This is a genomic window from Pseudomonas sp. JDS08PS003, from assembly GCF_045013505.1.
Classification (GTDB): Bacteria; Pseudomonadota; Gammaproteobacteria; order Pseudomonadales; family Pseudomonadaceae; genus Aquipseudomonas; species Aquipseudomonas protegens_B.
The window spans coordinates 6061292-6116933 of record NZ_CP120724.1; the positions used below are offsets into that span (position 1 = coordinate 6061292).

The 55642-nt window shown below is 61.2% G+C and carries 56 protein-coding genes, 2 tRNA genes and 2 pseudogenes (1 of these 60 only partly in view); 41 read left to right on the forward strand and 19 right to left on the reverse strand.

What is annotated here, in order from left to right; genetic code table 11:
- The 7 genes from lolB to ychF form a co-directional block, all read left to right on the forward strand.
- Window positions 1-333 carry the 3' portion of a lipoprotein insertase outer membrane protein LolB gene (gene lolB / locus P7C00_RS26975; protein WP_404937644.1) on the forward strand. It extends 285 nt beyond the left edge of the window, so only the last 333 of its 618 coding nucleotides appear in the window; its start codon lies beyond the left edge, outside the window; it ends in the stop codon at window positions 331-333.
- A gap of 1 nt (window position 334) precedes the next feature.
- The gene (gene ispE, locus P7C00_RS26980; RefSeq protein WP_404937645.1) at window positions 335-1186 is read left to right on the forward strand and encodes a 4-(cytidine 5'-diphospho)-2-C-methyl-D-erythritol kinase; all 852 of its coding nucleotides are present in this window, start codon (window positions 335-337) and stop codon (window positions 1184-1186) included.
- A 36-nt stretch (window positions 1187-1222) separates the two neighbouring features.
- Window positions 1223-1297, forward strand: a tRNA-Gln gene (locus tag P7C00_RS26985).
- A 48-nt stretch (window positions 1298-1345) separates the two neighbouring features.
- Window positions 1346-2287, forward strand: coding sequence for a ribose-phosphate pyrophosphokinase (locus P7C00_RS26990; RefSeq protein ID WP_003171603.1), 942 nt, complete (start codon window positions 1346-1348; stop codon window positions 2285-2287).
- A 139-nt stretch (window positions 2288-2426) separates the two neighbouring features.
- The gene (locus tag P7C00_RS26995; RefSeq protein ID WP_346633808.1) at window positions 2427-3026 is read left to right on the forward strand and encodes a 50S ribosomal protein L25/general stress protein Ctc; all 600 of its coding nucleotides are present in this window, start codon (window positions 2427-2429) and stop codon (window positions 3024-3026) included.
- 168 nt (window positions 3027-3194) lie between these two features.
- Entirely contained in the window at window positions 3195-3779 is a 585-nt protein-coding gene (gene pth, locus P7C00_RS27000; protein WP_060841030.1) for an aminoacyl-tRNA hydrolase, read from the forward strand.
- Between the two features lie 23 nt (window positions 3780-3802).
- On the forward strand, window positions 3803-4903 hold the full coding sequence (gene ychF / locus P7C00_RS27005) for a redox-regulated ATPase YchF (RefSeq protein WP_152686428.1): 1101 nt from the start codon (window positions 3803-3805) through the stop codon (window positions 4901-4903).
- A 58-nt stretch (window positions 4904-4961) separates the two neighbouring features.
- On the opposite strand, the gene P7C00_RS27010 is transcribed toward ychF, so the two are convergent.
- Window positions 4962-7016 (reverse strand): TonB-dependent receptor domain-containing protein, encoded by a 2055-nt coding sequence (locus P7C00_RS27010; protein WP_404937646.1) that lies wholly within the window; start codon window positions 7014-7016, stop codon window positions 4962-4964.
- 188 nt (window positions 7017-7204) lie between these two features.
- On the reverse strand, window positions 7205-8392 hold the full coding sequence (pobA, locus tag P7C00_RS27015) for a 4-hydroxybenzoate 3-monooxygenase (RefSeq protein WP_404937647.1): 1188 nt from the start codon (window positions 8390-8392) through the stop codon (window positions 7205-7207).
- Window positions 8393-8583: 191 nt separating this feature from the next.
- On the opposite strand from pobA, the gene P7C00_RS27020 reads away from it, so the two are divergent.
- The gene (locus P7C00_RS27020; protein WP_404937648.1) at window positions 8584-9468 is read left to right on the forward strand and encodes a helix-turn-helix domain-containing protein; all 885 of its coding nucleotides are present in this window, start codon (window positions 8584-8586) and stop codon (window positions 9466-9468) included.
- 74 nt (window positions 9469-9542) lie between these two features.
- Here the strand turns inward: P7C00_RS27020 and P7C00_RS27025 are convergent, their stop codons facing one another.
- Together P7C00_RS27025 and P7C00_RS27030 are read right to left on the reverse strand one after the other, a co-directional pair.
- Complete coding sequence (locus P7C00_RS27025; RefSeq protein ID WP_346633804.1) at window positions 9543-10760, reverse strand: MFS transporter; 1218 nt, start codon at window positions 10758-10760, stop codon at window positions 9543-9545.
- A gap of 87 nt (window positions 10761-10847) precedes the next feature.
- Window positions 10848-11756, reverse strand: coding sequence for a LysR substrate-binding domain-containing protein (locus tag P7C00_RS27030; RefSeq protein ID WP_404937649.1), 909 nt, complete (start codon window positions 11754-11756; stop codon window positions 10848-10850).
- Between the two features lie 227 nt (window positions 11757-11983).
- On the opposite strand from P7C00_RS27030, the gene P7C00_RS27035 reads away from it, so the two are divergent.
- The 7 genes from P7C00_RS27035 (at window position 11984) to P7C00_RS27065 (ending at window position 18617) form a co-directional block, all read left to right on the forward strand.
- The gene (locus tag P7C00_RS27035; protein ID WP_346633802.1) at window positions 11984-13102 is read left to right on the forward strand and encodes an ABC transporter ATP-binding protein; all 1119 of its coding nucleotides are present in this window, start codon (window positions 11984-11986) and stop codon (window positions 13100-13102) included.
- Between the two features lie 15 nt (window positions 13103-13117).
- Entirely contained in the window at window positions 13118-14038 is a 921-nt protein-coding gene (locus P7C00_RS27040) for an ABC transporter permease (RefSeq protein WP_404937650.1), read from the forward strand.
- The gene (locus P7C00_RS27045; RefSeq protein WP_025131815.1) at window positions 14038-14844 is read left to right on the forward strand and encodes an ABC transporter permease subunit; all 807 of its coding nucleotides are present in this window, start codon (window positions 14038-14040) and stop codon (window positions 14842-14844) included. The genes P7C00_RS27040 and P7C00_RS27045 overlap by 1 nt, the downstream gene beginning before the upstream one ends.
- 27 nt (window positions 14845-14871) lie before the next feature.
- Window positions 14872-15906, forward strand: a complete 1035-nt coding sequence (locus tag P7C00_RS27050) for an extracellular solute-binding protein (protein ID WP_346633800.1) — start codon at window positions 14872-14874, stop codon at window positions 15904-15906.
- Between the two features lie 72 nt (window positions 15907-15978).
- Entirely contained in the window at window positions 15979-17451 is a 1473-nt protein-coding gene (locus P7C00_RS27055) for an amidase (RefSeq protein WP_404937651.1), read from the forward strand.
- A 69-nt stretch (window positions 17452-17520) separates the two neighbouring features.
- Window positions 17521-17597, forward strand: a tRNA-Met gene (locus P7C00_RS27060).
- 180 nt (window positions 17598-17777) lie between these two features.
- Window positions 17778-18617, forward strand: a complete 840-nt coding sequence (locus P7C00_RS27065) for a 5'-nucleotidase, lipoprotein e(P4) family (RefSeq protein WP_404937652.1) — start codon at window positions 17778-17780, stop codon at window positions 18615-18617.
- Window positions 18618-18904: 287 nt separating this feature from the next.
- On the opposite strand, the gene P7C00_RS27070 is transcribed toward P7C00_RS27065, so the two are convergent.
- Window positions 18905-19897 carry a cytochrome-c peroxidase gene (locus P7C00_RS27070; RefSeq protein ID WP_346633795.1) on the reverse strand — a complete coding sequence of 331 codons (993 nt, stop codon included), beginning with the start codon at window positions 19895-19897 and terminating at the stop codon, window positions 18905-18907.
- Window positions 19898-20154: 257 nt separating this feature from the next.
- Here P7C00_RS27070 and ggt point away from each other — a divergent pair, with 257 nt between their 5' ends.
- The 15 genes from ggt to P7C00_RS27145 all read left to right on the forward strand — a co-directional run bounded on the left by ggt (window position 20155) and on the right by P7C00_RS27145 (window position 33884).
- Window positions 20155-21990: a gamma-glutamyltransferase gene (ggt, locus tag P7C00_RS27075; protein WP_404937653.1), complete on the forward strand. Its 1836-nt coding sequence runs from the start codon at window positions 20155-20157 to the stop codon at window positions 21988-21990.
- 154 nt (window positions 21991-22144) lie between these two features.
- Window positions 22145-22639: a GNAT family N-acetyltransferase gene (locus P7C00_RS27080; RefSeq protein WP_404937654.1), complete on the forward strand. Its 495-nt coding sequence runs from the start codon at window positions 22145-22147 to the stop codon at window positions 22637-22639.
- Between the two features lie 306 nt (window positions 22640-22945).
- The gene (locus tag P7C00_RS27085) at window positions 22946-23188 is read left to right on the forward strand and encodes a hypothetical protein (RefSeq protein WP_346633792.1); all 243 of its coding nucleotides are present in this window, start codon (window positions 22946-22948) and stop codon (window positions 23186-23188) included.
- Window positions 23175-23492 carry a DNA-binding transcriptional regulator gene (locus P7C00_RS27090; protein ID WP_077934764.1) on the forward strand — a complete coding sequence of 106 codons (318 nt, stop codon included), beginning with the start codon at window positions 23175-23177 and terminating at the stop codon, window positions 23490-23492. The genes P7C00_RS27085 and P7C00_RS27090 overlap by 14 nt, the downstream gene beginning before the upstream one ends.
- 455 nt (window positions 23493-23947) lie before the next feature.
- Entirely contained in the window at window positions 23948-24214 is a 267-nt protein-coding gene (locus P7C00_RS27095; protein WP_041119867.1) for a DUF3077 domain-containing protein, read from the forward strand.
- A gap of 115 nt (window positions 24215-24329) precedes the next feature.
- Window positions 24330-24632: a type II toxin-antitoxin system HigB family toxin gene (locus tag P7C00_RS27100; RefSeq protein ID WP_041119868.1), complete on the forward strand. Its 303-nt coding sequence runs from the start codon at window positions 24330-24332 to the stop codon at window positions 24630-24632.
- 5 nt (window positions 24633-24637) lie between these two features.
- The gene (locus tag P7C00_RS27105; RefSeq protein WP_325985220.1) at window positions 24638-25009 is read left to right on the forward strand and encodes a helix-turn-helix domain-containing protein; all 372 of its coding nucleotides are present in this window, start codon (window positions 24638-24640) and stop codon (window positions 25007-25009) included.
- 373 nt (window positions 25010-25382) lie between these two features.
- On the forward strand, window positions 25383-27479 hold the full coding sequence (locus P7C00_RS27110) for a type VI secretion system tip protein VgrG (RefSeq protein WP_404937655.1): 2097 nt from the start codon (window positions 25383-25385) through the stop codon (window positions 27477-27479).
- 22 nt (window positions 27480-27501) lie between these two features.
- A complete protein-coding gene (locus P7C00_RS27115) occupies window positions 27502-30120 on the forward strand; it encodes a pesticin C-terminus-like muramidase (RefSeq protein ID WP_404937656.1) in 2619 nt (872 codons plus the stop codon).
- Entirely contained in the window at window positions 30117-30536 is a 420-nt protein-coding gene (locus P7C00_RS27120) for a lysozyme inhibitor LprI family protein (protein ID WP_404937657.1), read from the forward strand. The genes P7C00_RS27115 and P7C00_RS27120 overlap by 4 nt, the downstream gene beginning before the upstream one ends.
- A gap of 31 nt (window positions 30537-30567) precedes the next feature.
- Complete coding sequence (locus P7C00_RS27125; protein WP_404937658.1) at window positions 30568-30825, forward strand: PAAR domain-containing protein; 258 nt, start codon at window positions 30568-30570, stop codon at window positions 30823-30825.
- Between the two features lie 270 nt (window positions 30826-31095).
- Window positions 31096-31908: an effector binding domain-containing protein gene (locus P7C00_RS27130; protein WP_404937659.1), complete on the forward strand. Its 813-nt coding sequence runs from the start codon at window positions 31096-31098 to the stop codon at window positions 31906-31908.
- A 133-nt stretch (window positions 31909-32041) separates the two neighbouring features.
- Complete coding sequence (locus tag P7C00_RS27135; protein WP_404937660.1) at window positions 32042-32758, forward strand: polyphenol oxidase family protein; 717 nt, start codon at window positions 32042-32044, stop codon at window positions 32756-32758.
- Entirely contained in the window at window positions 32755-33210 is a 456-nt protein-coding gene (locus P7C00_RS27140) for a GNAT family N-acetyltransferase (protein WP_346633789.1), read from the forward strand. The genes P7C00_RS27135 and P7C00_RS27140 overlap by 4 nt, the downstream gene beginning before the upstream one ends.
- A 92-nt stretch (window positions 33211-33302) precedes the next feature.
- Window positions 33303-33884, forward strand: a complete 582-nt coding sequence (locus P7C00_RS27145; protein WP_346633788.1) for a DUF4234 domain-containing protein — start codon at window positions 33303-33305, stop codon at window positions 33882-33884.
- 8 nt (window positions 33885-33892) lie between these two features.
- Here P7C00_RS27145 and P7C00_RS27150 read toward each other — a convergent pair whose 3' ends face one another.
- From P7C00_RS27150 to P7C00_RS27165, 4 genes are all read right to left on the reverse strand, one after another.
- Complete coding sequence (locus P7C00_RS27150; protein WP_337153805.1) at window positions 33893-34246, reverse strand: gamma-glutamylcyclotransferase family protein; 354 nt, start codon at window positions 34244-34246, stop codon at window positions 33893-33895.
- 31 nt (window positions 34247-34277) lie between these two features.
- On the reverse strand, window positions 34278-35372 hold the full coding sequence (gene ddlA / locus P7C00_RS27155) for a D-alanine--D-alanine ligase (protein WP_346633787.1): 1095 nt from the start codon (window positions 35370-35372) through the stop codon (window positions 34278-34280).
- Between the two features lie 43 nt (window positions 35373-35415).
- Entirely contained in the window at window positions 35416-35895 is a 480-nt protein-coding gene (locus P7C00_RS27160) for a GNAT family N-acetyltransferase (RefSeq protein WP_346633786.1), read from the reverse strand.
- Window positions 35896-35969: 74 nt separating this feature from the next.
- Window positions 35970-36611 carry a LysE family transporter gene (locus P7C00_RS27165; protein WP_346633785.1) on the reverse strand — a complete coding sequence of 214 codons (642 nt, stop codon included), beginning with the start codon at window positions 36609-36611 and terminating at the stop codon, window positions 35970-35972.
- 237 nt (window positions 36612-36848) lie between these two features.
- Between P7C00_RS27165 and P7C00_RS27170 the strand changes: the two genes are divergently transcribed.
- The 4 genes from P7C00_RS27170 to P7C00_RS27185 all read left to right on the forward strand — a co-directional run bounded on the left by P7C00_RS27170 (window position 36849) and on the right by P7C00_RS27185 (window position 41235).
- Window positions 36849-37658, forward strand: a complete 810-nt coding sequence (locus P7C00_RS27170; RefSeq protein ID WP_346633784.1) for an AraC family transcriptional regulator — start codon at window positions 36849-36851, stop codon at window positions 37656-37658.
- Window positions 37659-37738: 80 nt separating this feature from the next.
- Window positions 37739-38125, forward strand: a complete 387-nt coding sequence (locus P7C00_RS27175; protein WP_346633783.1) for a cupin domain-containing protein — start codon at window positions 37739-37741, stop codon at window positions 38123-38125.
- A gap of 258 nt (window positions 38126-38383) precedes the next feature.
- Window positions 38384-38998 (forward strand): biliverdin-producing heme oxygenase, encoded by a 615-nt coding sequence (locus tag P7C00_RS27180; RefSeq protein ID WP_346633782.1) that lies wholly within the window; start codon window positions 38384-38386, stop codon window positions 38996-38998.
- The gene (locus P7C00_RS27185) at window positions 38995-41235 is read left to right on the forward strand and encodes an ATP-binding protein (RefSeq protein WP_404937661.1); all 2241 of its coding nucleotides are present in this window, start codon (window positions 38995-38997) and stop codon (window positions 41233-41235) included. Before P7C00_RS27180 ends, P7C00_RS27185 begins: the two co-directional genes overlap by 4 nt.
- Window positions 41236-41271: 36 nt before the next feature.
- Here the strand turns inward: P7C00_RS27185 and P7C00_RS27190 are convergent, their stop codons facing one another.
- Window positions 41272-42171, reverse strand: a complete 900-nt coding sequence (locus tag P7C00_RS27190) for a LysR substrate-binding domain-containing protein (protein WP_053160043.1) — start codon at window positions 42169-42171, stop codon at window positions 41272-41274.
- 102 nt (window positions 42172-42273) lie between these two features.
- Here P7C00_RS27190 and P7C00_RS27195 point away from each other — a divergent pair, with 102 nt between their 5' ends.
- Window positions 42274-43203 (forward strand): DMT family transporter, encoded by a 930-nt coding sequence (locus P7C00_RS27195; protein ID WP_346633780.1) that lies wholly within the window; start codon window positions 42274-42276, stop codon window positions 43201-43203.
- Window positions 43204-43210: 7 nt separating this feature from the next.
- Here P7C00_RS27195 and P7C00_RS27200 read toward each other — a convergent pair whose 3' ends face one another.
- Window positions 43211-44617, reverse strand: a complete 1407-nt coding sequence (locus tag P7C00_RS27200) for an MFS transporter (RefSeq protein WP_346633779.1) — start codon at window positions 44615-44617, stop codon at window positions 43211-43213.
- 97 nt (window positions 44618-44714) lie between these two features.
- Here P7C00_RS27200 and P7C00_RS27205 point away from each other — a divergent pair, with 97 nt between their 5' ends.
- Window positions 44715-45599 (forward strand): LysR family transcriptional regulator, encoded by an 885-nt coding sequence (locus P7C00_RS27205; protein WP_346633778.1) that lies wholly within the window; start codon window positions 44715-44717, stop codon window positions 45597-45599.
- Between the two features lie 7 nt (window positions 45600-45606).
- On the opposite strand, the gene P7C00_RS27210 is transcribed toward P7C00_RS27205, so the two are convergent.
- Window positions 45607-46113, reverse strand: coding sequence for a YbaK/prolyl-tRNA synthetase associated domain-containing protein (locus tag P7C00_RS27210; RefSeq protein WP_346633777.1), 507 nt, complete (start codon window positions 46111-46113; stop codon window positions 45607-45609).
- A gap of 69 nt (window positions 46114-46182) precedes the next feature.
- Window positions 46183-47085, reverse strand: coding sequence for a LysR family transcriptional regulator (locus tag P7C00_RS27215; RefSeq protein ID WP_346633776.1), 903 nt, complete (start codon window positions 47083-47085; stop codon window positions 46183-46185).
- A gap of 95 nt (window positions 47086-47180) precedes the next feature.
- On the opposite strand from P7C00_RS27215, the gene P7C00_RS27220 reads away from it, so the two are divergent.
- Window positions 47181-48263, forward strand: a complete 1083-nt coding sequence (locus tag P7C00_RS27220) for an SDR family oxidoreductase (protein ID WP_346633775.1) — start codon at window positions 47181-47183, stop codon at window positions 48261-48263.
- 1 nt (window position 48264) lies between these two features.
- Here the strand turns inward: P7C00_RS27220 and P7C00_RS27225 are convergent, their stop codons facing one another.
- Complete coding sequence (locus tag P7C00_RS27225) at window positions 48265-48870, reverse strand: flavin reductase family protein (RefSeq protein ID WP_404937662.1); 606 nt, start codon at window positions 48868-48870, stop codon at window positions 48265-48267.
- A gap of 162 nt (window positions 48871-49032) precedes the next feature.
- Here P7C00_RS27225 and P7C00_RS27230 point away from each other — a divergent pair, with 162 nt between their 5' ends.
- From P7C00_RS27230 to P7C00_RS27240, 3 genes are all read left to right on the forward strand, one after another.
- Window positions 49033-49806, forward strand: a complete 774-nt coding sequence (locus P7C00_RS27230) for an SDR family oxidoreductase (RefSeq protein WP_346633773.1) — start codon at window positions 49033-49035, stop codon at window positions 49804-49806.
- A 109-nt stretch (window positions 49807-49915) separates the two neighbouring features.
- Window positions 49916-50821 carry a LysR family transcriptional regulator gene (locus tag P7C00_RS27235; RefSeq protein WP_346633772.1) on the forward strand — a complete coding sequence of 302 codons (906 nt, stop codon included), beginning with the start codon at window positions 49916-49918 and terminating at the stop codon, window positions 50819-50821.
- A gap of 57 nt (window positions 50822-50878) precedes the next feature.
- A complete protein-coding gene (locus P7C00_RS27240) occupies window positions 50879-51406 on the forward strand; it encodes a GNAT family N-acetyltransferase (protein ID WP_346633771.1) in 528 nt (175 codons plus the stop codon).
- 57 nt (window positions 51407-51463) lie between these two features.
- On the opposite strand, the gene P7C00_RS27245 is transcribed toward P7C00_RS27240, so the two are convergent.
- The 4 genes and pseudogenes from P7C00_RS27245 to P7C00_RS27260 all read right to left on the reverse strand — a co-directional run.
- Window positions 51464-52072, reverse strand: coding sequence for a methyl-accepting chemotaxis protein (locus P7C00_RS27245; RefSeq protein WP_404940102.1), 609 nt, complete (start codon window positions 52070-52072; stop codon window positions 51464-51466).
- Window positions 52055-52780, reverse strand: a pseudogene (locus tag P7C00_RS27250) (PAS domain-containing protein); the annotation flags it as partial. The gene P7C00_RS27245 and the pseudogene P7C00_RS27250, both read right to left, overlap by 18 nt.
- Window positions 52781-52970: 190 nt before the next feature.
- Window positions 52971-53402, reverse strand: a complete 432-nt coding sequence (locus P7C00_RS27255; protein ID WP_404940104.1) for a methyl-accepting chemotaxis protein — start codon at window positions 53400-53402, stop codon at window positions 52971-52973.
- A gap of 162 nt (window positions 53403-53564) precedes the next feature.
- Window positions 53565-54341, reverse strand: a pseudogene (locus P7C00_RS27260) (PAS domain-containing protein); the annotation flags it as partial.
- A 166-nt stretch (window positions 54342-54507) separates the two neighbouring features.
- Here P7C00_RS27260 and P7C00_RS27265 point away from each other — a divergent pair.
- Window positions 54508-55002, forward strand: coding sequence for a RidA family protein (locus P7C00_RS27265; RefSeq protein ID WP_404937663.1), 495 nt, complete (start codon window positions 54508-54510; stop codon window positions 55000-55002).
- Window positions 55003-55026: 24 nt separating this feature from the next.
- On the opposite strand, the gene P7C00_RS27270 is transcribed toward P7C00_RS27265, so the two are convergent.
- A complete protein-coding gene (locus P7C00_RS27270; protein ID WP_404937664.1) occupies window positions 55027-55359 on the reverse strand; it encodes a DUF2790 domain-containing protein in 333 nt (110 codons plus the stop codon).
- Window positions 55360-55642 lie beyond the last annotated feature (283 nt).

Consider the following 55642-nt stretch of genomic DNA (forward strand, 5'->3'; position numbering starts at 1 on the left):
CCCGGCCAGGTCAGCCTGGAAGTGGCCAATCAGGGTCGTTACGAAGCGGCCAGTCCGGAAACCCTGCTTGAAGAACAAATGGGCTGGAAACTACCCGTCTCCCACCTCGCCTGGTGGGTTCGCGGCCTGCCCGCCCCCGACAGCAAAAGCCGCCTGACCCTGGATGGCGACAGCCACCTGGCGAGCCTGGAGCAGGATGGCTGGCAAGTGCAATACAGCAGTTACTCCGAGCAGAACGGCTACTGGCTGCCCGAGCGGATCAAACTGCATGGCAGCGACCTTGACGTCACCCTGGTGATCAAGGAATGGCTGCCTCGCAAGCTGGGGCAATGACATGTCCGTGGAAAAACTGACACTGCCCTCCCCGGCCAAGCTCAATCTGATGCTGCACATTCTGGGTCGCCGTGAAGACGGTTATCACGAGCTGCAGACCCTGTTCCAGTTTCTCGACTACGGCGATGAAATCACTTTCGCCCTGCGCGATGACGGCGTGATTCGCCTGCACACCGCGTTCGAGGGCGTGCCCCACGACAGCAATCTGATCGTCAAGGCCGCGAAAAAACTCCAGGAACAGTCCGGCTGCACCCAGGGCATCGACATCTGGATCGACAAAATCCTGCCTATGGGCGGCGGCATCGGCGGCGGCAGTTCCAATGCCGCTACTACACTGCTGGGCCTCAACCATCTGTGGCAACTGGGCTGGGACGAAGACCGCTTGGCAGCACTCGGACTGACCCTGGGCGCTGATGTCCCGGTTTTCGTGCGTGGGCATGCAGCCTTTGCCGAAGGAGTCGGGGAAAAACTCACCCCTGAATACCCCGAAGAGCCCTGGTATCTGGTACTGGTCCCGCAAGTGTCTGTTAGTACAGCAGAAATTTTTTCCGATCCGCTGTTGACACGTGACACTCCGCCCATTAAAGTGCGCCCCGTTCCCAAGGGAAACAGCAGAAATGACTGCCTTCCGGTAGTCGCAAGGCGTTATCCAGAAGTTCATAACGCATTGAATTTGCTAGGTAAATTTACCGAAGCAAAACTGACTGGAACTGGAAGTTGTGTGTTTGGGGGCTTCCCAAGCAAAGCTGAAGCTGATAAAGTCTCGGCCCTTCTTACAGAGACCCTTACAGGGTTTGTAGCGAAAGGAAGCAACGTTTCGATGTTGCATCGCAAGCTACAGAGTCTGCTCTAAAGGAACCGAGTGCCAGGCACTCGAAGCAACAGATACAGGGGCGTCGCCAAGCGGTAAGGCAGCAGGTTTTGATCCTGCCATGCGTTGGTTCGAATCCAGCCGCCCCTGCCATTTTCCTTATACTCATCCAGGTATACCCTCAGCCTTCAGGTACTGCGCGTGTCCAAGATGATGGTCTTTACGGGGAACGCTAACCCCGATCTGGCTCGGCGTGTCGTACGTCAGCTGCATATCCCTCTCGGTGACATCTCTGTTGGAAAATTTTCCGACGGCGAAATTACTGCCGAGATCAATGAAAATGTCCGCGGTAAAGACGTCTTCATTATTCAGCCGACTTGCGCTCCGACCAACGATAACCTGATGGAACTCGTGGTGATGGCCGACGCCTTCCGCCGTTCCTCAGCAACTCGTATCACTGCTGTTATTCCTTATTTTGGTTATGCCCGTCAGGATCGCCGTCCGCGTTCCGCACGTGTGGCTATCAGCGCGAAAGTCGTGGCTGACATGCTCACCGTAGTCGGCATCGACCGTGTCCTCACGGTTGATCTGCATGCTGACCAGATTCAGGGTTTCTTCGATATTCCGGTAGATAACATCTACGGCTCCCCCGTTCTGGTGGATGACATCGAAGACCAGCGTTTCGAAAACCTGATGATCGTGTCCCCGGACATTGGCGGCGTCGTGCGTGCACGTGCCGTGGCCAAGTCCCTGGGCGTAGATCTCGGGATCATCGACAAGCGTCGTGAGAAAGCCAATCACTCCGAAGTGATGCATATCATCGGCGACGTCGAAGGACGCACCTGCATTCTGGTCGATGACATGGTCGATACCGCCGGCACCCTGTGCCACGCGGCCAAGGCCCTGAAAGAGCATGGCGCAGCCAAGGTCTTTGCCTACTGCACACACCCTGTGCTGTCGGGTCGGGCCATCGAGAACATTGAAAATTCCGTGCTGGACGAGCTGGTGGTGACCAACACCATCCCGCTGTCCGCTGCAGCACAAGCCTGTGCGCGTATCCGCCAACTGGATATCGCACCGGTAGTTGCCGAGGCGGTCCGCCGCATCAGCAATGAAGAATCGATCAGCGCGATGTTCCGCTAAGGGCTAGTCCCTGGCAAAACATCCCGATGACGAAAAGCGCCCCGTCCCAACCTGTGTTGGGACGGGGCTTTTTTGCCCATATCGCCTTTAGCGCTGGTCGCAAACGCTGGGGCGAGTGTGGTTATTTTGGAGATACAACATGAACGATTTTACTCTGAATGCTGAAGTGCGTTCCGACCTGGGGAAAGGTGCGAGCCGCCGCCTGCGTCGTCTCGCAAGCCTGGTTCCAGCTGTAGTTTACGGTGGCGACAAAGCCCCTGAATCCATCAGCATGCTGGCCAAAGAAGTGGCCAAGCTGCTGGAAAACGAAGCTGCCTACAGCCACATCATCGAACTGAACGTTGGTGGCACCAAGCAGAACGTCGTGATCAAGGCCCTGCAACGTCACCCGGCCAAAGGCCACGTGATGCACGCTGACTTCGTTCGCGTAGTTGCTGGTCAGAAACTGACCGCCATGGTTCCAGTGCACCTGATCAACGAAGCAGCACCGATCAAGAAAGGCGGCGAGATATTCCGCGCAGCCACCGAGATCGAAGTTTCCTGCCTGCCGAAAGACCTGCCTGAGTTCATCGAAGTCGACATGGCTGAGACCGACATCGGCACCGTGATCCACCTGTCCAACCTCACCGCTCCTAAAGGCGTTGAGTTTGTTGCTCTGGCACACGGCAACGACCTGGCAGTAGCCAACGTCTACGCACCACGTGTTGCTTCTGAGAAAGAAGAAGGCGCTGCAGAGTAATTCACTCTGACGCCGGAGTTGAGCGGAACACATCGCGGACTGGAACGTAGCGAGAAAGCGGGCGAGAACGCGAAGTTTGCCGCAAGGCAACCAAGCTCTTGTCGTCCCCTTTCGCCGTAGCACCGGTTGCGGCGATGTTATCCACCACTCCAAAGAAGGGCCCCTATCGTGACTGCCATCAAACTGATCGTTGGCCTGGGTAATCCAGGCGCCGAATACGAACAGACCCGGCATAACGCAGGGGCCCTTTTTGTTGAGCGCATCGCTGAAAAACAAGGTGTCAACCTTGTCGCCGATCGCAAATATTTCGGCCTGACCGGGCGCTTCAGTCACCAGGGTCAGGACATTCGTCTGTTGATTCCCACCACCTACATGAACCGCAGCGGCCAGGCCGTGGCGGCGCTTGCCGGCTTCTTCCGCATCAAGCCGGAAGAGATCCTGGTGGCCCACGACGAACTCGACTTGCCACCCGGCGTCGCCAAGCTCAAGACCGGCGGCGGGCATGGCGGGCACAACGGACTGCGGGACATCATCGCGCAGCTCGGTAATCAGAATACCTTTCACCGCCTGCGGCTCGGCATCGGCCACCCGGGTGTTGCCAGTATGGTTTCAAACTTTGTCCTGGGTCGTGCGCCACGCGCCGAACAGGAAAAACTCGATGCCAGCATCGATTTTGCCCTCGGCGTGCTGCCGGATATCTTCGCCGGTGAATGGAACCGTGCGATGAAAAACCTGCACAGCCAGAAGGCCTGACTCTACTCCTAGGGGAATACACCATGGGATTCAATTGCGGCATCGTCGGCCTGCCTAACGTCGGCAAGTCCACCCTGTTCAACGCCCTGACCAAATCCGGGATCGCGGCCGAGAACTTCCCCTTCTGCACCATCGAGCCCAACAGCGGCATCGTGCCGATGCCCGACCCGCGCCTGGACGCCCTGGCCGCCATCGTCGTGCCTGAGCGCGTGCTGCCGACCACCATGGAGTTCGTCGATATCGCCGGCCTGGTAGCCGGTGCCTCGAAAGGTGAAGGCCTGGGTAACAAGTTCCTGGCCAACATCCGCGAAACCGATGCCATCGCCCACGTGGTCCGCTGCTTCGAAGACGACAACGTGATCCACGTGTCCAACAGCGTCGATCCCAAGCGCGACATCGAGATCATCGACCTGGAACTGATCTTTGCCGACCTCGACAGCTGCGAGAAGCAACTGCAGAAAGTCGCCCGCAACGCCAAGGGCGGTGACAAGGATGCCGTGGCCCAGAAAGCCCTGCTGGAGCAGTTGATCGCCCACTTCACCGAAGGCAAGCCGGCCCGCAGCCTGATGAAGGACATGAGCGCCGACGAGAAGCTGATCATCCGTGGCTTCCACCTGCTGACCACCAAGCCGGTGATGTACATCGCCAACGTTGCCGAAGACGGCTTCGAGAACAACCCCCTGCTGGACGTGGTCAAGGCCATTGCCGAGGAAGAAGGCGCGATCGTGGTGCCGGTGTGCAACAAGATCGAGGCGGAAATCGCCGAGCTCGATGACGGCGAAGAAAAGGACATGTTCCTTGAAGCCCTGGGCCTGGAAGAGCCTGGCCTGAATCGGGTGATCCGTGCCGGCTACGAAATGCTCAACCTGCAGACCTACTTCACCGCAGGTGTGAAGGAAGTTCGCGCCTGGACCGTGCGTGTCGGCGCCACCGCGCCACAAGCGGCCGCCGTGATCCACACCGACTTCGAAAAAGGCTTCATCCGCGCCGAAGTCATCGCCTACAACGACTTCATCCAGTTCAAGGGTGAAGCCGGTGCCAAGGAAGCCGGTAAATGGCGCCTGGAAGGCAAGGAATACATCGTCAAGGACGGCGACGTGATGCACTTCCGCTTCAACGTGTGATCCCCTTCAGCCCCATTGCCTGGCAATGGGGCTGATTCCCCCGCTACATCCAGCGGCCTCAGAAGTAAGTGGTCGCCCCCGCGAAAAACGCCCGTCCGGGCACATAGAAGTTGGTCGATCCGTCCCGCAGGTCCTTGTCCATCAAGTTCTGCACCCCGCCATTCAGGGTCAGCCACTTGGTCACCGCCAGATTCGCCGTCAGGTCGTAAGTGGTGTAGGACTGCACGAAATCAGTGCCTATGCCCCGTTGCTTGCCGACGTGCTGCGCCGACAGTTCGGTACTCAAACGGTCGTTGACCTGCCAGTCCAACGCACTAAACGCCGACAGCTTGGGCGAGCTGATCAAGTCTTCGCCGGTAGACAGGTTCTTGCTTTCCAGCATGTAGGTGGCGTTGGTACGCCACGTCACGGAGTCACCCAGCGGAACCCGGGTGGTGCCTTCCCAACCACGGGTGCGGGCCTTGTCGACGTTTTCCAGCATGGTCCACCAGCGGCCCTGGTACTGGCCCAACGGACCATATTCGATCTTGTCGGTGAAGTCGGTGTGGAAGTAGGTCAGGCCGGCTTCCCAGCCGTCATGATCGAACGACACCCCCATTTCCTTGTTGGTGCTGGTTTCCGGCATCAGGTTCGGATTGCCGGCCATCCAGCAACTTCCGGTGACATAGCCCAACGGACGCAAGGAACCACAACCACGGCCACCGGATTCAGTCGCCGCTCCCGTACTGCCCTCCTTCAGGCTCGGCGCACGAAAGCCCTTGGAAACACCGCCACGCACGGTCCAGTCCGGGTGCGGGTGATAGACCACATAAGCCCGCGGACTGTTGTGGTTACCGTACTTGTCACTGTGGTCGAAACGGTTGCCCAGGGTCAGGGACAGGTTGTCCAGCAGAAACAGCTCATCTTCGATAAAGGCCGCCGAGTAATCACCCTTCAAGGTCGAGCCATTGACGGGCGTGCCCTGGTAATCCACCGGCACGGTGCCCAGGGTATTGGTGTTGGTCAGCTCCTCGCGCTTCCATTGCCCACCCAGCGTCAGGCGCTGATCCACCAGCAGCTCGAAAGGCAGATTGAGACTGCCCTCGACAATCTTCTCCTCGGAGTTGGCTTTGCCCATATCCAGGTCGTTACGGTACTTGTTCAGGTAGGCATCGAGCTTCGTGGTACCAAAGCTCCAGTCACCGGTGTGGGACAGGATGTAGCTGTCGCGAGTCAGTCGGCTGGGGCCAAAGGCGCCACCAATGGTCTCGTCCCAATCACCAAAGGTCTTCTTTGATGCCCAGGAACGTTCCACGCCATGCACCGCCTCGAAGGACAAGCTCTGTTCCTCGTTGATCTGCCAGTCCAGCAGTGCATTGAAGCTCTGGTCCTTGGAACCGCCCGCGCCGTCGTCGTACATGAAATCGCCTTGGGCATCGCGCCGCGCCTCGACCTCATCCGCAGCCCGACGCGTGACGTTGGCCCCCAGGCGCAACCCCAGGGATTCGGTCAATGGGCCCGACGCATTCACGCTGTACTGAGTGGTCTGGCCGCGATCGGAGTCCTTGGGCACGGTGATGTTGGTGCTGGCCGAACCGGTCCAGGTCCGCGAGACCTTGCGGGTGATGATGTTGATCACCCCGCCCATGGCGTCCGAGCCATAGAGTGACGACATCGGCCCACGCACGATCTCGATGCGCTCGATCATGTTCGGCGAGATCCAGTTCAGATCCTGGCGCGCCAGATCCCGGCGATAGCTCAGGTCACTGGAGCTGCCGACACGTTTGCCGTCCACCAGGATCAACGTGTATTTGTCGTCCAGGCCCCGCAACTTGATCTTCGACTGCTCGCCCACCGGGCCGAAACCACCGGTCACTCCCGGCACACGGCGCAACAGCGTATTGAGGTCATAGACTGGCTGGCGTTCGATTTCCTCACGGGTGATGACGCTGACACTGGCCGGAGCATCCTTGAGATCCGTGGCGCCGCCGGTGGCAGTGACGAAGGCGGTGTCCAGTTCCAACGGCGCCGGTTTGACCTCTTCTGAGGCCTCGCCGGCCTGCGCCAGCGGAGCCAGCAGGCCGACACCGGCGCTGAGCAGAAGCGAATTGAACAGGCAGGAGCTGACTTTCATTACAAACGATCCTTGTCGATGCAATGCACCTTGGTGGTGCATCAAGGGAGAGGGGATCGAAGTGTAATGCTAATAAATATCATTTAGAAATAGGAATGTTTCTCGACCGATACATTTCGGCCCCTGCCTGGCTGCAAACACTGCCCTGAAACCACCCCCTATGCGCAGGCGGTTCCAAGGCCGATGGTTCAGCAGATTTCTTCGTAAGGCAGGCCCACATAGTTCTCGGCAATGTTCACCAGGCCCGCGTGGGAATTGAGGAAATACTCCCGATCGGCCAGCTGCATCTTGTGGTCCCAAGCGTCCTGATGCTCGCCGAAATCGTGCAGCAGGTTAGTCATGAACCAGCTGAAACGCTCGCCCTTCCAGACCCGTCGCAAGGCCAGTTCGGAGTATTTTTCCAGCAGGTCGCGGCGCCCTTCGCGATAGACCTTGACCAGGATGCGGTACAGGTAGCACACGTCGGACGCCGCCAGGTTCAAGCCCTTGGCTCCGGTCGGCGGAACGATATGGGCCGCGTCTCCCACCAGGAACAGCTTGCCGTACTGCATCGGTTCAACCACAGAGCTGCGCAACGGCGCGATGCTTTTCTCCAGGGACGGTCCGGTGATCAGATCGTCCGCCACCTGCGCCGGCAAGCGGGCCTTGAGCTCATTCCAGAAGCGCTCATCGGACCAGTCTTCGACCTTGTCGGTCAGTGGCACTTGCAGGTAATAGCGGCTGCGGGTCAGCGAGCGCTGGCTGCACAGCACAAAGCCACGCTCATGCTGGCCATAGATCAGCTCATGGTTGACCGGCGGCGTATCGGACAACAGTCCAAGCCAGCCGAAGGGGTACTCGCGCTCGTAGTGAGTCAGCACATCCTCGGGAATACTCTTGCGCGCCACGCCATGAAAACCGTCGCAGCCGGCGATGTAGTCGCAATCGATGCGATGCAGCTGGCCGTCCTTTTCATAGGTGATGTAGGGCTGTGCGCCCTTCATGTCATGGGGCTGCACCTGATTTGCCGAGTAGATGATCGGTGCTCCGCTGGCGGCGCGCGCCTCCATCAGATCGCGAGTGACTTCGGTCTGGCCATAGACCATCACCGTCTTGCCGCCGGTCAGGGCCTTGAGGTCGATGCGCACACGCTTGCCGCCCATCAACAACTCCACCCCTTCGTGAACCAGGCCTTCGGCGTCCATGCGCTGCGCCACTCCAGCCTCGCGCAGCATGTCTACCGTGCCTTGCTCCAGCACGCCGGCGCGAATTCGGCCCAGGACGTAGTCCGGGGTCTGGCGCTCGACAATCACCGTATCGATGCCGGCCTTGTGCAGCAGTTGGCCCAGCAGAAGGCCGGAAGGTCCGGCGCCAATAATCGCAACCTGAGTTTTCATGCTGTCATCTCATTAGGGCATTCCAGTCACCGCGCAGGCGAAATCCGGAATTTATGGTTATTGTTGTACCCCTGCATTTTTGCCGACAAAAACCGTAAAAAAAGGTGATTTACCGGCGTAAAAATGCACTTTTGATAACAGCGTTCGATTATCGAGCATTCCTACGTCGCACATCCGCAGGGTCGCGCCCAATGAAAGCCAACCGCTCCAGCATCCCGGTGTTCAAGCTCTATGGTGAAAACCAGGCTTGGCCGACCCCGGACCTGCTGCACTGCGAATCCATCCCCAAGCGCAGTAGCCTGCACCATTGGGAAATCAAGCCGCACCGCCACGCCGACCTCTATCAACTGCTCTACGTGCAAGGCGGCCAGGCCCTGGTGGACGTCGAAGGACAGCGCGAGGAAGTGCGCGAGGCGGCGATCCAGGTGGTTCCGCCGTTGATGGTCCACGGTTTTCAGTTTTCCGAAAATATCGAGGGCTACGTACTGACCCTCGGAGCCCCGCTGGTGGCTCAGTTGGAAAGCCAGCTGGGCGCACCACTGGCGGTGCTGGCCGCTGCCGGCTGCTATCCGGTGGGCCGTGACCGGCGCAGCCTCAACAGCTTGTTCAAGACCCTGCTGGAGGAATACGAAGGCAGCGCCTCGGCACGGGACCTGTTGCTGCATTCGCTGGTCAACGTACTGCTGGTGTGGATCAGTCGTCGCCGCCAGCAGAACGTAGCGCCGAGCAATCGCAGCGAGCGCAATCAACAGCTGCTGGGGCACTTCATCAAGCTGGTGGAGCAGCACTACCAGGAGCACCCCACCGTGGAATCCCTGGCCCACCGCATCGGCCTGTCCAGCGTGCACCTTAATACCTTGTGCCGGGAACTGGCCGGACAGACCGCACTGCAGATCCTCCACCAACGCCTGATGCTGGAGGCCAAGCGCAGTTTGATCTACACCAACATCAGCATCAGCCAGCTCTCGGACAACCTCGGCTTCAGCGACCCCACCTACTTCTCCCGCTTCTTCAAGCGCCTCAGCGGCCAATCGCCCAACGCTTTCCGCCAGGGCGCCGGCTCACAGGACGGCTAAAGCACTCCGAAATGCAAAACGCCCGAGGCCAAAGCCTCGGGCGTTTTTGCATCAACCACTCACACAGGCGGCTTTCAGGCTTTCCTGGTGCGCGGCAGGAAAATTGCCAGCACCCCGAACAACGGCAGGAACGAGCACAGGTAGTACACGTATTCGATACCATGGATGTCCGCCAGGTGCCCCAGCAGCGCCGCGCCGATCCCGCCAAAACCGAACATCAGGCCGAAGAATACCCCGGCGATCATGCCGACATTGCCCGGCACCAGTTCCTGGGCGTAGACCACGATAGCGGAGAACGCCGAGGCCAGGATAAAGCCGATCACCACGCTGAGGACGCTGGTCCAGAACAAGTCGACATGGGGCAGCAACAGGGTGAACGGCGCCACCCCGAGGATCGAGAACCAGATCACTGCCTTGCGCCCGATCTTGTCGCCAATCGGCCCGCCGAAGAAAGTCCCCGCCGCCACAGCTCCCAAGAACAGGAACAGATGCAATTGCGAGCTGGCCACCGACAGGTCGAATTTCTCGATCAGGTAGAAGGTGAAGTAGCTGGTGAAGCTGGCCATGTAGAAATACTTGGAGAACACCAGCAGCCCAAGGACCACCAGGGCGCTAATCACCCGGTTCCTCGACAGGCCATGGGTCGCCGCCTGGCCCTGCTTGAGTTTGTACAGGCGCAGATGGTTGGCGTACCAACGGCTGATGGCGTAGAGCACCACCAGGGCAAACAGCGCAAACAGGCCGAACCAGGCCACATTGCCCTGGCCGTAGGGAATGATGATGGCCGCGGCCAGCAAGGGGCCGAAGGCGGTGCCGGCATTGCCGCCGACCTGAAAGCTCGACTGGGCCAGGCCATAGCGCCCGCCCGAGGCCAGCCGCGCGACCCGCGAAGCCTCCGGATGGAAGGTCGAGGAGCCAATGCCGATCAATGCAGCCGCCAGCAGGATCAAGGGAAAGCTGCCGACCTGAGACATCATCATGATGCCGATCAGGGTGCAGATCATTCCCGCCGGCAGCAGGAACGGCAGGGGCCGCCGATCGGTGTAAAAACCCACCCAGGGCTGCAGCAGGGAGGCGGTAAGCTGGAACGTCAGGGTAATCAGGCCGACCTGGGTGAAGGTCAGGCCGTAGTTGTCCTTGAGCATCGGGTAGATCGCCGGCAACACCGCCTGGATCAGGTCGTTGATCAAGTGCGCCAGGGCCACCGCGCCAATGATGCGCAGGACCAGTGGGCTGCTTTGCGAAGCGGGAGATGCTGTCGCTGCGACGCTCGGGGAGTTGCTGCTAGCCATAGAATTTTCCGTACAACGGGTGGGTGCACAGGGGCAGGTGCGTCAATGTGCCATTTTTTAGTGCGCCCGCGCCATCCCATTAGCTTGCTAACGACCCACTATCCGCGCCTCGGGGAAATCCGCTTCAAGCTCGGCCTTGAGCCATTGGATGAACCACTCGACGTCCTCCGACCACTCAGTGGCCGGGGTCAGCACTCGGTAGCTTTCCAGCTTCACCTGATCCTCCAGCACCCGTACCAGCGTGCCGGCCTTGAGTTCCTCGCGCACCAGCACTTCATTGGCCAGGGCAATGCCGCCACCGCTTTCAGCCACCGACAGGGCATGATCGTTGTTCACATAGATCAGGTCGGACGTGAGGTGGATATCCAGGCCATTGGCGGCAAACCACAGGTTCCACCACTCACCGTCATCAAAATGGATCAGCTCGTGACGGGCCAGATCCGCCGGGCCCTTGATCGGCTCGATTCCGGCCAGGTAAGCCGGGGTGCAGATCGGAAACACCCGAGGGCAGATCAGACCGACCCGGGACTCGGCATATTGCCCGTCCAGGCCATAGGCGATGCCCAAGTCGGCGCTCTTGGCGTCGACGTCGGTGAAGGTGGAGTTCGGCTCGATGGCGAACTTCAAACCCGGACGCACATGCCGCAGCGCCTCCAGGCGCGGAGTCAGCCAGCGCTTGGCGAACCCCGGCACCACCATGATCCGCAACCAGCGCTCGGCGGCCTTGGGCTGCGCCTCGCGTCCGGCCTCGATGATCAGTTGCAAGGCGGCGGCGATCTTGCGGTGGTACTTCTCCCCTGCCGGCGTCAGGGTCACCCCACGGGAGGTGCGCTCGAACAACTGCACGCCAAGCCAGTCCTCCAGCAACTTCACATGACGGCCAATGGCGGGCTGGGTCACGTGCAGCGCCCTGGACGCTTCGACATAGCTGCCCAGACGCGCCGCGGCATCAAAAGCCCGCACCGCATTCAATGGCGGCAAACGCTGTTCGGCCATGGTTCTGCACGCTCTCTGCTATTAAATTTTTTAACAGCCGGTATGTTAAAATTGATGTTTCGCCCCTGCAACCCCTCACTGATAATCAGCCCCAGCAGAACAATAAAAACTCCCTGAGAAGCCTGGAAAAACAGGCTCCTCAGACACCCGAACACATCTCGATCCTGCCCAAGAAAAACAATATCCATGGCCTGCACGGCAGCTCATGGGGGAATCGGAGGTAAGGCATGAATGCTCTGCATTCGCTGCAAACACTGGCGGTGTCCATCCGCTCGGTGCGCAAGGTTTACGGCGATCCACACAGCGGCCCGGTGGCCCTGAAGAACATCGACCTGAATATCCGCGACAACGAATTCTTCACCCTCCTGGGGCCCTCCGGCTGCGGCAAGACCACCCTCTTACGGATGATCGCCGGGTTCGAATTCCCGACCCAGGGCGAGATCCTCCTTTATGGCGAGAACATCGCCGACCGTCCGCCCTTCGAGCGTCCGGTGAACACCGTGTTCCAGCACTACGCCCTGTTCCCCCACATGACCCTGGCCGAGAACCTGGCCTTTGGCCTGGAATCCCGGCCCATGGGCCAGGTACTGAGCAAGGCGCAGATCGCCGAGCGGGTGCGCGAGATGCTGGCCCTGGTACAGATGGAACGCTTCGCCGGGCGCAAGCCCAACCAGTTGTCCGGCGGCCAGCAACAACGCATCGCCCTGGCCCGGGCCCTGGCGCCCCATCCCAAAGTGCTGTTGCTGGACGAACCGCTGTCGGCCCTGGACCTCAAGCTGCGTCAGGCCATGCGCGAAGAACTCAAGGCGATCCAGGCCAAGACCGGCATCACCTTCATCTTCGTCACCCACGACCAGGAAGAAGCCCTGACCCTCTCCGACCGTATCGCCGTGCTCTCCGAAGGCGAAGTGCAGCAAGTCGGCCGCCCGGAAGAGATCTACGAGCAGCCGCGCAATCGCTTCGTCGCCGACTTTATCGGTGAGACCAACTTTATCCAGGCCACCGTCAGCCGCATCGAAGCAGGCCTGGCCTGGTTCAGCGGCCCCGCCGGACAAGCCTTGCCGGCGCAGCCCTGCAAAGAGGTGCAAGTGGGCCAGCAAGTGACGCTGTCGGTACGCCCCGAGCGCCTGCACTTGTGCAGCGCTGCCACTGACGGCGCCTTGCCCTGCCGGATCGAAACCCAGATCTACCTGGGCACCGACCTGCAGTACCAAGTCAGTCTCGGCGACGGCACACGCCTTACGGTGCGCACGCCCAACAGCGTTGAGCACAACCAGCGCCTGGCCGTGGGCAGCAGTGCCGGGCTGGTGTTCGAACGCGGCAGCGCCAGCGTCCTGCTGGATTGACCACGAGGATCCGCCATGCACGCCTCATCGATTTCCCTCCATCTGGAACGGCGCAAAGCCTTGCGCAGTGTGCTCGGGGTCAGCCCGGCGCTGATTGCCATCGGCCTGTTTCTGATCGTGCCGATCCTGATCGTCATCGGTTACTCACTGATGGAAGCCAACCCCTACGGCGGGGTGAACAAGGTTTTCAGCAGCGACGCCTACACCTCACTGCTGTTCGAACGGCAGCTGGATGACAGCCTGGCCTTCGCCGACTCCTACCTGCTGATCGCCCTGCGCTCCATCGGCATTGCCGGGCTGACCACCATCATCACCCTGCTGATCGGATTTCCGGTGGCGGTGTGGCTGGCCATGCAACCGGTGCAGCGTCGGGGCCTACTGATCTTCCTGATTACCGTGCCGTTCTGGGCCAACCTGCTGATCCGCACCTACGCCTGGATCCTGCTGCTGCGCAACACCGGGGTGATCAACAACAGCCTGATGGGCCTGGGGGTCATCCACGAGCCGTTGCAACTGCTGTACACCGACGGCGCGGTGCTGCTGGGTCTGGTCTACACCTACGCGCCCTTCGTGGTACTGCCGATCTACGCCACCCTGGAGAAAATGGACATCCGCCTGCTGGAAGCGGCCCAGGACCTCTACGCCGGACGCTGGCGCACCTTGCGCAAAGTGGTGCTGCCAATCGCCAAACCGGGGATTTTCGCCGGCGCGATCCTGACCTTCGTGCCCTGCCTGGGGGCGATGATCGCTCCGGAACTGCTGGGCGGCGGCACTCGGATGATGCTCGGCAACCTGATCTTCCGCCAGTTCAGCGACGCCCGTAACTGGCCCTTCGGCGCGGCCCTGTCCCTGGTGCTGATGGCCGCGGTGATGCTGGTGCTGACCGTCTACGCCCTGCGCGCCCAGCGCCAGAAAACCCTTCAGGAAGGTGCATGATGATCAGCCTGTTCAAACGCAACGGCCTCGGCGTCCAGGACTTTCCCGGCTTCGGCGGTTTCAGCTTCCTGTTCTACCTGTACCTCTACGCGCCGATCCTGGTGCTGGTGGTGTTCTCCTTCAACGCCAACCAGTCGGCCACGGTGTGGAGCGGCTTCAGCCTCGACTGGTACCGCGCGGCGTTCGCCAACCAGGCCCTGCGCCAGGCGGCGGGCAACAGCCTGCTGATCGCCGTGTGCGCCAGCATGGCGGCCACCGCCATCGCCACCCTGGCGGCTCTGGGCACCTCACGCGGGGCGAAGTTCAAGGGCCTGCAACTGTCCATGGGCGCCATCATGCTGCCCCTGGTGCTGCCGGAAATCGTAGTCGGTGTGGCCACCCTGGCGCTGTTCTCCACGCTGGGGCTGTCCCTGGGCTACGGCAACCTGATCATCGCCCACACGGTGTTCTGCATCCCCTTCGCCTACCTGCCGATCCGCGCCCGCCTCAACGACATGGACCTGTCCCTGGAGCATGCGGCGGCGGACCTGTACGCAGGCCCCTGGCGCACCTTCCGCAAGGTGACCCTGCCGCTGCTGATGCCGGGGATCGTCTCCGGGCTGATGCTGGCCTTCATCGTCTCCCTGGACAACTTCGTGATCTCGATGATGGTGTCCCAGGCTGGCACCACCACCCTGCCGATCTTCATCTTCGGCCTGTTGCGCATGGGCGTGACACCCGACGTCAACGCCGTGTCGACGCTGATCCTCGGCGTCTCGGTGCTGTTCGTCAGCCTCTCTTATCTGCTGAGCAAGAAACACGCTTGAACCTTCCACTGACCTTGGGGAAATGACATGAGCAAGTTGATCGCAAGCCTGGGTACCTCGTTGTTGCTGAGCCTGCCACTGGCCGTGCAGGCCGCCGAGAAACTCAACGTCGTGAGCTGGAGCGGCTACTTTTCGCCGGAAATTCTCGCCAAGTTCCAGAAGCAGACCGGTATCGAGGTCACGGTGGACTCCTACGATTCCAACGAAACCCTGCTGGCCAAGCTTAAACAGGGCGGCACCGGCTATGACGTGGCGATCCCGTCCCACCAGTTCATCCCGATCCTGATCAAGGAGCAGTTGCTGGAACGCTTCGACCCGGCCAAGCAGTCCTATTACGCCAGCGTGGTCGACAACCTGAAGCAGCCCACCTGGGACCCGGAAGGCGCCTACTCGGTGCCCTTCATCTGGGGTACCACCAGCGTGGTGCTCAACGGCGAACGCTACACAGGCCCGAGCGACAGCTACAAGGTGCTCTACGAGCCGCCGGCAGAGCTGCAAGGACGGATCAACATGTTCGACTCGGTGAGCGAAGTGATCGACATGGCCAGCCTGTACCTGAACATCCCGCTGTGCAGCGAGGACCCCAAGCAGATGCAGCAGATCCTTGGCCTGCTCAAGGCGCAGAAGCCCTTCGTCAAGACCTACAGCTCCAAGGCCGGGGCGATCCGCGAGAACCTGGCGGCCGGGGAAATCGACATGTCGATGTTCTGGGGCGGCTCGTCGATGCGTGCCCGGGAGATGAAGCCCGGCCTGAAGTACCTCTATCCGAAAGAAGGTGTGCTGGCCTGGGTGGACAACATGGTCATCCCCAAGGGCAGCAAGAATCCGGCGAACGCCAAGGCCTTCATCGCCTTCCTCAGCCAACCTGAGAACGCCGCCATGACCCAGAACTTTCTCAAGCACCAGAGCCCGATCAAGGGCGTCGAACCCTTCCTCGACGCCGGGTTGAAGGATGCCCCCGAGCTGCACATTCCCGAGGGCACCAAGGTGGTCTTCAGCCAGACCTGCGGCGAAGGCGCGATCCGCCTCGCCGACCGTCTGTGGACCAACCTGATGCGCTGAGCTGCGTCGACTTCTGTCGCCCCGGCCTGGATGCCGGGGCGTTTCTAAAGCCGTTTGAAAGGCCCTCCTGCCATGATCGCCACCCCCCCCAGCGAACTGGTCCTGCTCCAGGCCCATGAACTCGCCGAGCGTATCCGCCTGCGTCAGGTTTCCTGCCGGGAAGTAATGCAGACCTACCTTGCCCACATCGAAAGCTACAACCCCAAGGTCAATGCCCTGGTCAGCCTGCAACCGGCCGACAGCCTGCTGGCCCAGGCCGAGCAGCGCGATGCTGAACTGGCCCGTGGCGAATATCGCGGCTGGATGCACGGCCTGCCCCACGCGATCAAGGATCTGTCCCTGACTCAAGGCATCCGCACCACCCTGGGTTCGCCGCTGTACCGGGATTTCATCCCCGAGCGCGACGGCATCATGGTGGAACGAATCAAGGCCGCCGGTGCGATCCTGATCGGCAAGAGCAACACCCCGGAGTTCGGCCTCGGCTCCCAGACTTACAACTCGCTGTTCGGCGCCACCGGCTGTGCCTATGACCCGAGCAAGACCGCCGGCGGCAGCAGTGGTGGCGCCGCCGCGGCCCTGGCCTTGCACCTGGTGCCGGTGGCCGACGGCAGCGACATGATGGGCTCGCTGCGCAACCCCGCGGCCTTCAACAACATCTTCGGCTTCCGACCGTCCCAGGGCCGGGTGCCCTTCGACGACAGCAGCGATCTGTTCATCGACCAGCTCGGCTACGAAGGGCCCATGGCCCGCAGCGTGCGCGACGCGGCCCTGCTGCTGTCGGTACAGGCCGGCGGCGATGCCCGGGCGCCGCTGTCCATCGCCGAATCCGGCCAGGGCTTCGCTGCCCCACTGGAGCGCGACTTCAAAGGCACGCGCCTGGGTTGGCTGGGGGACTTCAACGGTTACCTGCCGATGGAAAAAGGAGTAATGGAGCTCTGCGAAAAGGCCTTGGGCGATTTCCGCAGCCTGGGCTGCAGCGTTGAACCGGCCAGCCCCGACTTCGCCCCCGAGCGCCTGTGGAGCAGCTGGCGCACCCTGCGCCACTGGATGGTCGCCGGGTCCCTGGGCAGCACCTATGCCGATCCACAGAAGCGCACACAGCTCAAGGACGAGGCCATATGGGAAGTGGAGAACGGACTCAAGCTCTCCGCCTGTCAGGTATTCGAAGCCTCGGTGATTCGTAGCGACTGGTACCGCGCCATCTCCCGGCTGTTCGAACGCTTCGATTACCTGCTGCTGCCCAGCGCCCAGGTCTTCCCTTTCGACAAGAACAGCCCCTGGCCGCGCAGCATCGAAGGCGTGACCATGGACACCTACCACCGCTGGATGGAGGTGGTGATTCCCGGCACCTTGTCCGGCTGCCCAGTGGCCAGCGTCCAGGCCGGCTTCAATGCCAGCGGCCTGCCCATGGGCTTGCAGATCATCGGCAAGCACCAGGCCGACTTCGCCGTCCTGCAACTGGCATACGCCTACGAACAGGCCAGCCGCTGGTTCCAGCGCTGCCCGTCGCCGCTGATTTTCGGGGGGGAAGGGATAAACGGTTGATAGCGTAGATAATTTTTTTATAAAAACGCTTGACGCATTGTCGTTCTGCGCGAATAATGCGCGCCACTTGGCTACATAGCTCAGTTGGTTAGAGCATAGCATTCATAATGCTGGGGTCCGGGGTTCAAGTCCCTGTGTAGCCACCAAGTACTAAAAACGGCTTACCGCAAGGTAGGCCGTTTTTTTATGCCTGCAGAAAAGTGCCGGAGATTACGCCGCATTGATCCACAAACGCGACACCTGCATTGAGCCCCCGCCCGGGGTGAGATAGAACACCGGGGCAGTGTTTGTGAGAGCTGCGCAATCCTCACTTCAAGGGCTCGATAATGACAATAAAAAACCACAGGACTTCAGTCGCCCCCTGGCTGTTCTCGCTCCTGGCAATCACCTGTACTCCAGCCTTCGCCGAACAGGCCCCTACCCCGCCCTCCAACCTGCTGACCGCCGCCGTCGCCTGGAAACAGACCGCCGCCGAATTCGAGGCGCTGTACTATCAGGGCTTCAACATCGCCCGCCTGCAACTGGATCGCGCCCTGCAAGAACACAAGGCCGGCGACCGGCCGCTGGCGATCATCAGCGACGTTGACGACACGGTGCTCAGCAGCAACAGCTACTGGGGCTACATGATCAATTCGGGCAAAGAGTTCTTCGATGACGAGGCCTGGGACAAGTGGGTCGCCGACAATGGCCCGGTAGCCACCCCAGGCGCTGTGGAATTCCTCAAGTACGCGCAATCCAAGGGCGTCGAGGTGTTCTACGTCACCAGCCGCGATCAAGGGGAAAAAACCTACGAATACGCCCTGGCCAACCTGCGCAAGAACCAGCTGCCCTATGCCGACGAGCAGCACCTGACGGTGTATCGCGACAGCTCCAACAAGGAACCGCGGCAGCAGGAAATCGCCAAGGAGCACAACGTGGTACTGATGCTGGGCGACAACCTCAACGACTTCAAACGCAAGTACTACGTGGCCGACGTCAAGCAACGCAACAGCCTGATGACCGAGGACAAGGAACAGTTCGGGCGCAAGTTCATCCTCTTCCCCAACCCCACCGACGGCCATTGGCTGAAGGCGATCTTCGGTGATTCCGAACCGCCGGCCACCCCGGAAAACCGCGCCAAGTTCAAGGCGGCGGCCGCGTCAACGGCCTGGCAGGACAAGCCCTGACAGGACTTGGCAGACTGTGCGCAGCGCTGGCCCGCAATGGCCAGTGTTGCGCGCGCCCTGGGACGTCATAAACCGCCAGCCCCTGTATTCAGGGACCAGTCCCCCTATTCGATGGGTTCTTGTCCCCAGCGCTGGCAACGCGCCGAAAGCTGCCGCAGCCCCGGCGACTTAGAACCCTCGCCTGGCCACACCATCGATGACCGGTTCAATTGCGCCACCGGGGACAAGCAGGGCTGACCCAGAACGTCGGGCTAAAAAAACCGCAGCAAGCCGCGGTTTTTTTTCGCTCAGTTGAACGGTTGCGGACGCGGTGTCTGCGCCGAGGATGGCGGCAGGATCGGCAGCTTGAAGTCCGGCTGATCACCGGTCAGGGTCTCGAGGAACGCCACGATCTGCTGGATCTCCTCATCGCCCAGTTTGCGCCCCAATTGCAGGCGGGCCATCACGTCCACTGCCTCTTCCAGCTTCCAGTAGGCGCCATCGTGAAAGTAGGGGTAAGTCAGCGCCACGTTGCGCAAGGTCGGAACCTTGAACAGCATGCGGTCGGCATCCTTTCCGGTCAGCCCGGCCACGCCCTGGGCCGGGTTCTGGGTGACATAGGGTTCGATCATGCCCATCTTCTGGAACGAGCCGCCGCCCACCGCCTCACCGTTGTGGCAAGCCACGCAGCCAATGGACTTGAACAGTTGATAGCCCTTGAGCGCCGTCGGGCTGATCGCCGCCTTGTCGCCCTTGAGCCAGCGGTCGAACGGCGCATTGGGCGTCACCAGAGTGTCTTCGAACGCGGCAATGGCGTTGGTGGCGTCCTCGAACTTGATCTCATCGTTGCCATACACGTGCTTGAAAGAGGCCCGGTATTGGGGAATGGAACGCAGCACGTCCACCGCCAACTCATGGGTGAAGCCCATCTCCCCCGGGTTGGTGATCGGGCCGCTGGCCTGTTCCTGGAGCGTGGCCGCACGGCCATCCCAGTACTGGGCGAAGCTCAATCCGGAGTTGAGCACGGTGGGCGAGTTGATCGGCCCCTGGTGCCAGTTGTGGCCGATGGAGGTGGGCAGGTTGTCGCTGCCGCCCATGCTCAGGTTGTGGCAGGAGTTGCAGGAAATGAAACCGGACTTGGATAACCGTGGATCGAAGAACAATTGCTTGCCCAGCTCCACCTTGTCCACATCGGTAATCTTCGCCGGCTGTATCGGCAAGATCGGTTCACTGGGGGTTTCCCCCCGTACCTCGCCCCCCAACAGCAATCCGAACACAAGTAACCACTTACAACGGTGCATGGCGTCCTCTCATCAGGCTTATGGTTTGCTGCACCATGTGCCCAACAGTCCCCAGTTACCCTGACTCAGATCAAGCGGTGATCGAGTGCGACAGTGGCTGCGACCCCGTGAACAGGGGAGATCGCCGTTTCATGTCACCTTGCCGCTTCCATGGCCAGCACGCCCCTGAACCGCGTTCGGGGTCCAACTGCCAGCGCCACTGCTGTACATTCCCCCCACGGACGACACCTCATTTCCCAGTGAACGGAGCTCAACGCGTGTTCTCGATCTTCCATCCGCGTCACCACCGGCTGGCCCGCCTCAGCCTGCTCGCCGCCGCCCTCAGCCTCAGCGCCTGCAACAACCCGCCCTCTTCCAGCGCCCTGCCCGCCGCCCCGGAGATCGCCTCGGGCTACCGCAGCGACATGCAGACCCGGCACGCCGACAAACACATGGCGGCCGCCGCCAACCCCCTGGCCGCCGAAGCCGGGCGCGAGATGCTGCGCAAAGGTGGCTCGGCCATCGACGCGGCGATTGCCATGCAAGCGGTGCTGACGCTGGTGGAACCACAGTCCTCGGGGATTGGCGGCGGCGTGATGATCGTGCTCTGGGACGGCAAGGCCGTGCGCACTTATGACGGTCGGGAAACCGCGCCGGCCGGCGCCACCGAGCAGCTCTTCCTGCAGGCGGACGGCAAGCCCATGGCCTTCCCTCAGGCGCAGATCGGTGGACGCTCGGTGGGCACCCCAGGCGTGCTGCGCGCCCTGGAAATGGCCCACCAGAAACACGGCCGCCTGCCTTGGGCACAATTGTTCGAACCGGCGATCCGCCTGGCCGAGCAAGGCTTCGCCATCTCGCCACGGCTGCACACCATGATCAGCGCCGATCCGTTCCTGGCGCGCTCGCCGGACATGGCCGCGTACTTCCTGAATGCCGACGGCACGCCAAAAGCCGTGGGCACCCTGCTGAAGAACCCGCCACTGGCCGCGGTGCTCAAGCGCATCGCCAAGGAAGGTCCGGACGCTCTGTACAAAGGCCCGGTGGCCGCAGAAATCGTCGCCAAGGTCCAGGGCCACGCCAACCCCGGCAGCCTGTCGCTCAACGACCTGCAAGGCTACCGCGCCAAGGAACGCGCACCGCTGTGCAGCGACTACAAGCGCTGGCAGGTGTGCGGCATGCCGCCGCCCTCTTCCGGCGGCGTGGCGGTGGCGCAGATTCTCGGCACCCTGCAGGCCCTGGAACAGCGCGACCCGCGCTACACCCTGGCCAACCTCAAACCGCAGAAAACCAACCTGCCCGCCGGCCTGGAGCCAGCGCCACAAGCGGTACACCTGATCGCCGAAGCCGAGCGCCTGGCCTATGCCGACCGTGGCCTGTACGTGGCCGACAGCGATTTTGTGCCAGTGCCGGTGGCCGGCCTGATCGCCCCGGACTACCTGGCCAAACGCGCCGCGCTGATTGGCGAACGCAGCATGGGCAAGGCCGAACCGGGCAAGCCCCAGGGCATCCAGGTGGCCTACGCACCGGACCGTTCGCCAATGCGCATCTCCACCTCGCAAGTGGTGGCAGTGGATGACCTGGGCGGCGCCGTATCGATGACCACCACCGTGGAGGCGGCGTTCGGCTCGCACCTGATGGTCCAGGGCTTCATGCTCAACAACCAGATGACCGACTTCTCCTTCATCCCCGAGGAAAATGGCCAGCCGGTGGCCAACCGCGTCGAACCGGGCAAGCGCCCGCGCTCGTCCATGGCGCCGACCCTGGTCTTCGACCGCGCCAGCGGTGAACTGCTGGCCAGCGTCGGCTCCCCCGGCGGCTCGCAGATCATCGAGTACGTGGCCAAGTCGCTGGTGGGCATGCTCGACTGGAACCTCGACCCGCAAACCGCCGTCGGCCTGCCCAACTTCGGCAGCCGCAATGGCCCCACCGAACTGGAGAAAGGCCAGTTCAGCCCGGCGCTGAAACAGGCACTGCAAGCTCAGGGGCATGAGGTCAACGAGATCGACATGACCAGCGGCACCCAGGCCATCGTTCGCGTGCGTGATGCCCAGGGCAAGGCCTCCTGGGCCGGCGGCGCCGATCCACGGCGTGAAGGGGAAGCGCTGGGGGATTGAGAGTAATCGGATGAACCCGAGGGCTGGCCGTGAGGCTGGCCCTTTTTTGTGGGCGGGAAACAACGACGCTGTATGCAAAATTTTGCGGCGGTCTGTGTCTGACCCGGCCGGGGGATCTGCCCTAGCATCGTCCCTGTCCACCGAGGAACCGACGATGAACGAAATTGCAGCCGACCTAGATATCCCAGGCCTGAGTCCACGACGCCTGACGCCCCAGGACCTTGAACTGATCTGCCGCCATCGCCAGGCGATGTTTCTCGATGCGGGTAAGGATCTCTGCACCTTGCAAGTAATGACCGAGCACTTTCACCCCTGGTTGCGTGAACGCCTGGAGGACGGCCGCTACTACGGCTTCGCCCTGATGGACGCCGAGCAGAGCGTGGCCAGCATCGGCCTGATGAGCATCGACTGGCCGCCCCACCCTTCCCATCCGACCCAGGATCAACGCGGCTACGTGCTCAACGTCTACGTCGAACCGGCCTACCGGCGGCGCGGCCTGGCTTCGGCGCTGATGAAACTGGCAGAGGCCGAGTTCAGCCAGCGCGGGCTGGGCTTTGCGGTGCTGCATGCGACTGAGGCTGGCAAGCCGCTGTATCAGGGGCTGGGTTGGGCGGCGACCAGTGAAATGGCGAAGGTGTTGGAGGGTTGAGTGAGCGGCTTCGAATCATGGAACCGCCCTGAGCAGAGTTGCCCGGGTTTCAGGTCATGCAAAAGGTGACATCGGGGGCATGGATCACACACAAGAAAACGAATGGGCTGACTGGAAATCAGGACTCCGCTCATTGGAGTTGCAACTCCACGTTCTTAATCTTTCAGGAGTCATCTCCTAGCACCCACCATTGCCGCAAGGTACGTCAAAGACGTAAAACCCTCCCGCATGCTGGCGATCATAGAATCTCCGCTGTTTTCCAGACTCTGGCCCGATTACTGGTCCGAAGAAGAGCGTGGAGCGTTCATGACATTTCTTGCCAGCGACCCAGAGCCCGGCGTTGTCATCCCGGGTTCTGGCGGTTGCAGGAAAATCAGATGGAGCGTTGATGGACGTGGAAAAAGTGGCTCGGTGCGGGTCATCCATACCACCCAGCTCGCATGCGGAGCCCTGGTTGCGCTGGTGATCTATGGCAAAGGCGCTACCGAAAACATTCCAGCACCTGTTCTACGCAGAATTGCGAAGGAGATGAATCATGCCCCTTACTGAAAAAGAACTATTGGAGCGCGATGCCAAGCGCAATATCGGCCAGGAGCTTCTGGACGCGATCATCGATGTCAAAGCCGGCCGGCATGGCCATACCCATAGCATTCCGATCACCAAGGCCGCCGAAGCGCGCGGTAAAACCGGGTTGTCGCAACCCAAATTTGCGCAACTGCTTGGCGTGTCGGTAAGGACCCTTCAAGAGTGGGAGCAAGGTCGGCGCTCGCCTTCTGGAGCTGCCCGTTCATTGCTGCATATCGCAATGCTCAGGCCCGATGTATTTCGAGAGGTGCTGGCACAACCTCTGTAGCCGCTGCCGCAGGCTGCGACAAGGACCGAAGGGCCTTCGGCGCCAGGGAGTCGCTGCGACCGTTCGCAGCCTGCGGCAGCGGCTACAGGAGCGGTTCACAAAATGTCGCAGTAATGCCGTTGCGACTCCCCCTCCTCCAACCTATGGTTCGACCGTCGCTGCAAAATCAGCGAACAGGCTTGGCGGCCTGATAGAATCGAGGCGCAACAGCGCCCCCACCAATCATGCAGGCGCTTTTTTTGCGCCCGCATACCTGCGTTATGGCGGGTTGCGTGGGAGAACCTTCGGGTTCGCCGGTTCCTTGATTCCCGGTCCGCCAATCCTGCGCAATCCGCCACCCTGATCTGCTTGGCGGCAGACGGTGACGGTCCTTCGAATCAAGGAGTCGTGACCATGAACTGCTTCTGCAATCTGCTTCCCCAACACCTCCCGTCACACAAAACCGGAGGTGCCCGATGACCACTCAATCGCCCCTGACTACCCTCGGTGAAATCCGCTTTTCCCACTGCGGCGAACACTCGTATCCGCTGTTTCGGGTGAATGCCGACGTGCCGATCAACGACGCCCTGGAACACGCCTCGACCCTGTTGCATCTGGCAAAGCAATTCACCCTGGAGGCGGCCATGGAGCCCCGGTGCGACCGCTATGCTTGGGCGGCACACTACCTGGCAGAGATGGGCAAGGCACTGATGGACGACGTGCACGCCACGCTCTCTGCATGACCTGATCGTCACCGAGCCGACGTCGCCTGCGCGGGCAGATCCAGCGATCTGCCCGTACATCGCCTGATGCACTTGGTGACTTGTTTAAGTCCCATGACGGGACTAGGATCGCGCCATGAGAATTATTGCAGTCAGTCAGTTGAAGGCCTTCTGGGAGAAGTACCCGGATGCAGAGCAGCCTTTACTGGCTTGGATCGATGAAGCAAGGAATGCCGAGTGGTCCAACCCTGCGCAGATCAAGGAGCAGTATCGCAACGCAAGCATTCTCAAAAGCCGCAGGGTGGTCTTCAACATCAAGGGCAACGAGTATCGGCTGGTCGTTGCCGTGGCCTATCGTTTCGGCGCGCTGTACATCAAGTTCGTAGGCACCCACCGGCAGTACGACGCCATTGATGCCGACAGCGCAGACATGGAGTAACCCAGATGAACATCCGCCCTATCCACACCGACCAGGACTACCGCGCCGCGCTGAAAAGCGTCTCGCCCCTGTTCGACAACGAACCGCAGCCCGGAACACCTGAAGGCGATTACTTCGACGTGATGATCACCCTGATCGAGGCTTACGAAGCCAAACAGTTTCCCCTGGACCTGCCCAACCCGATCGAGGCGATCAAGTTCCGCATGGAACAATCCGGGTTGTCTGCCGCCGACCTGGCCCCCGCCATCGGCCGCACCAACCGCGTCTACGAAGTGCTCAACGGCAAGCGCGCGCTGACCCTGCCCATGATCTGGAAACTGCACCAGCTGTTCGGCATTCCCGCCGAGAGCCTGATCAAGCCGACCAAGTCGTCCTGAGCCTGGACATCATCCACTGCGCTGAGCACTTCGGGCTTGCGCACAACCTTACAGATACTCGGGATGTTGTCTTTTGCCTGACAAAAGACAACATGCGACCGAGGCTGGCCAGCCGCTTTATCAAGGAAAGGGGTAGAGCGCGACCAATGAGATGGCGAAAGACTGTGGCTGAAGAACGGTCAATACAACGGATAACGTGATTGGTGCGCAGAAAATAGGTACGCCTTTTCTTCCAGAGCATTCAGATACGGCTGAATTAACAGCGCCAGGTGGTTATTAAAGCCCCATGGGTCCACCCTTTCGTCTGCTTATCAAAGCAATGCCGTAACCCGCTTCAAAGCCATTTCAAGGATTTGAAATCGAGGAACATCGGATGTTCAGCCCAGCCAACCAGCCTCACTTCCAGCTATTGATCAATGACTTCCAACACGACCTGCGGGTCGTATCCTTTACCGGTCAGGAATACATTAGCCGCCCTTATACCTTCGATGTGGAACTGGTCAGCGAACGCCCGGACTTGAATCTGGAACAACTGCTCCACCGATCGGCCTATTTGACTTTCAGTGATCGTAACCACGTTATTCATGGACTGATTTATCAAGTTCAACAAGGCGCCCGGGGCAAGCGCCTGCATCAATACAACCTGACTCTGAAGCCGCATCTGGCCTATCTCAAACACCGAATCAACCAACGCATTTTCCAACACCTGTCAGTCCCCACAATCATCGCCCACATTCTTGAGGAGCACGGCATCCTGGGCGATGCCTACCAATTCCAGTTGAACAGCAACTACCTTGAGCGTGAGTACTGCGTGCAGTACCACGAGTCTGACCTGCAATTCATACAGCGCCTGTGTCACGAGGAAGGCATTCACTTCCACTTCCGTCATAGCCGTGCGGGAAATGTGCTGTCATTCGGTGATCATCAGGCTTCGCTCCCCCGCCTCCCTGAAGCCACCATTTTTCAAGCGGGAAGTGGCCTGGTAGCAGAACAACCGGTGATCACTCGCTTTGACCTGCGCCTGGAAACCCGCACCAGTCGCACCACTCGTCGTGACTACGACTTCAAAAAATCACGACTATTGCTGGAGTCGAGACACCACCCGGAACAACAAACCCTGCAGCCTGACTTGGAGGATTACGGCTACCCGGGACGCTTCACCCATCGAGATGATGGGAAACGTCTGAGTGAACGAGCCTTGGAGCATCATCGTAGTGACTACAGGATGGTCACTGGCGAGAGCGATCAGCCAGCCCTGGTAAGTGGTCATTTCGTCAAACTGCAAAACCATCCTGAACCAACCTGGAACGACTTGTGGCTACTAACTGGGATTGAGCATCAGGGCCAACAGCCACAGGTTCTTGAGGAGGCAATGCCGACTCAAACACAAGACTCACCGGACCTTCTCCCGGGTTACCAAAACCGCTTTGAAGCAATCCCATGGGACACTTTCTACCGCCCCCCTGCACCGCCCCCAAAACCACAGTTGGCCAGCCAGACGGCGATTGTCACAGGTCCCGAAAATGAGGAAATACACTGCGATCAATATGGAAGGGTCAAGGTGCAGTTTCATTGGGACCGGGAGGGAAAGCACGATGCCAAGAGCAGTTGCTGGGTGCGAGTGGCCTCCAGCTGGGCCGGCCCCAGATATGGCCAAGTAGTGATTCCACGCATCGGCATGGAGGTGCTGGTCAGCTTCCTGGAGGGTGATCCGGACAAACCCCTGATCACCGGCTGTATACCCAACAGCGCCAACCCCGTGCCCTATGAACTGCCAGCACATAAAACCCGCAGCGTGTTCAAGAGCAATAGCAGTCTTGGTGGCAAGGGCTTCAACGAGTTGCGCATTGAAGACAAAGCCGGCCAAGAAGAAATCTATCTCCACGCGCAAAAAGATCAGAACTTACATATCAAAAATGACGAGACCACTTTCGTCGGCCACGACCGCAGCGAGCGGGTAGAAAACGACGAGAGTCTAGGCGTCGGCCGCGACCGGCTGGAAACAGTCGGCCAGGATGAAAAACTCACTTTAGGCCGGGACCGACACCACGACATTGGCCAGGACGACTCCCTGTTTGTTGGTCGCAACCACAGCATCCGAACAGCCAAGGATCGGCGGGAAGACGTTGGGAACAACCGCTTCGACAGCACTCGCGCCAACCACGACATGAACATTGGCGGTGACCTTGCACAAACAATACAAGGCCAGCTCCGTCTTGATGTGGGACATGGTATCGACACCAAGACCCGTACTTATCACCTGCAAACCAGCGAACGCCTGGTGCTACGAGGACCGGGCGGAACCATCACCATGGACGCCAGCGGCATCACTCTCGAAGGTGTAGCAATCAACCTCAAAGGTCCTCTCGTTCACCTGGGAGATGGCAAAGGCAACCCGTTCATCATCAACGCTGAACTCGAAACAGCAGCTCTCAACCAGCAGCCATGGTCATGGAGCTTCAACCGCTGAGCTGCCACGGAGGTCATTGGTCATGCCAAAACCCTTGAAGCCAAGTGCACATATCGGATACCCCTTCAAAAATCAGGAAAGTAAGCGCTTCACCGACCCGCAACCAGCATATGAAGGTTTAGCGGGCGCCGAGGGTGGCCACTATCCGCTGGGCAGCAACGGTTTCTTCCACGGGGGCATTCATTTCACCAGCGGTACCGCCAACCGTTTTGAACAAAGCAGCGGTGTCATGTGTCTCGCCGATGGAGAAATAGTGGCGTATCGCATCAATCGTCATTATCCAGACGCAAGCCTTACCTCTGCAGTTCCGGCAAAACGCCCCCTCTCCACTGGCTTCGTTCTGATGCGCCATAGCCTGCAACCCCCCTCAGTTCCATCATCAGAGGCGCCCGCGACCGAAAAACGAGTACTCGAATATGGCGTTCGTCTGGCTGAATACCCCTTCGGCCCAAGCGTCGGCTGGTTACCGCTGGGAACACGGGTCAAACTGCTGGAGTTGAGACGCGATTGGGTTCTGATCGGCCAAGTTACCGGAGAGAAAGTGCACTGGCTGGCACAGCCAGTTGCCGATGCTTGGATACCCATAAGTGCATTGGGAGAAGTACCACAAGGTATAAGGCTCGCACGCCTGGCCGGCCACCCCCTCTCGCGCGAACTTGTCAGCGCCTGCACTCCCCACCCAGATCAGCTCCAAGCCGTGCTCGACGCCAAAGCGGCCCAAGCCGATTACCAACGCCAATGTGCAGCTGCAGCGGCGCGGCCGACCTTGACCTATTACAGCCTCTACATGCACTTGGCAGATGCTGCCAGTTATGCAAATGAGCCAACTCGTTCAGTCCCTGCATGGTGGCCATCGACCCATCAGGTTGGAGCAAAAGCAACCGATACATGGGTCGCAAAAAACCCACCCCTACTAGGGCTGAACATTCGTGAAAAACCAACTTCACGAAGCACATTACTGGGGCTGGCTCCTCGCGACTCAGTCATTGAAGTCGGCGAACACTCACCAAACAGGAAATGGAGGCGCATCAGGCAAGTACTGAAGGGCACCCTCGAAGTTTCACCAGCGGGGGCATCCGTGGAGACCCCTGCTGAAAAAGGCTGGGTGTTCCTCGAAGAACTGGAAGACGAAGTTCGTGCATTGAAAGACCAAGATTACGACCTCATCATCCAACCTTCCTCACCCATTCGCCTCAAGGCCGGTGCACTGATCGGTCACCTCGGCGAGGGCGTCTCATCACAGGCCGGACTAATCGGAGAACAGCCCGCCTCTTCACCTTTAATGCATCTTGAAGTCTTCAGCGCAGACGATGTACCCCGCTTCATCTATCTCTGCCGCAACTGGGTTGAAGACACACCCAAGGAGCAATGGAACCTGTTGGCGCTGCGCAAAGGCGAAAGCATAAATAGCCAGCCCAAAGCTGAAGCCGAAGCGTTGCTCTGCCTGCCAGATAACCTGACCCTCCCTCTCGCGGGCTTGCAGACCAACATCGACAATGCGGGGCAGCGTTGGTACCAGGTGAACATTCAGGGACTAAAAGGTTGGGTTCCTGAAATCGACCATCTTTGCAGCCCCTGGCATTGGCGCGGTTTCGAAGTGGTAGATGCCAGTAGCAGTGCTAGTGGGTGCTGGTGGGAAGGCGGTGCACAAGCGTATCTCAGCTATATCCTCAGAGGTCTGCGGCCAAAGGAAACACCGTTCTTCAGCAAAGTCAGGGAGTTAGTTGATACCGACGGCGACGGCCACCTAAGCGAGAAGGAACTGGATACCGCATTAAATAACCGCGTAGTGGCCGCCCGCCTCGGCGGCATGATTGCCTACCATGTCAATGCTTGGCATGTTCCTTCTTGGGCAGATCGTTTTGGCATGCTTGATGAAATTGCCGCGGGGCTGGGTAAAGTTGCCCAACATGCACTCGAGGCGGAAAAGCCAAGTGTGCAAATGTTGCAGTGGTGGAGCGTAGTGGCCAAGTCACTAGGGTTGCCGCAGGATGCCAAGGTTTATCACTTTCATCCAATTGGGTTGGCTGGATGTTTTGAAGCCTTCTCACCGATAGTTACGGCAGGGAAATTAACGTTTGATGGTGAAGGTAATGATGAACCAAGCTCTATCTACTTTAGTCGTGTAATACACTGGCCCGGAAATGACTTATCTGGTGTCACTTTAGGTCGAGGCTACGACATGGGCTTCAGAAGTGAGGATGAAATATATAGCCATATGATTTCATCCGAAATCCCTCCAGCACAAGCTAAGAAAATAGCAAAAGCTCATGGACTCAGAGGAGCATCAGCTAAAGACTTTGTATCTAACTACAAATTGGACATCGGTACAATTACGCAAGACCAACAAATAAATTTATTCAACACTATCTATCCAACATATGTAGAAAGAACAATAAAAAACTATGATTACTGGACCTCAGAAACTCCGGAAAAAACTCCTTGGGAGGAATTATCACCAATAATACAGGACGTTTTAGTTGACTTTGTTTACCAAGGCTTCACCAAAGGTGGGAAACCAATGACTGCAGGAATGAAAAATAATTTTGACATTTTGATCCAGTATATTGAGAACACTCCAGATATTAGTAAACATGAGCCTTCGAGACGTAGAGCCGAATACTTAAGGAGAAACAAATGAAAAACATCATTAAACAAAAATATCCACCCTTAAAACTTATGATGACAATAGCTTTTAGCCTCCCTTATACAATTCAAGCCGCTATTCCTTGCAAATCCGCCGAGAACAGTCAAGCTTTCTTTGAGTGCTCAGCAAATTATAAGAAAGATTCTGACACTTCATTAAAAATCTCATACAAAAACCTTGAAAAAAGAATAGCAACCCAATACACCAAAGCCCCTGACCTAAAAGCCTCTCTCACAAAAAAATTAGAAGACTCACAAAAAACCTGGACGATTCTCAGAGACTCAGAATGTGAAATCGAAGCTTTCATAATAGAAACAGGAACACTAGCTTATGAAACAGCCATAAACACTTGCAATGCCGAGCGCTCAACCACCCGAATCCAATACTTAGATTCTCTATTTCCAGACTAACAACACAATTAATGTAAAGGAGGCACGCGCTATGCGGCCGATCGCTCTTGTTGGTCACCGTCACTTTTGCCCCATTCACGACAGCGGAAACATCGTCAGCGGTGCCAGTGAAGCTAAGGTCAATGGCAGGGCCATTGCTCGTGTGGGAGACCGTATCAGCTGCGGAGCAGTGATCCTGAGCGGCTCACCGCAAATGTCCGTTGAGGGCAAGCCAGTAGCACGTATAGGAGACAACACCAGTCATGGCGGCACACTGGTAGAGGGTGATAGTAGCTGGTTGGTGGGTTAACAAAGTCTTTGATTCAAGGTTTGTTTAATTGCTAATCCCCAGGGTATTTACCGCTTAGATGCTGTGCTACCCACTCGCCTTGGTTTGCCTGCCGCAGCAAAATCGACGAACACGCTTGGTGTGTCCAAACGAATCACGATTCCCGCTTCCAGCCTAAAAATGAACCTCATATCTGCAATTCAGGAAACGAACGGCCTGAACCAGGACTTGAGCTTGCCCTTGGGTAAACCCTCAGACTGCCGTCCAGCCCCACCACCCAAAGGACGCTCCATGCTCACCATCGGACAAATGGCCCGCTGCCACAGCCTCACCACCAAAACCCTGCGCCACTACGACAGCATCGGCCTGTTCACCCCGGCCCTCACCGGCCGTGACAACGGCTATCGCTACTACAGCCCGGAGCAGATCGTGACCCTGGGCCGCATCGTCTGGCTGCGGCAACTGGGCATGTCCCTGGAAGACATCCGCGCTCTGGCGGCTCAAGGTGGCCTGGACAGCGTGCTGCACATGCAGCAATCACTGCAGGACCACGCTCGGCATCTGGAAAGCGAGATTGCCCGCAGCCAGAAGGTGCTCGGCCATCTGCAACGCTATCTGGCGCAACCGCAACGCCAGATTCCTGCGCCGCAAACGCCGGAAAAAGTGCTCTTGGCGCCGCTGCGGATCATCGGCATGGCCTGGCAGCAGGATGATCCGGGCTCCATCGCTGAACTCTGGCAACGCTTCGAACCCCGGGAGCAGGAGATCCAGCGACTGGCCGAACCCGTTGGCACTTACGGTATCTGCCAACCCCTGGACGACGACCACTGGCGTTACATAGCCGGCTTGCCGGTGGCGGCCGACGCGCCCTTGGTGCCGGGCATGGTGGAGTTGCAAATCCCCGGCCGCCACTACGCCAGGGTCGAGCATCACGGCACGGTGCAAACCTTGCCGGAAACCTTCCGCGCCGCCTACAGCGAGTGGCTGCCTGCGGCCGGGCTGCGGCCCATCGAAGCCCTGGAATTCGAGTACAGCGGCGAACGCTTTCTCGGCCCCATGAATCCCCACAGCGTGGTGGAGCTGTATATCCCGTTGAGCGCCTGAAACGCCCGGCAGACGGGCCCGCACTGGGACGACCGCTGGTCTGGCACCCTGCCCGGGCCAGTCGTTGTCAGCAAAAGTACCGCAGATGCCGTTATGCTCTGCAGCCATTCCCAGGTAACCGAGCGAAGGCCCGATGAGTTTCCAGGCAGGTGTGTTGCAGCAGATAAACGGTATCCGTCATGATTTTTCCATCGTGGGCGCTGCCCTGCCGGCCAATCTGTTCTTCTGCTCCCAGGTCCACAGCGGCGAAGTGGTCGAAGCCAGTACCACCCTGCCCAGCGGCATCATTCGCGGCGACGCGGTGCTGACCCGCTCGAGCCGGCCGATTGCGGTGGTCACCGCCGATTGCCTGCCGATGCTGATCAGCAGCCACGATGGCGCCTGGGTGGCAGCGGTGCACGGCGGCTGGAAAGGCCTGCACGGCGGGATCATTGCCAATGTGCTGGAACACTTCGCCGCCCGGGGCATCGGCGTGCATCAATTGCGCGTGGCCATCGGGCCGTCGATCAAGCCTTGCTGCTATGAAGTCAGCGCGGATTTCGTCAATCACCTGTCTGCCAGCCAAGGCCATCTGTGGCCCGCAGCGCAGGCCCCCTGGAGTCGTCAGCAACCGGCCCCATTGCTGCCGCCCGAGATCACCCCGCCGCAACCCACTCAGGAGGGTTCACTGTGGTTCGACCTGAGCCGCTATGCCCTGTACTTGCTGCGTGCGGCCGGGGTGAATGATGAACAGGTCGAGTTCAGTCCGCTGTGCACCTACTGCTCGACCCCGAAGCTGGCCAGCTACCGGCGCCGGGGCCATCGAGGTGACGAGAAGGCCTTTCAATACTCCTGGATTGCCCGCACATGAGCCCGGCGATTGCATTGCTGGCCACCACCGTGAACGATCTGGAAACCCTAGTAAAAATGCGTATAACGGCCATGCGCGACAGCCTGGAACGCATCGGACGCTTCGACCCGCAGCGCGCCCGAGAACGCTTTGTGGCAAGTTTTGCTTGCGAACGATGCGAATTCATCTGTCTCAACGGACAGCATGTAGGCTTCATTCAGAGCCAAGCCTATAGCGATCATTTGCTTTTGCAGCACCTGTACGTCATGCCTGATTTTCAGGGGCAGGGCATCGGCGAGAAGGCCTTGAAACCGCTGATTGATCGATCAACCCTGGAACAGTTGCCGATCCGCCTGGATGCTCTGCGTGGCAGTGACTCGAATCGTTTTTATCAACGCCTGGGTTTTGTTCAGGCCAGTGAAAGCGAATGGGATATTCATTACCTTCGCCCGGCAGATCCGCTGCGTCGTTGAGTCATCCTACGCAGACCTGCCTGAATGCCAGTAGGCGTCCCCCCGAGCGGCGCTAACAATGCCGCTTCTTCAGACCCAACCAAGGAGTGCCCGTGTCTGACAACCTCTATGCCCCGCCCAAGGCGGAACTAGTCACCCCTGATGCCCAAGCGCCGCTACAGCCCTTCTATGTGGTGTCCCGGGTCAAGTTCATCACCCTGTACATCGTCACTTTCGGCATCTACCAAGTGTATTGGGCCTACAAGAACTGGCATCAATTCAGGCATGCCAGCGGCCAGGAGCTGTGGCCGGTGGCCCGGGCCTTCTTTGCCATCTTTTTCACCCACGCGCTGTACCGCGAAGCCGATGCACAGCTCAAGCGCGACGGCCGTAGTCATGACTGGCGGCCCGGTGAGCTGGCAACCCTGTTTGTAGTGGGGCTAATCATCAACAACGTGGTGGATGCGCTGTCGCGCAAGAACATCGGCTACCCGGTGACCGACATCGCCAGTCTGGCGCTGCTGCCCGTTCTGGCGTGGATCACCTGGCTCGGCCAGCGGGGTCTGAATGCTGCAGCGGGCGATCCCGAGGGTCGCAGCAACGCCCGCTTCACACCGATCAACTATGTGTTCATCGTGCTCGGGGCGCTGCTGCTGGCGCTGGCTTGCATCGGGGTGATGCTGCCACCGGAATGAGCCCGGAATCAGGCGCTGACGTAGACCCAGGCTTCGATCCCGGAGGCCAGGGTCACGCTGACCCGCTTGTAGTCCGAGACTTCATAGCTGTCGGCCGCCGCCAGCTCCTTGGGCGTGATGCGAAACACCGTGCCGGCGATCGGCGCGCTGTCTGCCGACCCCGGGCGCAGGATCGGGTGATGGGTCTTGCCGCTGGCAGCCAGAACGTCGGGGTCGGTGATTTCCACCCAGCTCTGCTCGTAACCAAGCATCGCGTCCTTGCTGCCCTGTAGCTCACGGCCGAAGTTGGCCAGTTGAACCGCTTTGTCCTGCAAAGTGCCGTAGGAAAAAAGAAAAACCGATGCTTCTGTTACCACGCTCATCCGTTACTTCCCTAGTCAATTGAGCCCCACCTCAGCGGGTGATTTTCAAGGTTTGGCGCTCGCCATGACGCTCCAGGGCCAGCTCGATCAGCCGGCTGACCAGCTCGCTGTAGCTCATGCCGGCGGCCTGCCAGAGTTTGGGGTACATGCTGATACGCGTGAACCCCGGCAGGGAATTGATTTCATTGATCAGCACTTCACCACTGTCGGTGAGAAACACGTCAACCCGGGCCAGCCCGGAGCAACCCAGCACCTGAAATGCCTCGATGGCCAGGGCCTGAATCCGCTGGCTATCAGCCGGGCTGATCGCCGCCGGTACCACCACCTGGGCCGCCTGCTCGTCGATGTACTTGCTGTCATAGGAGTAGAAACCCTTGCTGACCACGATCTCGCCACAGCCACTGGCAAGCGGCTGGTCATTGCCCAGCACTGCGCATTCGATTTCCCGTCCGCGCACTGCCGACTCCACCAGCACCTTGTGGTCAAAGCCCAGCGCCAGCTCCACAGCGGCCAGATAATCGGCTTCGTTTTCGACCTTGCTCACCCCCACCGACGAGCCCTGGTTCGCCGGTTTGACGAACAGCGGCAGGCCGAGCTTGTCCCGGACCTGAGCAAAACCGTAGCGGCCACGACTGGCTCGGGTCAGGGTGATAAACGGCGTAACCGCCAGCCCGGCATCGCGCAGCAGGCGCTTGCTGATGTCCTTGTCCATGCACACCGCCGAGCCCAGCACATCGGAGCCGACAAAGGGCAGGTCGGCCATGCGCAACAAGCCCTGCAGGCAACCGTCTTCCCCCAGGGTGCCGTGGACGATGGGGAAGATCACATCGACATGCCCCAACAGTTCCTGGCTGGAGGTCTCCACCAGTTGCTGGCTGGCCTTGCCGGGTACCACCGCCAGTTCGCGGTTGGACTGGTTGAGGGCGATCAGTGCAGGGTTTTCCTGGTTGATCAGAAAGTTCGAGGTGTCATTGAGGTGCCAGTGGCCCTGCTTGTCGATGCCGATCAGCACCGGCTCGAAACGCGAGCGATCCAGGGCATCGACGATGTTGCGCGCCGACTGCAGCGACACTTCGTGTTCGGCCGAACGGCCACCAAAAATAATTCCGACCCGCAACTTGCTCATAAATGGTTTCCGTTGAAAAAGTGATTGCTGACGGCTGTAGGTTTCAGCTGGGGCTGTAGCGCAAATGGATCAGCGCCACCCGCTCCTGCTCCTTGTTCTTGCGCTCTTCGATGGCGAACGGCACAAAACCCAGCTTCGGATAGAGCAGCAACCCCGCCACGTTGCTGTTGAAGCACGACAGCGTCACCTCGCAGGCTTGGTGCTTGCTGTGGGCGATGTGGATCATCTGCCCGATCAGTTGCGCCGCCAGGCCCGCGCCGCGCACCTCTGGGTCGACGATGACATTGCCGATGGTGCAGGTGCCGCCGCTGGCCCAGCGGTAGAAGTTGGCAAAACCCACCACCTGCCCGTCACGCTCGATCACCGTCGAGTCGCTGCGCTGGGCGATGGAATCGCGCAGTTGCGCGTGGGTCAGTGGCCAGGTGGCGGCAGGAAAGAAGAAATACAACTCCTGGGGATTGCCCACGAAACTGCAGATCCGCGGAATGTCCGCCTCTGCCACCGGGCGAAAAACAACAGCCATGTTCAGTCTCCTGATACGGGGACGGGTCGTCCTTGTTGGGGGGCATATCCTGGCCAGCGCAAGGCGCCGGCCGTTCAGCGGTTGGCCAGCAGATGCCCGCCAAACAGCACATAACAACCACCGGCCAGACGGTCCAGCCAGCGACGGGCCCGGGCGTAGAACCCGGCCACCCGGCTGCTGGCGAAAAACAGCGCCACGCAGCAGTACCAGGACAGCGACAGGCCGGCCATGGTCAGCACTGCCAGCCCAAGCAGCAGAGGTGGCGGGGAAGCCGGCATCGACGTGGCAAAGATAGTGGCCACGAACAGCGCCGACTTGGGGTTGGTCATGTTGCCGAGAAAGCCCAGCCGGTAGGCCGAGAACAGGCTGCGCTCAGCATGGACCGCGCCATTGGCGGTTGGATTATCCAGGGCCGGTTTGCGCTTGAACTGCTTGAGCCCCAGGTAGATCAAGTAACAGCCACCGGCAACCTTGAACAACACGAACAGCGCCGGCGCCGCGCTGAACAGCGACTTGATGCCCAAGCCTCCCGCCAGCCCCCAGAGCACGGTGCCGCTGGCCACCCCCAGGGCGGCGAACAGACCATGGCGCCGCGAGTTGCCCGCCGCCAGTTGTGCGGTGGTGAAAAAGTTCGGTCCGGGGGTGATCACCGCCACGCTCCAGAGCAGGGCCAGCGACAACAGCGGGGCAAGGTAAACCAGGTGTGGGGCGTGCATGAGTGCGAGTTGCCGTAAAGGGGTCCGGGGGAACGACGCTACTCCACTCGCGCCTGCCCAGGCAACCGCCGATTGGCCTCGAAACCCGGCTCAGGCAATAGGCCGCGCGGCACCGGAGCCCTCCTGCAAGGCCCCCGGCTTCCGGCATCACCGCCACGGCGTGAACCGAGGGGCAAGACAGCCAGCGCGCCCCTGAGTTAACGTACCGCCCTCGGTTTCATCCATCAGGACCGTTCCATGGCCAAACCCGCAGCTGTCACCGACTGGGTTCACCGCGCGCCGCCCGCCCGGGGCCTGGAGCGCATCGAGGCGTATTTCGCCGGCCATGGCTATGACATGCACCGCCACGACACTTACGCCATCGGCCGCACCCTGCGCGGGGTCCAGAGCTTCCAGTACCGCGGCGGCTGGCGCCATAGCCTGCCCGGCGCCACCATGGTCCTGCACCCCGATGAAGCCCACGACGGCGAGGCCGGCACCCATGACGGCTTTCACTACCGCATGCTGTATGTCGAGCCGGCGCTGATCCAGCAGATCCTCGGCGGCCAGCCCCTGCCCTTCATTACCGGCGGCCTGTCCAACGACCCGCGACTGTTCGCCGCTACCGAGGCCCTGCTGCGCGGGGTCGAAAGCCCCATGGACCCGCTGGAACAGGAAGACGCCCTGTTCGACCTGGCCCATGCCCTGAACAGCGTCTCCGGGGTCGCCCAATCGCGGCAGCGCTTCGACTATGTGGCGGCCGAGCGAGCCCGGGAATACATTCACAGCGCCCTGGACCGTACCCTGACCCTGGAGGAACTGGCGGCCCACAGCGGGCGTGACCGCTGGAGCCTGTCCCGGGATTTTCGCCTGCTGTTCGGCACCAGCCCCTACCGTTACCTGAGCATGCGCCGCCTGGACCTGGTCCGCGCGCTGCTGGTGCAGGGCCAGACTCTGGCCAACGCCGCACTGATCGCCGGCTTCACCGACCAGAGCCACATGACCCGGCAGTTTCGCCAGACCTACGGCCTGCCACCGGCACGCTGGCTGAAGATGCTCGGCCGCTGAGCCACACACGATCGTTCAAGAAACCTTCGCCCCTGGCTGTTTACCCTCAGTGCTCATTCATCACTGAGGTGGACCGCAACATGCAAAACCCTGCCCCGCAAAACGCCTACCAGAGCATCAACTTCGCCCAGAAACTCGGCCTGTTCAGCGAACACTGGACCCCCAAGGTGATCGCCGAGATGAACGACTACCAATTCAAGATCTCCAAGCTGCAGGGAGAGTTCGTCTGGCACTGCCACGCCGACACCGATGAAACCTTCATCGTGCTCGAGGGCCTGCTGCACATCGACTTCCGTGACGGCCGGGTGACCATTGGCAGTGGCGAGATGTTCGTGGTGCCCAAGGGCGTCGAGCACAAGCCCTGGGCCGAACAGGAGGTCAAGCTGCTGCTGATCGAACCCAAGGGCGTGCTCAACACCGGCGATCAGGGTGGCGAACGCACCGCCCAGAACGACGTCTGGATCTGACCCTCACCGCAGAATCCGCGAGACGGAAAAAGGAATTTCTGCCTCATTAACGGAGTCAGACACAGCAACACGTCATCGATCAACTACCCTTTGCCGACCAATGGTGCGTCAAAAACTGTACGTCGGTGCAAAAAGCACAGGTAGAGTGACGCTCTCATTTTTCTGTGCGATGGCTCTAGTGCAGGGACTACAGCCTGGTCCCGGCTTTCGATGACGCCCATGGCGCGTCCATTACCTGTTGCGACCCCTGATCCCTGAATGCCCAAACCGCACCAAAACACTGCCGCTCCCACCCTGCTTCAAGACCTGCGCGCCGGCACCGCGACCTTGCACGTAGCCCTGGAAAAACGCCTGCCGTTCTTCTCCGAGCATCTTGATGGCGCCTGGTATCGACGCCTGATCCAGGCCTACTACGGCTTCTATCAGCCCCTGGAGGCGGCCCTGCATGACAGCGGCCTGATCCCTGCGGGCTACGATCCGAGCCAACGCCTGAAGACCCCGGCCCTACGAGGGGATCTGCATGCCCTGGGCTTGAATGCAGCCAGCATCGAGGCCCTGCCCCGCTGTGAGCAACTGCCGCACCTGAGCAGCGCCGGTGCCTGCCTCGGCACCCTCTACGTACTGGAAGGCGCGACCCTGGGCGGACAGATCCTGCGCCGGGAGATGGCCCAACGCCTGGATCTCGACGCCGATAACGGTGGCGCTTTTCTGGACATCTATGGCGCGGCCACCGGCCGGCGCTGGAAGGACTTTCTCGATTATTTGGGGCGCATGCCCGAAGACGCGAAGGCACGCCAACAAGTGGTCAGCGCCGCGCAATCCACATTTGCCTGTTTCGAACGCTGGCTCGACCGCCGCGAGGTGCTGCTATGACCCCACAAGACTCCCAAGCCTTCGAAAAGCTACTGGCCAACTGCGCCAACGAGCCGATCCGCTCCCCGGGAGCGATCCAGCCCCACGGTGTGTTGCTGACCCTGTCCGAGCCGCAACTGCGCATCCAGCAGATCAGTGCCAACGTCGACATCCTATTGGGTCGGCCGGCCGAACCGCTGCTGGGTCAGCCCCTGGAGCAATTGCTGGGAGAAGCGAATGGCCAACGCATCCGTGAGGTGCTGCAACTGGATCGGCTGTTCGATGCCCCGCCGCTGCACCTGTCACTCAACGGCACACACTTCGAAGGCTTGCTGCATCGCCATCAGGGGGTGCTGATGCTGGAGCTGGAAATCCAGCCCGATCACCCGCAACACCAGCACCTCAAGCAGCAGACCGAGAATCTCGGGCGCCTGCTGCGGCGCCTGCAAGCGGCCAAGACCTTGCACGAGCTGTACAGCATCAGCGTCGCCGAGATCCAGGCCATGACCGGCTACGACCGGGTGCTGATCTACCGCTTCGAAGAGGAAGGCCACGGCCAGGTGATCGCCGAAGCCACCCGCCCCGACATGGAGGTGTTCAACGGCCTGTTCTTCCCCGCTTCGGACATTCCGCAACAGGCGCGCGAGCTGTATCGCAGCAACTGGCTGCGGATCATCCCCAATGCCGACTACCAGCCAGTGCCGCTGCTGCCGACCCTGCGTCCGGACACCCAGGAGGCCCTGGACCTGAGTTTCGCCACCCTGCGCAGTGTGTCGCCGATCCACTGCCAGTACATGAAGAACATGGGCGTGCTGTCGTCCATGAGCATTTCCCTGCTCAAGGACGATCAGCTCTGGGGCCTGATCAGCTGTGGCAACCGCCAGCCGCTGCTGGTGCCCCACGAGCTGCGCATTGCCTGCCAGACCATCGGCCAGGTGCTGTCGTTGCAGATCAGTGCCATGCAAGCCCTGGACATCAGTCGCCAGCGAGAAGAAAAAGTCGCCGCCCTGGCCAGCCTCGACCAGGCCATGCGCGACTCCCCCGACAGCGTCTTCGACGGCCTGGCCCAGGCGTCGCAACAGCTGCTGGAACTGACCCAGGCCGGTGGCGTGGCGATCATCGAGGACAAACAGCTGCACTGCTTCGGCAACTGCCCGCCCCAGGACGAAATCCGCGCCCTGTACCGTTGGCTGCAAGGCACCGGGCAAGCGGTGTTCGCCAGTCATCACCTGGCCAGCGTCTACCCGCCGGCGGCGAGTTATCAACAGGTCGCCAGCGGCGTCCTGGCCATGAGCCTGCCCAAGCCTGTGGATAACGGCGTGCTGTGGTTCCGCCCCGAAGTGAAGGAAAACATCAACTGGAGCGGCAACCCGGAAAAACCCCTGGACCTGGAAAACTCAGACGCCGGCCTGCGCCTGCGGCCACGCACCTCGTTCGAGATCTGGAAAGTGGAGATGGCCGGCATTTCCAGCAAGTGGAGCCACGGCGATCTCTTCGCCGCCAACGACCTGCGCCGCTCGGCCCTGGAAAACGACCTGGCGCGCCAGGTACTGCGTGAACAACAGGCGGTGCGCGCCCGGGACGAGCTGGTGGCGGTGGTGTCCCACGACCTGCGCAATCCGATGACGGTGATTTCCATGCTCTGCGGCATGATGCAAAAAGCCTTCAGCTCCGACGGCCCACACACGTCACGGCGCATTTCCTCGGCCATCGACACCATGCAACAAGCCGCCAGCCGCATGAACAACCTGCTGGAGGACTTGCTGGATACCTCGAAGATCGAAGCCGGGCGCTACAGCATTGCGCCGCAGCCGCTGGAGGTCAGCCAGATCTTTGAAGAAGCCTATTCGCTGCTGGCGCCCCTGGCTCTGGACAAGGCCATCGACATCAGCTTTCACGCCGAGCCGGACCTGACCATCAATGCCGACCCCGAGCGGTTGTTCCAGGTGCTGTCGAACCTGGTGGGCAACGCCATCAAGTTCACCCCCAAGCAGGGCAAGGTCGGGGTGGTGGCGATGTCCGACGGCGAGCAGATCGTATTCAGCGTCCGCGACACCGGGGAAGGCATTCCCGCCGATCAGCTACCGTTCATCTTCGATCGCTACTGGACCCTGAAGGAAGGCAACCCCAACGGCACCGGCCTGGGGTTGTACATCACCCAGGGCATCATTCATGCCCACGGTGGCAAGATCGAGGCCCACAGTGAAGTGGGCAAGGGCAGCGAGTTCCGCTTCAGCGTGCCCCGGGCCAGCCTCTAGACCGCACTCCGGGGCTCCCTGCCGAGCCCCGCCCCCTCATTCAACAGATTGCGCCACCAGCCAGTCGCGAAACAGCTGGCCGCTGGCGGACAGGCGCTTGTGCCGCACATGCACCAGAAAGTCTGCCTGCCCAGTGCGAAACGCCCACTGGCCGACGCGCTGCAACTCGCCTTGGGCCACCAACTCACTGGCCATGAAATCCCAGCCCAGGCCAACGCCCATGCCCTGCTGCACAGCACTGAACATCAGCGTCAATTGGTTGAACCCCATGGCCCCTGGCGGCGCGCTGTAGTCCAGCCCGAAATGCCGGAACCAGTCGCGCCAGTCGATGCAGTTCCAGGCCGAGGCATCCAGCTGGATCAAGGGCAGTTCGGCCAGTTGTGCCAGCGCGTCAATGGCCGGCAACTCCAGGCGCCGGCTGGCGATGGGATAGACCATCTCGGCGAACAACGGCGTGGCGGTCAGGGACGACCAGTGCCCGGCGCCGTAGAGAATGGCGAAGTCGTGCTCGGCCACGCTGGACTCGTCCATGTCGTTGTTGGCGTGGATGCTCACGGTGATGTCCGGGTGTTGTTTGTTGAACGCCAGCAAGCGCGGAAACAACCAGAACTGTGCCACTGCATGGGTGCATTGCACGGTGATGGTGTTGGCGTCGCGCCCGGCCCGCAGACGGCTGACGCTGCGCAGTAACGCTTCCAACTGGGTACTGACCTCAGCAAACAGCGAGGCACCGCTGACGGTGAGTTTCACCCCCCGGGCCTGGCGCTCGAACAGCTCGGTCTTGAGCGACAGCTCCAGGGCACGAATCTGCTTGCTCACTGCACTCTGGGTCAGGCACAGCTCGGTGGCGGCGCGGGTGAAACTGGCGCTGCGTCCCACCGCCTCGAAGGTCACCAGGGTTTCCAATGGTGGTAAATGGCGGGCAAAGCGGCTCATCAGGCATTCCCCAAAAGAATAGGTGGGTGCCTATATATCCTTTGTCCGGTCGGTCAGCAATGACTAGGCTGCGCGCTTTGATGAATCGCTGCGAGTGTGTGCATGAAACGCGGAGTTGCTTACGCCGCCCTGGCCGGTGCGGTCTGGGGCCTGGCCATTGTGGTGCCCAGCCTGTTGCCGGAGTTCAGTCCGCTGATGCTCAGCTGTGCCCGCTTCACGCTGTATGGCGCATTCTCCCTGCTCCTGGCTGCGCCCCAGGCCCGGGAGCTGTTGCAACGCCTGACCTGGGGCGACGCCGCCTTGCTGGTGAAGCTGGCGCTGACCGGCAACCTGATCTATTTCATGCTCCTGGCCACTGCCATCCAGTGGGCCGGAGTGGCCAGCACCGCGCTGATCGTCGGCCTGCTGCCCCTGACCATCACTCTGGCCGGACGCGCCGACGCCGACGCGCTGCCCCTGCGCCGCCTGCGCTGGCCGCTGCTGCTGGTGTTCGCCGGCATCTGCTGCATCAACCTCGACACTCTGCTCACGGCACACAGCGATTCCGTGGAACTGGGTCAACGGGCCCTGGGTCTGCTCTGCGCTTTCGGTGCGTTGCTGTGCTGGACCTGGTTCGCCACCGACAACGCCCGTTACCTGAAGAGCAGCCGCTTCAACAGCGGTCAGTGGTCGACCCTGTGGGGCATCACCACCGGTCTGATGAGTGCCGTGGTCTGGCTGCTGGCCCAGGGCTTTTCACTGCCGGGTACCCAGATCGAGGCCAGCGATCAACGCTGGATGCTGTTCTGGGGCCTGAGCCTGTCCAGTGCCGTGTTGGGTTCCTGGTTCGGCAATCGCATGTGGAATGCCTCGACCCGGCGCTTGCCCTTGACCCTCAGTGGCCAGTTGATAGTGTTCGAGACCCTGTTCGCCCTGCTGTACGGCTTTATCTGCCTGCAACACCTGCCGAGCCTGATGCAAAGCTCGGCAGCCCTGCTGTTGCTGGCCGGGGTGCTGTGGGCCGTGCGCCGCCACTTGCCCCAGCCCGATTAAATCCCCCTCAGCCCTGGGCCACGGAACAGGCCGGCAAGGCCGCTGAGGCCCGGGGCAGGCGCAGCGCCAGGAGTGCCCCGAGCAAGGCCAGCAAGGCGCTGGCCGCAGTGGCCATTTCGATGCCATAAGCCTGGTTGCCCGTAGGGCTCAAGGTATTGGCCAGGGACACCAGCAACGCCAGCCCCAGCGCCCCGCCGATCTGCTGGCTGGTGGAGGCCACCCCCGCTGCCACCCCTTGCTCGGACGCAGCGATACCCTGCCCGGCCGAGACCCACATCGAGGTCCAGGTCATGCCCTGGCCGATGCTCATGACCACGATCCCCGGCAACAGGCCGACAAAACCGCTGCTGCCGGGCAAGGCCAGGTACATCATGCCGATGCCCACCGCCCCAAGCAGCAAGCCGCTGACCAGGGTCGCCCGCAAGCCGATACGCAGCAGCGCCCGCTCCGCCACCCAGATCCCGGCCGTGCACAGCAAGGTCGAAGGCAGGAACGCCAACCCGCTCTGCAACACGCTGAACTGGTAGACCTGTTGGAAATACAGGCTGAGAAAGTAGTACTGCACGCCAAAGCTGCTCATGAACAATGCGGTAATCACCATGGCCATGCGCAGTTGTGGATAACCCAGCAAGCGCAGCGGCATCAAGGGGTCCGGGCTGCGCTGTTCAAGTCGGACAAACAGCCAGAGCAACGCCAGGGACAGCATCAGGCAAGCCAGGGTCGCCGGCGCGGTCCAACCCCACTCCGGCCCCTGAACAATGGAAAACACCAGCAGAGTGCCCCCCAGTGTCACAGTCAGGGCACCGCGCAGATCGAACTGGCGACCGCGCTGGCGCGCCGGGTCGGCGGGAATCCAGCGCCGGGCCATCAGCGCGCAGGCACCGGCCAGGGGCACGTTGACCAGGAACACCGCTTCCCAGCCCCAGTACTGGGTCAACACCCCGCCCAGCAACGCCCCCAGGGCCAGCCCCGCCGCCGAGGCCGCGCTCCACACCGCAAAGGCGCGGTTACGTGCCGGGCCTTCGGCGTAGTAGGTGTTGATCAGGGCCAGGGTGGCCGGGAACAGCATCGCCCCGCCGACGCCCTGCACGGCCCGGGCCAGCACCAGCAACAGGGCGCTGCCTCCCAGGCCGCCGGCCAGTGACGCCAGGGCGTACAGGGACTGGCCAATGATGTAGAAACGCCGCTTGCCCAGCAGGTCCGCCGCACGCCCGCCCAGCAGCAGGAAACCGCCAAAGGCCACGCTGTAGGCACTGACCACCCATTGCAGTTGCTGAGCGGAGAACCCCAGACGCTGGCCAATGTCCGGCAGGGCAACAAAGACGATGGTGGCGTCCAGGGCGATGATCAACTGCGCGGTGGCCAGCAGTAACAGCATCCAACCCGACGGCTTGGTTAACGGGGTCGCGGACATCGCGAAAATCCTTGTATGAAATTAAGCGGCGGCCAGTGTCATCGATGCCGTTTAAATGATAAACAAGCCATTCTCTCTTTCAGTAATGACTTTAATCATGGATCTGAACGCCCTTCGCCTGTTGGTCCGCGTGGCCGAGACCCGCAGTTTCACCCGGGCCGCCGGCGACCTGGGGTTGACTCAATCCGGCCTGTCCCGGGCCATCTCCCGCCTGGAACAGCAACTGGGCGTGCGCCTGCTGCAGCGCAATACCCGCAGTGTCAGCCTGACCCCGGACGGCCAGGTCCTGGTGGACCGGGCAGGACCGCTGCTGGCGGAACTGGCCCATACCGAGCATCTGCTGCTGGACCGCCGGGACTCTCCCACCGGAGCGCTGAAGATCAGCACGCCCTCACTGTTCGGGCGCAAGGTAGTGATGCCGGTGATTGGCGAGCTGACCGCCCGCTATCCCGAGTTGAGCATCGAGGCGGTAATGACCGATCGGGTGGTGGACATCATCGACGAAGGCTTCGACGCGGTGCTGCGTACCGGGGTGATCAACGACCAGCGCCTGATCGCCCGGCCCCTGGCGCCCCTGCGCTGGGTAACCGTGGCGGCGCCGGCTTATCTGCAGCGCCATGGCACGCCCCGGCAACTGGCGGACTTGCAGCAGCACAACTGCCTGACCGTGCGTAACCTGCGCAGCGGCCGCCTGGTGGAATGGCAGTTCATGGACCAAGGCAAGCCCCTGGACCTGGCGGTCCAGGGACGGCTGATCTTCGACATCGGCGACGCCCTGGTGGACGCGGTGCTGGGCGGCTTCGGCATCGCCCAGTTGATGGAGTTCGCCGTGCGCGATGCCCTCGACGCAGGCCTTGTGGTGCCGGTTCTTCAGGCCCATGACGGACGCTGCCGGGAACTGTCCCTGGTCTACCCGCCCTCACGCCAATGCTCGCCGAAGCTCAACGCCTTTGCCGACGCCCTGGGGCAGGTGAGCTGGTAGCCAAGGCTCAGTCGGGGGCGGTGCTCTGGGCTTGCAGATCCTGGGTCACGTCCAGCAGACGAGGCTGGGCGATCCTCAGGTAGTCCTGGGTATCGAGCACCATGGACGCATCCAGGCGCCCGGCATTGAAAGCAACTTGCGCGTAGCGTTCGATCAGGTGCGGATCGACGATCAGCAGGATGCGCGGATCGAAACTCAGCGGTGGAATGGCACCGATCACACAACCGGTCAGTTCTCTGGCCAACTCCGCCGATACCAGTTGCGCCTTCTTGCCCCCCAGGGCCGCACCGACCTTTTTCATGTCGAGCTTCTGGTCCCCGGAGAGAATCACCAGCCCATACACATCACTCGCTCCCTTGAGACTGCAAAGCATGGCCTTGGCCCCCTGCCCCGGTTCGGTACCGCGAATCTCGGCAACCCGCGCCGACTGCCCTTCGGCCGGGTGCAGGATCACCCGATAGCGCGCCTGGTGGCTGTCCAGCAGGCTCACCAGACGCTGGAAAACTTCATGCATGTTCTGTCCTTGGAAAAGTCGCCAGGGGGTTGATTCAAGCATCCGCCGCCGCACCTGACCAGAGGCAGGCTACAAGCGCACCCGCTGCGCCAGGAAGTCGACGAACACCCGTACCCGCGACGGCACGTGGCCGCCCTGGCCGACATAGAGCGCATAAAAACTTTCCAGCGGCGCCTGGTTGAAGGCTTCCAGCACCGGCACCAGCCGGCCGCTGGCCAGGTCATCGGCGATGGTGAAGGCCGCCAGTTGCGCCAGCCCCGCGCCGTGCAACGCCAGATGGCGCAAAGCTTCGCCGTCGCTGGCCTGGACCCGGCCATTGGGCTGCAGCAGCTGGCTCTCGCCCGCCACGCCCAGGCGCCAGCCCGGCACTGCCCGGGCGTAGTCGAAGCCGAGCAAGTGGTGCGCGGCCAGATCCTCCAGGGTCTGCGGTACGCCGCAACGGGCCAGGTAGGCCGGGGAGCCGACGACAACGCCGCGGGTTTCCCCGAGCTTGCGGGCAATCAATTGCGAATCCGCCAGCGGCCCGGTACGGATCGCCACATCGGTCTGCTCCCCCAGTAGGTCCACCAGGGCATCGCTGTGCACCAGGTCCAGGGAAACTTCCGGGTACAGTTGAAGAAACTCCGCCACCAGGGGCGCCAGCACATGCAGGCCAAAGGACGCGCTGGTGTTGACCCGCACCCGGCCCACCGGGGCCCGGGCGCTGCTGGCCTCGCCTTCCACTTCACGCAGGTCCGCCAGCAGGCGCACGCTGTTTTCATAGAAGCCGCGCCCCTCCGGGGTCAGTTGCAACTGGCGCGTGGAGCGGTTGAGCAAGCGCACCCCCAGGCGTGCTTCAAGCCGCGCCAGCAACTTGCTCACCGAGGAAGGCGTCACCTGCTTCAATCGTGCCGCGGCCGACAAGCCGCCACACTCCACCACCGCGATAAAGGTTTCCATCTCGGCAAACCGGTTGATCTCGCTGCCCGCCATATGAATTCAACTCACAGATGCTGTGCCGGCCGGCAGTCTATTTCACTCAAGGGCCCGACTCTATGCTGGCGATCCCTTTATTCGAGGTATCCCCGATGAGCGTTTCAACTTCCCCGGACCGTCACTTGCTGGTGATCGGCGGCTATGGCGTGGTCGGCACCGCAGTGGTCGAGCTGATGCACCGTACCCCGGGCTGGCAACTGACCACCGCCGCCCGCCGCAGCCCACCAGCCAGCCTGCTGGACGGCAGCCCAGCACCGGCCCATCTCAGCGCCGACCTACTGGACGCCGCCGGCACCGCCCGCGCCTTTGCCGAACTGGGCAGCGTCACCGACCTGGTGTTCTGCGCCTACAGCGAGCGGGAAACCATGGCCGCCACAGTGGCACCGAACCTGGCGATGCTCGACCACAGCCTCCAGGCCCTGCGTCAGGCCGGGGCGAAACTGCGTCAGGTGGTGCTGATCGGCGGCGGCAAATCCTACGGTGAACACCTGGGGCCCTATAAGACGCCGGCCAGGGAGAGCGATCCGCGCTTCATGGGGCCGATCTTCTACAACGATCAGGAAGACCTGCTGTGGCGCGAAGCCGAACGCCAGGGTTTTGCCTGGACGGTGTTGCGCCCGGACGGAATCATGGGCCCCAGCCTCAACTCACCGATGAATATCCTCACCGGCATCGCCAGCTTCGCCGCCATCAGCCAGGCACTGCAGCTGCCGCTGCGCTTCCCCGGCAGCCTGCAGGCCTGGTCGGCGCTGCACCAGGCCACCGACTCCCGGGTGCTGGCCCAGGCCGTGCTCTGGGCCCTGACCTCACCGCAGGCACAGCAGCAGGTGTTCAACGTGACCAATGGCGATCACTTCCGCTGGCAGCACCTGTGGCCAGAAATTGCCGCTTTCTTCGGCCTGGACTGCGCAACACCGCAACCGATGCACCTGGGGGTGCAGATGGCCGACAAGGCACCGCTGTGGGCACGCATTGTCCAGGAGCAGCAGCTGCGCCCCACGCCCTGGGAACAGATTGCCGCCTGGCCCTTCGTCGATGGCTGGCTCAACGCCGGCTACGACATGGTGCAAAGCACCATCAAGATCCGCCAGGCCGGCTTTACCGGCTGCATCGACAGCCATCAGAGCGTGCTCGAACAGTTGCAGCGGCTGCGTGACTATCGGCTGATTCCCTGACTCAGGACTCGCCGGCCAAGGGCAACTGGTGACCGTCAATGGCGCCACCGATGGTCAGGAAGTGCCCGCCCGCCACATGGTGCAAAGTGCGCAGCGGGTCCTGACCGTCGAAGTGCCAACGCCCTTCGCTGAACACCCGGGCATCGGCCTGGGCGGCAATCACTTCGCCAAGGAACAGGTCGTACTGCTGGTGGTTGTGGGGCTCGGGCAACAGCCGGCATTCCAGCCAGGCTACGCAGCCTTGCAGCAGCGGAGCCTCAAGGGCCTGGCCGGCAAAGGTCGACAAACCATAGGCGGTAAACTTGTCGCGGCCGGCGTGGTTCAGCTCCAGTCCGGAGCTGTTGCCCAGGCTCTGCACAATGTCCACTTGAGCGGCGCAAGGCACGTTGAGAACGAAGGTGCCCGAAGCCTCCAGCAGTTGCCGGGTCCAGGTGGACTTGTCGAGTACCACCGCCACCTTCGGCGGCTCGAAATCCAGGGGCATGGCCCAGGCAGCGGCCATGATGTTGCGCTGGCCGCCCTGGGCGGCGCTGACCAGCACGGTCGGCCCGTGATTGAGCAGGCGGTAGGCCTTTTCCAAAGGGACCGGACGACGAAATGCGGGCATGGCAGGCTCCTGAAAAAATCCGATTGTAGCCCTATCCAGCCCCCGGGCAGACCACAGCATTAGATGGATTTTCTGGATAATCCGTCCAGCCGTCGACGGCTTATCCGTACCCCTCCAGAGACTAGACTCAGCCTTCACCTCAACCGTCGAAGGAGCCGCACCATGGCTGATCATTCCTTGAACAACAAAGTCGTGCTGATTGCCGGAGGGGTGAAAAACCTCGGCGGCCTGATTGCCCGTGACCTTGCCAGCCACGGGGCCAAAGCGCTGGCCGTGCACTACAACAGCCACGCCAGCCAGGCCGATGCCGAACGCACCCTGGCGGCGCTCAAGGCCCTGGGGGTCGAGGCCCACGCCTGGCAGGCCGACCTCACCAGCGCCGCTGCCGTGGAGCGTCTGTTCAGTGAGGTCAAGGCGCGCTTCGGCAAGATCGACATCGCCATCAACACCGTGGGCAAGGTGCTGAAAAAACCCATAGTCGACATCAGCGAAGACGAGTACGACCAGATGTTTGCGGTCAATGCCAAGAGCGCTTTCTTCTTTATCAAGGAAGCCGGCAAACACCTGGAGGACAACGGCAAGCTGGTGACCCTGGTGACTTCGCTGCTGGGGGCCTTCACCCCGTTCTATGCCGCCTACGGCGGTTCCAAGGCACCGGTGGAACACTTCACCCGGGCCGCGGCCAAGGAGTTCGGTGCCCGGGGCATCTCGGTCACCGCTGTAGGACCAGGTCCCATGGACACGCCGTTCTTCTACCCTGCCGAAGGGGACGACGCCGTGGCCTACCACAAGAGCGCCGCGGCGCTGTCGCCTTCGAGCAAGACTGGACTCACCGATATCGAGGACGTGGTGCCCTTCATTCGCCATCTGGTGACCGAGGGTTGGTGGATCACCGGCCAGACCTTACTGATCAACGGCGGCTACACCACCAAGTAATCCTGGCGTTCAAGGGGTAAATTGGCCTGCCGAGCCGCTGCATCGATCGCCTCGGACGATGCAGTAATTCACTGCCGCTCGGCGTCCCCGAACCAGGATCGTTCATACGATGGATAAGCTTGAACAATACCGCGTGTTCATCCAGGTGGCCGACATGGGCAGCTTCATCAAGGCTGCCCATGCTCTGGAGCTGCCACGGGCCACCGTCTCCTCCGCCGTGCAGCAACTGGAAACCGGCCTCGGTACTCGCCTGCTGCACCGCACGACCCGGCATGTGCAATTGACCGCCGACGGCGCCATCCTCCTGGAGCGGGCTCGGCGCCTGCTGGCGGATGCATCCGAACTCAGCCAACTGTTCCACCATCGCCAGGTGGACGTCAGCGGGCGCTTGAACATCGACGTGCCCAGCCGTATCGCCCGGCGCCTGATCGTACCTGCCCTGCCCCAATGGCTGGCGCAATACCCGGGCCTGCAACTGTCCCTGGGGGCCAGCGATCGCAGCATCGACCTGGTCCAGGAAGGCATCGACTGCGCGATCCGCGTCGGCAGCCTGGCGGACAGCAGCCTGATCGCCCGCCCCCTCGGGCGCCTGGCACTGATCAACTGCGCCAGCCCCGCCTACCTCGCCGAACAAGGCGAACCCCACACGCCCCAGGATTTGCAGAACGGCCAGTGGATGGTCGGTTACGCCTCCCCGGACACTGGCCGCGAACAGCCCTGGGAATACCTGCTGGAAGGTCGCGAGCACCTGCTGGGCCTGCCCAGTCGGGTGATCGTCAACAACGTCGAGAACTACATTGCCTGCTGTCGCCAGGGCCTGGGGCTGATCCAGGTGCCGCGCTTCGATGTGCAGCACCTGCTGGAGCGTGGCGAATTGGTGCAGGTGCTTCATGAACTGCCGGTGGCGCCCATGGAAATCAGCGCACTGTACCCCGACCGCCGCCATCGCTCGCGCCGTCTCAATGTGTTTATCGAATGGTTCGCCGAGCTGATCAAACCGCACCTGGAGGCTTGAAGCCGACCTGCAGAACGTGAGATGAAGGCGCCTTCAACGGATTGAGGCCACCGGACCATGACGCACCTGTACATCACCGCCCCACAGCCTGACGACGTGCATGAACTGCTGACTTTTGAAGAAGAAAACCGCGCTTTTTTCGAAGCCTCGATCAACGCCCGACCCGCTGCGTACTACTGTGCCGAAGGCGTCGCCGAGGCCATCGCCCAGGCTCGACAGGACGCCGAAGCGGATCGCGGCTATCAATTCCTGATCCGTGAAAACTCACAGCTGGTGGGACGCATCAACCTGCACCGGGTGCAGCGCCCCTATTTCAATTGCGCCGAACTGGGCTATCGAGTGGGCGCCCGTTTCAACGGTCGCGGCATCGCCCGGGCAGCGGTGGAGCAAGTCCTGCAACGAGCCTTCGGGGAGTTGCAACTGAGCCGTATCGAAGCCAACGCCCGACCGGAGAACCTCGGCTCGGTGCGCGTACTGGAGGCGTCCGGGTTCTCCTGCTACGGCCATTCACGCCGCAGCTTCCTGCTGCACGGGCAGTGGTTCGACCGTTTGCATTACGAATGCCATGGGCCGTTGCAGCACTGAGACCCTCCGCGTCCGCTGGGCCAGGCGGACGCGAAACTTGAACCCTCAGCGTGGCACTCAGTTGGACAGCTGACTGGCAAACTGCCCCACCGCGCCCACCACTTTCTGCGCACCGTCCTGGATCTCGACAATCACCGTGCCGGCCTCCGCCGCCAGGGTCAGGCCCTGCTCGGCCTGCTGCCGACCTTCGGCCATCAGCTCCACGGCCGAGCGGGCCATGTCCTGGTTGTGCCGGACCACACCGACGATTTCGTCGGTGGCCTTGCTGGTACGCGAGGCCAGTTGTCGGACCTCATCGGCGACCACGGCGAAACCGCGCCCCTGTTCACCGGCCCGAGCGGCCTCGATGGCCGCGTTGAGGGCCAGCAGGTTGGTCTGTTCGGCAATCCCGCTGATGGTCTTGACGATGCTGCCAATCACCAGGGACTGCTCGTTCAAGGCTTCGATACCGTCACCGGCCTCTTGCATGCACTTGGCCAGGTCACGCATCACGTCCAGGGTTTCGGTGACCACTGCCGAGCCGCGCTGGGCACTGGTGTCGGTTTGCCGGGAGATGCTGTAGGCGATGTCGGCGGCCTCGGCCACCGAGCGTTCCTGATTCACCTGATCAGTGATCAGGGTGGCGAACTTCACCACCTTGTAGAGTTGGCCGCTGGCATCCAGCACCGGGTTGTAGGAGGCGTCTAGCCACACGACCCGGCCCTGGCTGTCGATACGCTTGAAGCGGTCGGCGACATACTCGCCAGCGTTCAAGCGCGCCCAGAACTCCTGGTACGACGCCCCTTCATATTCCTGGGGTTCGCAAAACAGACGGTGGTTCTGCCCCTGGACTTCATCGAGGCGGTAACCCATGCACGCCAGAAAGCGCGGGTTGGCGGTCAGCACCCGGCCTTGCAGATCGAACTCGATCACCGCCGTGGAACGCAGCAACGCCGCCATCAGGTTTTCATGCTCGCAGGCGCTTTCCACCGACGCCGTCTGGTCGGTGCAGATCAAGGTGTAATGGTCGAGCCGCCCGGCACCGTCGCGAATCGGCTGAACACAGGTATGCAACCAGGCATCGCGGCCGTTGCCACGCTGCAGGCGCAGTTGACCGACATAGCTTTCATTGCGGCCCAGAGCCGACTTGAAGGCACGGTACAGCTCAGTCGCTTGTGGGTGGCGCGACACGATGCGCTCCAGGGAGTGTCCACAGAGCTGTTGGCCGTCGAGGTCCAGCACTTGAGTGAAGTTCTGGTTGATCCGGCGGATCATCCCCTCGCCATCGAGCTCGATGCTGAGCACCTGGGTTTCCAGACAGGCCTTGAACTGCTGCAGAGCATTGAACTCGTCGCTCAAGGTGGCAAGCTGTTGCTTCAAACGTTTGTTGAACATGGATACACCGACAGACTGAGAGTGGATACAGCGATCCTCTTGCCATCGGCGCCCCGTAACCTTTCTCCAAGCCGTGTTCGGCGTTTCAGAATATTCTTAAGGCCTCTTCGGAAACATCCTAAAGGCTGTCGGGGCCGGCGAGCGCCGCCCCGGGAGGATGAGCTGTGCCCCGTCACCGGGGCCCCACGACTCAGGTCGACAGTTGATTGGCGAACTGCCCGACCGCGCTCACCACTTTCTGTGCGCCGTCCTGGATCTCGACGATCACCGTGCCGGCTTCCGCGGCCAGGGCCAGGCCCTGCTCCGCCTGCAGCTTGCCTTCGGCCATCAACTCCACGGCTTCACGCGCCATGTCCTGGTTCTGCCGGACCACGCCGACGATTTCCTCGGTGGCCTTGCTGGTACGCGAGGCCAATTGCCGGACCTCATCGGCGACCACGGCAAAGCCCCGTCCCTGCTCACCGGCACGGGCCGCCTCGATCGCCGCGTTGAGGGCCAGCAGGTTGGTCTGCTCGGCAATCCCGCTGATGGTCTTGACGATGCTGCCAATCACCAGGGACTGCTCGTTCAGGGCGCCGATGCCTTCGCCGGCGTCCTGCATGTGCTTGGCCAGATCACGCATGACGTTCACCGCCTCGGTGACCACCGTGGTGCCACGCTGGGCGCTGTTGTCGGTCTGCAAAGAGGTGCTGTAGGCAATGTTCGCCGCCTCGGCCACCGCCAGCTCCTGGTTCACCTGATCGGTGATCACCGTGGCGAACTTCACCACTTTGTAGAGCTTGTTGTTGGCATCCAGCACCGGGTTGTAGGAGGCCTCCAGCCAGACCACGCGACCATGGGCATCGATCCGCTTGAAGCGTTCAGCGATGAACTCCCCGGCATTCAGACGTCTCCAGAACGCCTGGTAGGCCGCGCTGTTGTACTCCTCCGGCTCACAGAACATGCGGTGATGCTTGCCCTTGATCTGCGCCAGGCTGTAACCCATGCCGACCAGGAAACGGTCATTGGCGGTCAGCACATGGCCATTGAGGTCGAACTCGATCAGCGCGGTGGAACGCATCAGCGCGCCGATCAGGTTCTCGTGCTCGCGGGAGGCTTCGATGGTGCGGGTCAGGTCGCTGGAAAAGATCGCGAAGTACTTGATCCGTCCCTCGGAGTCACGAATCGGCTGGGAAATGGAGCGCAGCCAGGCTTCCTCACCGTTGCCCCGCAGCAAGCGCACCGCCCCGGCAAAATGCTCGCCCCGTGCCAGGGTCGCCTTGAAGCGTTGATGGAACTCGTCGTGCTTGACGTGATCCGGAACGATGTCCTCCAGGGCACGGCCCACCAGATCACCCCCCTTGTAGAGCATTTCCTGGGCGAAGTTGTGGTTGACCGATTGAATCCGTCCATCGGCGCTCAAATTGATCACGAGCATCTCGCTTTCAAGACTTTCCTTCACTTGCTGAAGGCTCGAGAGTTCTTCACGAAGCGCCGACAGCTCTTGCTTCAAGCGTTTATTGAACATGAGGATGCACCGGGGGCGGGGGACTGAAAAAATAGGCTGCTTTGGGCCTAACATCGGCCCTGAAAGAATTTTCTTAATAGCAACTGCGACTTGTCCGACAAAAAAACTTCAACGGCAGACAAAGCCCGTCGATACGGGGCTTTCACCGAAGATTCATCGCCGCGTTGGAGCGCGTATAGTCGGCTTCGGGAAATTCCACGGCGATCGACGGAGTTGGACTATGGATGCAACACGCAAGACACTTTTCCAGCAGACGGCAGCCCGGATCGGGCACAGTTTCGAAGGCGAGATGCGCATTGGCGGCAACTATGTGCCGGCGGTGCGCAATGGTGATGAGGTCTATGTCAGCGGGCAGATCCCGCGCATCGAAAACACCGTGATGGTGGTCGGCCGGGTTGGCGCCGAGACCTCCCTGGAACAGGCCCGGCACGGGGCACAGATCTGTACCCTGCGAGCTCTGGCGATCCTGGAACAGATGCTGGGCGACCTGCAGCGGATCAAGCGCATTCTGCGAATCAACGTCTATGTGCAGAGCGCTGCGGATTTCACCCAGCAGAGCGAAGTGGCAGATGGCGCCTCAGAGATCCTGTATTCGGTCTTTGCCGAGGCCGGCGTGCACACACGCACTTCGCTGGGGGTCTATCAATTGCCGAAAAACGCCTCGGTGGAAGTCGACATGATCGTTGCCCTGCACCCCGAGCCGGGCGACGCCTGAGGGCACGGCATCAAGGGCCCAGAGTCAGCTGCCGTTGTTACGGCACTGACCCACGACCTGATATTCGAGGGTCTTGAGCTGGCCGGCGGAGTCTTCATAGGTCATGCGTGAGGGCACCACCTCGCAGGACTTGATCGGAGGCGTCACGTTGACCACCCTGGCGATATCCAGCGCCATACCATAGCGGTAGTTCTGCACCACCGGGGCCGGTTTGCCCTGGCTCGCGGCATAGCGCTCCATGGCCTTCTGGTTCTCCACCATGGCGCGGGTAAAGATGCGATCACCGCCGCCCTCGGCCAGAGCCAGGGAAGAAATGGACAGCAGCAGCGCGGCGATACTCAAGTTGAAAGGCTTCATGACAGTTTCCTCGTCCAGTTGACACCAGCGAGGATAAGGAACCGACCCTGTCAGAATGATCGCGGGCACATTACTTATCTGTAATGCCCCTTCAGGCAGCCTCGTCCCTCATCGCCAGAGCCCCTGTTCATAGGGGATTCAGAGGCTTTTGCCGACCGCTATCACGGCGCTTTCTTGCACAATTGTAATCACCGGGTCACCCCGCCGTTATCGACTGTTTGCAACTATCGACCGCGACTTTCATGGCGTTTCTGCGCCTGTCAGTCCCCCCAATAAGAACGCC

Excerpts from the sequence above, each read along its gene's own strand:
- ispE (WP_404937645.1), top strand. The coding sequence starts at position 335 with ATGTCCGTGGAAAAACTGACACTGCCCTCCCCGGCCAAGCTCAATCTG.
- P7C00_RS26995 (WP_346633808.1), top strand. The coding sequence starts at position 2,427 with ATGAACGATTTTACTCTGAATGCTGAAGTGCGTTCCGACCTGGGGAAA.
- ychF (WP_152686428.1), top strand. The coding sequence starts at position 3,803 with ATGGGATTCAATTGCGGCATCGTCGGCCTGCCTAACGTCGGCAAGTCC.
- P7C00_RS27010 (WP_404937646.1), bottom strand. The coding sequence starts at position 7,016 with ATGAAAGTCAGCTCCTGCCTGTTCAATTCGCTTCTGCTCAGCGCCGGT.
- pobA (WP_404937647.1), bottom strand. The coding sequence starts at position 8,392 with ATGAAAACTCAGGTTGCGATTATTGGCGCCGGACCTTCCGGCCTTCTG.
- P7C00_RS27020 (WP_404937648.1), top strand. The coding sequence starts at position 8,584 with ATGAAAGCCAACCGCTCCAGCATCCCGGTGTTCAAGCTCTATGGTGAA.
- P7C00_RS27025 (WP_346633804.1), bottom strand. The coding sequence starts at position 10,760 with ATGGCTAGCAGCAACTCCCCGAGCGTCGCAGCGACAGCATCTCCCGCT.
- P7C00_RS27030 (WP_404937649.1), bottom strand. The coding sequence starts at position 11,756 with ATGGCCGAACAGCGTTTGCCGCCATTGAATGCGGTGCGGGCTTTTGAT.
- P7C00_RS27035 (WP_346633802.1), top strand. The coding sequence starts at position 11,984 with ATGAATGCTCTGCATTCGCTGCAAACACTGGCGGTGTCCATCCGCTCG.
- P7C00_RS27040 (WP_404937650.1), top strand. The coding sequence starts at position 13,118 with ATGCACGCCTCATCGATTTCCCTCCATCTGGAACGGCGCAAAGCCTTG.
- P7C00_RS27045 (WP_025131815.1), top strand. The coding sequence starts at position 14,038 with ATGATCAGCCTGTTCAAACGCAACGGCCTCGGCGTCCAGGACTTTCCC.
- P7C00_RS27050 (WP_346633800.1), top strand. The coding sequence starts at position 14,872 with ATGAGCAAGTTGATCGCAAGCCTGGGTACCTCGTTGTTGCTGAGCCTG.
- P7C00_RS27055 (WP_404937651.1), top strand. The coding sequence starts at position 15,979 with ATGATCGCCACCCCCCCCAGCGAACTGGTCCTGCTCCAGGCCCATGAA.
- P7C00_RS27065 (WP_404937652.1), top strand. The coding sequence starts at position 17,778 with ATGACAATAAAAAACCACAGGACTTCAGTCGCCCCCTGGCTGTTCTCG.
- P7C00_RS27070 (WP_346633795.1), bottom strand. The coding sequence starts at position 19,897 with ATGCACCGTTGTAAGTGGTTACTTGTGTTCGGATTGCTGTTGGGGGGC.
- P7C00_RS27080 (WP_404937654.1), top strand. The coding sequence starts at position 22,145 with ATGAACGAAATTGCAGCCGACCTAGATATCCCAGGCCTGAGTCCACGA.
- P7C00_RS27085 (WP_346633792.1), top strand. The coding sequence starts at position 22,946 with ATGACATTTCTTGCCAGCGACCCAGAGCCCGGCGTTGTCATCCCGGGT.
- P7C00_RS27090 (WP_077934764.1), top strand. The coding sequence starts at position 23,175 with ATGCCCCTTACTGAAAAAGAACTATTGGAGCGCGATGCCAAGCGCAAT.
- P7C00_RS27095 (WP_041119867.1), top strand. The coding sequence starts at position 23,948 with ATGACCACTCAATCGCCCCTGACTACCCTCGGTGAAATCCGCTTTTCC.
- P7C00_RS27100 (WP_041119868.1), top strand. The coding sequence starts at position 24,330 with ATGAGAATTATTGCAGTCAGTCAGTTGAAGGCCTTCTGGGAGAAGTAC.
- P7C00_RS27105 (WP_325985220.1), top strand. The coding sequence starts at position 24,638 with ATGAACATCCGCCCTATCCACACCGACCAGGACTACCGCGCCGCGCTG.
- P7C00_RS27110 (WP_404937655.1), top strand. The coding sequence starts at position 25,383 with ATGTTCAGCCCAGCCAACCAGCCTCACTTCCAGCTATTGATCAATGAC.
- P7C00_RS27115 (WP_404937656.1), top strand. The coding sequence starts at position 27,502 with ATGCCAAAACCCTTGAAGCCAAGTGCACATATCGGATACCCCTTCAAA.
- P7C00_RS27120 (WP_404937657.1), top strand. The coding sequence starts at position 30,117 with ATGAAAAACATCATTAAACAAAAATATCCACCCTTAAAACTTATGATG.
- P7C00_RS27125 (WP_404937658.1), top strand. The coding sequence starts at position 30,568 with ATGCGGCCGATCGCTCTTGTTGGTCACCGTCACTTTTGCCCCATTCAC.
- P7C00_RS27130 (WP_404937659.1), top strand. The coding sequence starts at position 31,096 with ATGCTCACCATCGGACAAATGGCCCGCTGCCACAGCCTCACCACCAAA.
- P7C00_RS27135 (WP_404937660.1), top strand. The coding sequence starts at position 32,042 with ATGAGTTTCCAGGCAGGTGTGTTGCAGCAGATAAACGGTATCCGTCAT.
- P7C00_RS27140 (WP_346633789.1), top strand. The coding sequence starts at position 32,755 with ATGAGCCCGGCGATTGCATTGCTGGCCACCACCGTGAACGATCTGGAA.
- P7C00_RS27150 (WP_337153805.1), bottom strand. The coding sequence starts at position 34,246 with ATGAGCGTGGTAACAGAAGCATCGGTTTTTCTTTTTTCCTACGGCACT.
- ddlA (WP_346633787.1), bottom strand. The coding sequence starts at position 35,372 with ATGAGCAAGTTGCGGGTCGGAATTATTTTTGGTGGCCGTTCGGCCGAA.
- P7C00_RS27160 (WP_346633786.1), bottom strand. The coding sequence starts at position 35,895 with ATGGCTGTTGTTTTTCGCCCGGTGGCAGAGGCGGACATTCCGCGGATC.
- P7C00_RS27165 (WP_346633785.1), bottom strand. The coding sequence starts at position 36,611 with ATGCACGCCCCACACCTGGTTTACCTTGCCCCGCTGTTGTCGCTGGCC.
- P7C00_RS27170 (WP_346633784.1), top strand. The coding sequence starts at position 36,849 with ATGGCCAAACCCGCAGCTGTCACCGACTGGGTTCACCGCGCGCCGCCC.
- P7C00_RS27175 (WP_346633783.1), top strand. The coding sequence starts at position 37,739 with ATGCAAAACCCTGCCCCGCAAAACGCCTACCAGAGCATCAACTTCGCC.
- P7C00_RS27180 (WP_346633782.1), top strand. The coding sequence starts at position 38,384 with ATGCCCAAACCGCACCAAAACACTGCCGCTCCCACCCTGCTTCAAGAC.
- P7C00_RS27185 (WP_404937661.1), top strand. The coding sequence starts at position 38,995 with ATGACCCCACAAGACTCCCAAGCCTTCGAAAAGCTACTGGCCAACTGC.
- P7C00_RS27190 (WP_053160043.1), bottom strand. The coding sequence starts at position 42,171 with ATGAGCCGCTTTGCCCGCCATTTACCACCATTGGAAACCCTGGTGACC.
- P7C00_RS27195 (WP_346633780.1), top strand. The coding sequence starts at position 42,274 with ATGAAACGCGGAGTTGCTTACGCCGCCCTGGCCGGTGCGGTCTGGGGC.
- P7C00_RS27200 (WP_346633779.1), bottom strand. The coding sequence starts at position 44,617 with ATGTCCGCGACCCCGTTAACCAAGCCGTCGGGTTGGATGCTGTTACTG.
- P7C00_RS27205 (WP_346633778.1), top strand. The coding sequence starts at position 44,715 with ATGGATCTGAACGCCCTTCGCCTGTTGGTCCGCGTGGCCGAGACCCGC.
- P7C00_RS27210 (WP_346633777.1), bottom strand. The coding sequence starts at position 46,113 with ATGCATGAAGTTTTCCAGCGTCTGGTGAGCCTGCTGGACAGCCACCAG.
- P7C00_RS27215 (WP_346633776.1), bottom strand. The coding sequence starts at position 47,085 with ATGGCGGGCAGCGAGATCAACCGGTTTGCCGAGATGGAAACCTTTATC.
- P7C00_RS27220 (WP_346633775.1), top strand. The coding sequence starts at position 47,181 with ATGAGCGTTTCAACTTCCCCGGACCGTCACTTGCTGGTGATCGGCGGC.
- P7C00_RS27225 (WP_404937662.1), bottom strand. The coding sequence starts at position 48,870 with ATGCCCGCATTTCGTCGTCCGGTCCCTTTGGAAAAGGCCTACCGCCTG.
- P7C00_RS27230 (WP_346633773.1), top strand. The coding sequence starts at position 49,033 with ATGGCTGATCATTCCTTGAACAACAAAGTCGTGCTGATTGCCGGAGGG.
- P7C00_RS27235 (WP_346633772.1), top strand. The coding sequence starts at position 49,916 with ATGGATAAGCTTGAACAATACCGCGTGTTCATCCAGGTGGCCGACATG.
- P7C00_RS27240 (WP_346633771.1), top strand. The coding sequence starts at position 50,879 with ATGACGCACCTGTACATCACCGCCCCACAGCCTGACGACGTGCATGAA.
- P7C00_RS27255 (WP_404940104.1), bottom strand. The coding sequence starts at position 53,402 with ATGCGTGATCTGGCCAAGCACATGCAGGACGCCGGCGAAGGCATCGGC.
- P7C00_RS27265 (WP_404937663.1), top strand. The coding sequence starts at position 54,508 with ATGGATGCAACACGCAAGACACTTTTCCAGCAGACGGCAGCCCGGATC.
- P7C00_RS27270 (WP_404937664.1), bottom strand. The coding sequence starts at position 55,359 with ATGAAGCCTTTCAACTTGAGTATCGCCGCGCTGCTGCTGTCCATTTCT.